At 46.5% G+C, this 57671-nt stretch carries 53 protein-coding genes, 8 tRNA genes and 1 rRNA gene (1 of these 62 running past the window's edge); 56 read left to right on the forward strand and 6 right to left on the reverse strand.

The features are described from left to right. Nucleotides 1–54: 54 nt before the first annotated feature. The 17 genes from rrf to yajC all read left to right on the forward strand — a co-directional run bounded on the left by rrf (nucleotide 55) and on the right by yajC (nucleotide 9254). Nucleotides 55–171, forward strand: a 5S ribosomal RNA gene (rrf, locus tag ACE3K2_RS15625). A gap of 84 nt (nucleotides 172–255) precedes the next feature. Beyond that, nucleotides 256–331: transfer RNA gene (locus tag ACE3K2_RS15630), tRNA-Asn, on the forward strand. 4 nt (nucleotides 332–335) lie between these two features. Further along, nucleotides 336–407, forward strand: a tRNA-Glu gene (locus ACE3K2_RS15635). 122 nt (nucleotides 408–529) lie between these two features. Further along, nucleotides 530–605, forward strand: a tRNA-Val gene (locus ACE3K2_RS15640). 16 nt (nucleotides 606–621) lie between these two features. Then, a tRNA-Met gene (locus tag ACE3K2_RS15645) sits at nucleotides 622–695 on the forward strand. A gap of 26 nt (nucleotides 696–721) precedes the next feature. After that, nucleotides 722–799 (forward strand) — tRNA-Asp (locus ACE3K2_RS15650). Between the two features lie 24 nt (nucleotides 800–823). Beyond that, nucleotides 824–898: transfer RNA gene (locus ACE3K2_RS15655), tRNA-Gly, on the forward strand. A 6-nt stretch (nucleotides 899–904) separates the two neighbouring features. Then, nucleotides 905–981 (forward strand) — tRNA-Arg (locus ACE3K2_RS15660). A 16-nt stretch (nucleotides 982–997) separates the two neighbouring features. Next, nucleotides 998–1071: transfer RNA gene (locus ACE3K2_RS15665), tRNA-Pro, on the forward strand. Nucleotides 1072–1274: 203 nt separating this feature from the next. Then, a complete protein-coding gene (locus ACE3K2_RS15670; RefSeq protein WP_421891913.1) occupies nucleotides 1275–1967 on the forward strand; it encodes a BofC C-terminal domain-containing protein in 693 nt (230 codons plus the stop codon). Between the two features lie 298 nt (nucleotides 1968–2265). After that, on the forward strand, nucleotides 2266–2769 hold the full coding sequence (gene ruvC / locus ACE3K2_RS15675) for a crossover junction endodeoxyribonuclease RuvC (protein ID WP_017686765.1): 504 nt from the start codon (nucleotides 2266–2268) through the stop codon (nucleotides 2767–2769). After that, on the forward strand, nucleotides 2766–3380 hold the full coding sequence (gene ruvA, locus ACE3K2_RS15680) for a Holliday junction branch migration protein RuvA (RefSeq protein ID WP_421891915.1): 615 nt from the start codon (nucleotides 2766–2768) through the stop codon (nucleotides 3378–3380). Before ruvC ends, ruvA begins: the two co-directional genes overlap by 4 nt. A 55-nt stretch (nucleotides 3381–3435) precedes the next feature. Further along, a complete protein-coding gene (gene ruvB, locus ACE3K2_RS15685; RefSeq protein WP_421891918.1) occupies nucleotides 3436–4446 on the forward strand; it encodes a Holliday junction branch migration DNA helicase RuvB in 1011 nt (336 codons plus the stop codon). Between the two features lie 104 nt (nucleotides 4447–4550). Next, nucleotides 4551–6656 carry a SpoIID/LytB domain-containing protein gene (locus ACE3K2_RS15690; protein WP_421891921.1) on the forward strand — a complete coding sequence of 702 codons (2106 nt, stop codon included), beginning with the start codon at nucleotides 4551–4553 and terminating at the stop codon, nucleotides 6654–6656. A gap of 7 nt (nucleotides 6657–6663) precedes the next feature. Further along, nucleotides 6664–7692, forward strand: coding sequence for a tRNA preQ1(34) S-adenosylmethionine ribosyltransferase-isomerase QueA (queA, locus tag ACE3K2_RS15695; RefSeq protein ID WP_421891924.1), 1029 nt, complete (start codon nucleotides 6664–6666; stop codon nucleotides 7690–7692). A 43-nt stretch (nucleotides 7693–7735) separates the two neighbouring features. Beyond that, nucleotides 7736–8872 carry a tRNA guanosine(34) transglycosylase Tgt gene (gene tgt, locus ACE3K2_RS15700; protein ID WP_017686770.1) on the forward strand — a complete coding sequence of 379 codons (1137 nt, stop codon included), beginning with the start codon at nucleotides 7736–7738 and terminating at the stop codon, nucleotides 8870–8872. Nucleotides 8873–8939: 67 nt separating this feature from the next. Continuing rightward, nucleotides 8940–9254, forward strand: coding sequence for a preprotein translocase subunit YajC (gene yajC / locus ACE3K2_RS15705; RefSeq protein WP_421891927.1), 315 nt, complete (start codon nucleotides 8940–8942; stop codon nucleotides 9252–9254). Nucleotides 9255–9380: 126 nt separating this feature from the next. Here yajC and ACE3K2_RS15710 read toward each other — a convergent pair whose 3' ends face one another. Further along, the gene (locus ACE3K2_RS15710; protein ID WP_421891930.1) at nucleotides 9381–9773 is read right to left on the reverse strand and encodes a TIGR04086 family membrane protein; all 393 of its coding nucleotides are present in this window, start codon (nucleotides 9771–9773) and stop codon (nucleotides 9381–9383) included. A gap of 228 nt (nucleotides 9774–10001) precedes the next feature. On the opposite strand from ACE3K2_RS15710, the gene ACE3K2_RS15715 reads away from it, so the two are divergent. After that, nucleotides 10002–10721 carry a YetF domain-containing protein gene (locus ACE3K2_RS15715; protein ID WP_421892943.1) on the forward strand — a complete coding sequence of 240 codons (720 nt, stop codon included), beginning with the start codon at nucleotides 10002–10004 and terminating at the stop codon, nucleotides 10719–10721. A 3-nt stretch (nucleotides 10722–10724) separates the two neighbouring features. On the opposite strand, the gene spoVB is transcribed toward ACE3K2_RS15715, so the two are convergent. Beyond that, nucleotides 10725–12359, reverse strand: a complete 1635-nt coding sequence (gene spoVB / locus ACE3K2_RS15720; RefSeq protein ID WP_421891934.1) for a stage V sporulation protein B — start codon at nucleotides 12357–12359, stop codon at nucleotides 10725–10727. 227 nt (nucleotides 12360–12586) lie between these two features. Between spoVB and ACE3K2_RS15725 the strand changes: the two genes are divergently transcribed. From ACE3K2_RS15725 to ACE3K2_RS15750, 6 genes are all read left to right on the forward strand, one after another. Further along, the gene (locus tag ACE3K2_RS15725; RefSeq protein ID WP_036617497.1) at nucleotides 12587–12826 is read left to right on the forward strand and encodes a post-transcriptional regulator; all 240 of its coding nucleotides are present in this window, start codon (nucleotides 12587–12589) and stop codon (nucleotides 12824–12826) included. A gap of 91 nt (nucleotides 12827–12917) precedes the next feature. Next, entirely contained in the window at nucleotides 12918–14168 is a 1251-nt protein-coding gene (gene secD / locus ACE3K2_RS15730; RefSeq protein ID WP_051447453.1) for a protein translocase subunit SecD, read from the forward strand. After that, nucleotides 14158–15066: a protein translocase subunit SecF gene (gene secF / locus ACE3K2_RS15735; RefSeq protein WP_421891937.1), complete on the forward strand. Its 909-nt coding sequence runs from the start codon at nucleotides 14158–14160 to the stop codon at nucleotides 15064–15066. The genes secD and secF overlap by 11 nt, the downstream gene beginning before the upstream one ends. 73 nt (nucleotides 15067–15139) lie before the next feature. After that, nucleotides 15140–16099, forward strand: a complete 960-nt coding sequence (locus tag ACE3K2_RS15740; protein ID WP_421891940.1) for a cation diffusion facilitator family transporter — start codon at nucleotides 15140–15142, stop codon at nucleotides 16097–16099. Nucleotides 16100–16139: 40 nt separating this feature from the next. Beyond that, a complete protein-coding gene (recJ, locus tag ACE3K2_RS15745; protein ID WP_421891943.1) occupies nucleotides 16140–18548 on the forward strand; it encodes a single-stranded-DNA-specific exonuclease RecJ in 2409 nt (802 codons plus the stop codon). Nucleotides 18549–18585: 37 nt separating this feature from the next. Beyond that, nucleotides 18586–19098, forward strand: a complete 513-nt coding sequence (locus tag ACE3K2_RS15750; protein WP_017686780.1) for an adenine phosphoribosyltransferase — start codon at nucleotides 18586–18588, stop codon at nucleotides 19096–19098. Nucleotides 19099–19254: 156 nt separating this feature from the next. Here the strand turns inward: ACE3K2_RS15750 and uraA are convergent, their stop codons facing one another. Continuing rightward, nucleotides 19255–20571, reverse strand: coding sequence for a uracil permease (gene uraA, locus ACE3K2_RS15755; protein ID WP_421891946.1), 1317 nt, complete (start codon nucleotides 20569–20571; stop codon nucleotides 19255–19257). Between the two features lie 373 nt (nucleotides 20572–20944). Between uraA and ACE3K2_RS15760 the strand changes: the two genes are divergently transcribed. The 15 genes from ACE3K2_RS15760 (at nucleotide 20945) to ACE3K2_RS15830 (ending at nucleotide 39728) form a co-directional block, all read left to right on the forward strand. Next, entirely contained in the window at nucleotides 20945–23122 is a 2178-nt protein-coding gene (locus ACE3K2_RS15760; protein WP_421891949.1) for a RelA/SpoT family protein, read from the forward strand. A 12-nt stretch (nucleotides 23123–23134) separates the two neighbouring features. Next, nucleotides 23135–23596: a D-aminoacyl-tRNA deacylase gene (dtd, locus tag ACE3K2_RS15765; protein ID WP_421891952.1), complete on the forward strand. Its 462-nt coding sequence runs from the start codon at nucleotides 23135–23137 to the stop codon at nucleotides 23594–23596. Nucleotides 23597–23672: 76 nt separating this feature from the next. After that, entirely contained in the window at nucleotides 23673–23840 is a 168-nt protein-coding gene (locus ACE3K2_RS15770; protein ID WP_421891955.1) for a hypothetical protein, read from the forward strand. Between the two features lie 265 nt (nucleotides 23841–24105). Next, entirely contained in the window at nucleotides 24106–24612 is a 507-nt protein-coding gene (locus ACE3K2_RS15775) for a type 1 glutamine amidotransferase domain-containing protein (RefSeq protein WP_421891958.1), read from the forward strand. 104 nt (nucleotides 24613–24716) lie between these two features. Beyond that, nucleotides 24717–25163, forward strand: a complete 447-nt coding sequence (locus ACE3K2_RS15780) for a hypothetical protein (RefSeq protein WP_421891961.1) — start codon at nucleotides 24717–24719, stop codon at nucleotides 25161–25163. A gap of 623 nt (nucleotides 25164–25786) precedes the next feature. Further along, nucleotides 25787–27055, forward strand: coding sequence for an SEC-C metal-binding domain-containing protein (locus ACE3K2_RS15785; RefSeq protein ID WP_421891964.1), 1269 nt, complete (start codon nucleotides 25787–25789; stop codon nucleotides 27053–27055). A gap of 820 nt (nucleotides 27056–27875) precedes the next feature. After that, nucleotides 27876–29126 (forward strand): histidine--tRNA ligase, encoded by a 1251-nt coding sequence (gene hisS / locus ACE3K2_RS15790; protein WP_421892946.1) that lies wholly within the window; start codon nucleotides 27876–27878, stop codon nucleotides 29124–29126. A 218-nt stretch (nucleotides 29127–29344) separates the two neighbouring features. Beyond that, nucleotides 29345–31123, forward strand: coding sequence for an aspartate--tRNA ligase (gene aspS, locus ACE3K2_RS15795; protein WP_421891967.1), 1779 nt, complete (start codon nucleotides 29345–29347; stop codon nucleotides 31121–31123). An 18-nt stretch (nucleotides 31124–31141) separates the two neighbouring features. Continuing rightward, nucleotides 31142–31900, forward strand: coding sequence for a tRNA threonylcarbamoyladenosine dehydratase (locus ACE3K2_RS15800; RefSeq protein WP_091020457.1), 759 nt, complete (start codon nucleotides 31142–31144; stop codon nucleotides 31898–31900). Nucleotides 31901–32372: 472 nt separating this feature from the next. Next, nucleotides 32373–33671 carry an NCS2 family permease gene (locus ACE3K2_RS15805; protein ID WP_421891971.1) on the forward strand — a complete coding sequence of 433 codons (1299 nt, stop codon included), beginning with the start codon at nucleotides 32373–32375 and terminating at the stop codon, nucleotides 33669–33671. Between the two features lie 84 nt (nucleotides 33672–33755). Next, nucleotides 33756–35555, forward strand: coding sequence for an ABC transporter ATP-binding protein (locus tag ACE3K2_RS15810; protein WP_421891973.1), 1800 nt, complete (start codon nucleotides 33756–33758; stop codon nucleotides 35553–35555). A gap of 147 nt (nucleotides 35556–35702) precedes the next feature. Beyond that, a complete protein-coding gene (locus ACE3K2_RS15815) occupies nucleotides 35703–36368 on the forward strand; it encodes a TetR/AcrR family transcriptional regulator (protein ID WP_421891976.1) in 666 nt (221 codons plus the stop codon). Nucleotides 36369–36433: 65 nt separating this feature from the next. Beyond that, entirely contained in the window at nucleotides 36434–37195 is a 762-nt protein-coding gene (locus tag ACE3K2_RS15820; protein WP_421892949.1) for a DUF4097 family beta strand repeat-containing protein, read from the forward strand. A gap of 39 nt (nucleotides 37196–37234) precedes the next feature. Then, nucleotides 37235–37405 carry a hypothetical protein gene (locus ACE3K2_RS15825; protein WP_165980256.1) on the forward strand — a complete coding sequence of 57 codons (171 nt, stop codon included), beginning with the start codon at nucleotides 37235–37237 and terminating at the stop codon, nucleotides 37403–37405. 136 nt (nucleotides 37406–37541) lie between these two features. Next, complete coding sequence (locus ACE3K2_RS15830) at nucleotides 37542–39728, forward strand: HelD family protein (protein ID WP_421891979.1); 2187 nt, start codon at nucleotides 37542–37544, stop codon at nucleotides 39726–39728. A gap of 180 nt (nucleotides 39729–39908) precedes the next feature. Here ACE3K2_RS15830 and ACE3K2_RS15835 read toward each other — a convergent pair whose 3' ends face one another. Together ACE3K2_RS15835 and ACE3K2_RS15840 are read right to left on the reverse strand one after the other, a co-directional pair. Continuing rightward, nucleotides 39909–40811: a DMT family transporter gene (locus ACE3K2_RS15835; RefSeq protein ID WP_421891981.1), complete on the reverse strand. Its 903-nt coding sequence runs from the start codon at nucleotides 40809–40811 to the stop codon at nucleotides 39909–39911. Continuing rightward, entirely contained in the window at nucleotides 40808–41551 is a 744-nt protein-coding gene (locus tag ACE3K2_RS15840) for an SDR family NAD(P)-dependent oxidoreductase (RefSeq protein ID WP_421891984.1), read from the reverse strand. Before ACE3K2_RS15840 ends, ACE3K2_RS15835 begins: the two co-directional genes overlap by 4 nt. A 142-nt stretch (nucleotides 41552–41693) precedes the next feature. Here ACE3K2_RS15840 and ACE3K2_RS15845 point away from each other — a divergent pair, with 142 nt between their 5' ends. The 4 genes from ACE3K2_RS15845 to crcB are packed head-to-tail and all read left to right on the forward strand — an operon-like array spanning nucleotide 41694 to nucleotide 44722. After that, entirely contained in the window at nucleotides 41694–42587 is an 894-nt protein-coding gene (locus tag ACE3K2_RS15845) for a LysR family transcriptional regulator (protein WP_421891987.1), read from the forward strand. A 36-nt stretch (nucleotides 42588–42623) separates the two neighbouring features. Further along, entirely contained in the window at nucleotides 42624–43931 is a 1308-nt protein-coding gene (locus tag ACE3K2_RS15850) for a replication-associated recombination protein A (protein ID WP_421891990.1), read from the forward strand. Between the two features lie 33 nt (nucleotides 43932–43964). Then, on the forward strand, nucleotides 43965–44366 hold the full coding sequence (locus ACE3K2_RS15855; RefSeq protein WP_421891993.1) for a fluoride efflux transporter FluC: 402 nt from the start codon (nucleotides 43965–43967) through the stop codon (nucleotides 44364–44366). Beyond that, a complete protein-coding gene (crcB, locus tag ACE3K2_RS15860; protein WP_421891996.1) occupies nucleotides 44363–44722 on the forward strand; it encodes a fluoride efflux transporter CrcB in 360 nt (119 codons plus the stop codon). The genes ACE3K2_RS15855 and crcB overlap by 4 nt, the downstream gene beginning before the upstream one ends. 131 nt (nucleotides 44723–44853) lie before the next feature. On the opposite strand, the gene mnmA is transcribed toward crcB, so the two are convergent. Continuing rightward, the gene (mnmA, locus tag ACE3K2_RS15865) at nucleotides 44854–45978 is read right to left on the reverse strand and encodes a tRNA 2-thiouridine(34) synthase MnmA (protein ID WP_421891999.1); all 1125 of its coding nucleotides are present in this window, start codon (nucleotides 45976–45978) and stop codon (nucleotides 44854–44856) included. 321 nt (nucleotides 45979–46299) lie between these two features. Here mnmA and cymR point away from each other — a divergent pair, with 321 nt between their 5' ends. The 13 genes from cymR to ACE3K2_RS15930 form a co-directional block, all read left to right on the forward strand. Next, entirely contained in the window at nucleotides 46300–46719 is a 420-nt protein-coding gene (gene cymR / locus ACE3K2_RS15870; RefSeq protein WP_062835876.1) for a cysteine metabolism transcriptional regulator CymR, read from the forward strand. 106 nt (nucleotides 46720–46825) lie between these two features. Then, nucleotides 46826–47977 (forward strand): cysteine desulfurase family protein, encoded by a 1152-nt coding sequence (locus tag ACE3K2_RS15875; RefSeq protein WP_421892002.1) that lies wholly within the window; start codon nucleotides 46826–46828, stop codon nucleotides 47975–47977. Between the two features lie 164 nt (nucleotides 47978–48141). Beyond that, on the forward strand, nucleotides 48142–48663 hold the full coding sequence (locus ACE3K2_RS15880; protein WP_017686814.1) for a PRC-barrel domain-containing protein: 522 nt from the start codon (nucleotides 48142–48144) through the stop codon (nucleotides 48661–48663). An 11-nt stretch (nucleotides 48664–48674) separates the two neighbouring features. Beyond that, nucleotides 48675–48884: a hypothetical protein gene (locus tag ACE3K2_RS15885; RefSeq protein WP_017686815.1), complete on the forward strand. Its 210-nt coding sequence runs from the start codon at nucleotides 48675–48677 to the stop codon at nucleotides 48882–48884. Between the two features lie 292 nt (nucleotides 48885–49176). Then, nucleotides 49177–50244 (forward strand): AI-2E family transporter, encoded by a 1068-nt coding sequence (locus ACE3K2_RS15890; protein ID WP_421892006.1) that lies wholly within the window; start codon nucleotides 49177–49179, stop codon nucleotides 50242–50244. A gap of 435 nt (nucleotides 50245–50679) precedes the next feature. Beyond that, a complete protein-coding gene (alaS, locus tag ACE3K2_RS15895) occupies nucleotides 50680–53310 on the forward strand; it encodes an alanine--tRNA ligase (protein ID WP_421892009.1) in 2631 nt (876 codons plus the stop codon). Between the two features lie 242 nt (nucleotides 53311–53552). Continuing rightward, nucleotides 53553–53813 (forward strand): IreB family regulatory phosphoprotein, encoded by a 261-nt coding sequence (locus tag ACE3K2_RS15900; protein ID WP_036616950.1) that lies wholly within the window; start codon nucleotides 53553–53555, stop codon nucleotides 53811–53813. A 125-nt stretch (nucleotides 53814–53938) separates the two neighbouring features. Next, a complete protein-coding gene (gene ruvX, locus ACE3K2_RS15905; RefSeq protein ID WP_421892013.1) occupies nucleotides 53939–54355 on the forward strand; it encodes a Holliday junction resolvase RuvX in 417 nt (138 codons plus the stop codon). 12 nt (nucleotides 54356–54367) lie between these two features. Then, the gene (locus tag ACE3K2_RS15910) at nucleotides 54368–54667 is read left to right on the forward strand and encodes a DUF1292 domain-containing protein (protein ID WP_017686820.1); all 300 of its coding nucleotides are present in this window, start codon (nucleotides 54368–54370) and stop codon (nucleotides 54665–54667) included. Then, nucleotides 54668–54982, forward strand: a complete 315-nt coding sequence (locus ACE3K2_RS15915; protein ID WP_047844066.1) for a DUF1292 domain-containing protein — start codon at nucleotides 54668–54670, stop codon at nucleotides 54980–54982. A 75-nt stretch (nucleotides 54983–55057) separates the two neighbouring features. Next, complete coding sequence (gene mltG, locus ACE3K2_RS15920) at nucleotides 55058–56098, forward strand: endolytic transglycosylase MltG (protein ID WP_421892016.1); 1041 nt, start codon at nucleotides 55058–55060, stop codon at nucleotides 56096–56098. 14 nt (nucleotides 56099–56112) lie between these two features. Further along, nucleotides 56113–57042, forward strand: a complete 930-nt coding sequence (locus ACE3K2_RS15925) for a peptidase U32 family protein (RefSeq protein ID WP_421892019.1) — start codon at nucleotides 56113–56115, stop codon at nucleotides 57040–57042. Between the two features lie 17 nt (nucleotides 57043–57059). After that, nucleotides 57060–57671 carry the 5' portion of a peptidase U32 family protein gene (locus ACE3K2_RS15930; RefSeq protein WP_421892022.1) on the forward strand. 717 nt of this gene lie beyond the right edge of the window, so 612 of the gene's 1329 nt are visible here — the first part of the coding sequence; it begins with the start codon at nucleotides 57060–57062; its stop codon lies beyond the right edge, outside the window.

The raw sequence follows: 57671 nt of genomic DNA on the forward strand, positions 1-57671 counted from the left end.
TTTCGTTTCGAATCTAGTTTTCAGAGAACAACACTCTGAAATGTAAGCTACGCGTTTGGTGGCGATGGCGGAGGGGTTCCACACGTACCCATCCCGAACACGACCGTTAAGCCCTCTAGCGCCGATGGTACTTGGACCGCAGGGTCCTGGGAGAGTAGGACGCCGCCAAACGAACTCTTTCATCATACATAGAAAACAGGCTCTGCATGTGGACGTTGTACGATGAATTGCATTTGCACTGCAAATGCATATTATTCCCTGATAGCTCAGTTGGTAGAGCACTCGACTGTTAATCGAGTTGTCACAGGTTCGAGCCCTGTTCGGGGAGCCATTAAGGCCCGTTGGTCAAGGGGTTAAGACACCTCCCTTTCACGGAGGTAACAGGGGTTCGAATCCCCTACGGGTCATAGCTATATTTATAGCTTCAAAAAGGGATTAGAATCCCAAAGGTTCGTCGGAGGATGTACTTCGTTAGCAACTGCTTCGCAGTCTCGAACGAAGTGAGAGTATCCCCTACGGGTCATATTATGGAGGCTTAGCTCAGCTGGGAGAGCATCTGCCTTACAAGCAGAGGGTCGGGGGTTCGATCCCCTCAGCCTCCACCATATAACTTTATAACGACGCGGGGTGGAGCAGCCCGGTAGCTCGTCGGGCTCATAACCCGAAGGCCGCAGGTTCAAATCCTGCCCCCGCAATTAAACTTTCCTTTGGAAAGAGATCTGGAACCGTGGTGTAGTTGGCCTAACATGCCTGCCTGTCACGCAGGAGATCGCGGGTTCGAATCCCGTCGGTTCCGCCATTTTTATACTTATGAATACCGTATGCGGAAGTGGCTCAGCGGTAGAGCATCGCCTTGCCAAGGCGAGGGTCGCGGGTTCGATTCCCGTCTTCCGCTCCATTATTTGCGCCCTTAGCTCAGCTGGATAGAGCGTTTGACTACGAATCAAAAGGCCGGGAGTTCGAATCTCTCAGGGCGCGCCATTATTTTCATAAGTATCGGGATGTAGCTCAGCTTGGTAGAGCACCTGGTTTGGGACCAGGGGGTCGCATGTTCAAATCGTGTCATCCCGATCTCTAAAAGCACTATCTATAATTAGATAGTGCTTTTTTTATATTTATCTATATATGATTCTATAAATGCAGGTTTATTATTAACTATGAAACATTCTCATACCTGACCCATGTGGGTTCCCTCTTCAGACGACAAGTAAGTTTTGCATAAAGCTTCGTCCTTTAGGTCACAATAGGTTTAAAAAGTGATAGAAGGGGTTCATGTGAACACGTTTAACTTCAGAAAACAATTCAAGAGACGCTGGCGACGGTGGAAACGAACAGTATGGATGACGGCGGCTCTGCTTGCAGTTACGATATTGGCTTACAGCGGGTTGTCTATCTCATCGGCGATTGAGCGTTTGCTGACAACTAATTTTAGTGAGGCAACCAGTGTGATGGGACCTGTTACGCAGGAAGCAAGATCTGAACAGGAGATTCAGGTGTTAGTAGAGCAACTTAATTCTGATCCGGATCATTTAACAAGTGTGGTTTTGGAAACACAGTACATCTGCGGAGTGGAGACAGAGCAGTTAGGCAAGATGGCTAGAGCACAGTTGAAGATGCTGCTGGCTCAACACCCGGAATGGGATGCTAGCGTTGGAACATCAGATGAGTTGCATTTGAAGCAACGTGTAGATGACCTTTCACCGCTATGTAAACAGCAGGCTTATATCAGCATAGATGCTGTAGGGAACCTTAATTTGTACGAGGGTAAGCCTGCAGAGGAGAAGGTTATTCGTACGTTTTTTCAGTTGGATGTTGGGACGTTGGAAAGTTCTTTGCCTGAAGGGGTACTGGAGCAATTGCAACAGGGTATTCGCATTCAGGACAAGGATGAATATGATAGCGTAATCTCTACGTTTAGTGACTATGCCGTGGATGAAGATCACCATTTAATCCGAAATGGCGGATAATCGAACCTTTCTCACATATAGGTATTAAAATGCTGAAGTACTGAAAAATGGTGGGGGTTAACATTCGCGGCTTACAATACTAAGCGATAGAATCCAAAGGAATATGATGAAGGACATCGAAGAGATGTCCTTTTTGTCGTTTGAACCGAAAATACAATTAAAATGCAAATATACCTGAAAAGAAGCACGAATAAAGACGAGTAATGGGTTAGACAAAGTTTTTCCTGCCGCAGGGTCTATCTTTTGTTATAATGAAATGAACGATACATATGTTCGCTTTTGTGAGGGAGAGATGGTTTTGCGTTTTTTGGGAATTGACCCGGGGATTGCGATTGTTGGTTTTGGTTTTGTGGATAAAATCGGCAGTAAGGTGGTACCCGTACAATATGGATGTATTCAGACGGAAGCCCATACACCTGAAGAGGAACGGTTGCTTCACGTATATGAAGGTATGGTGCAATTGATTGATAAATACAAACCGGACGCAGTAGCGCTCGAGAAACTTTTTTTCAATCGGAACGTTACAACAGCGATGTCTGTCAGTCAGGCTAGAGGAGTCATGGTACTCGCTGCCGCACAGAAGGGTTTGCCTATTGCAGAGTATACGCCAATGCAGATCAAGCAGGCCGTCGTGGGGTACGGTAAGGCGGAGAAGAAGCAAGTACAGGAGATGGTCAAAATGTTCTTGCGTCTTCAAGTCGTTCCTAAACCGGATGACGTAGCGGATGCATTGGCTGTAGCTGTGTGCCACGCACACTCTTATACATTAAATTCCAAGTTGAATGAGGTATTGCGAAAATGATTGATTTTCTAAGAGGACAGTTCATTCATGTAGAGAATGATTATATTGTGCTGGATGTACAGGGTGTTGGATATCGCGTATTCTGTCCGAATCCATTTGCGTTTGCCAAGCAAGAAGGCGAAATTATTGTGTACACTCACCATCATGTGCGTGAGGATGCAATGTTGCTGTTTGGATTTGTGACACGGGATGAGCAGCGTTTGTTCCGTAAACTGATTGAAGTATCTGGTATCGGTCCAAAAGTGGCACTGGGTATACTGGCTGGAGGTACACCAGAACATGTGGTTACGGCGATTTACCAGGAGAATCTTACGTTCTTGACCAAATTGCCAGGCATCGGCAAGAAGACTGCACAACGCATGATTCTGGATCTCAAGGATAAGCTGGATAGTTTTGGCGCGGCAGCGTATGCAACAGGTTTGTTCGCTCCTCCATCGGAAGAGTCGGGAAGTGGTTCAGCCTGGGATGAGGCACGTGAAGGTCTCAAGGCACTTGGGTATACTGACAGTGAGCTTGATAAAGTATGGCTCAAATTGAAAAAGGATGTTACTACAGCGGATTCTGTTGATGTGTTGATGAAAAAGGCGCTGCAAATGCTGTTTACGGGATAATACAATTTGCATATTATAATATAGCTGTAGCCTGCAAAAAAAGGTAGGGATGAACATGGATGATCGGATTATTTCCGCGAACCTGATGATGGAGGACCAGAATGTTGAGCTGAGTCTTCGTCCCCGGTATTTGAATGAATATATCGGGCAGAATCAGGTGAAGGAAAATTTAAAGATATATATTGAAGCTGCCAAATTTCGTAATGAGGCATTGGATCACGTTTTGTTATATGGACCACCTGGACTTGGTAAAACAACACTTGCCAACATTATTGCCAACGAATTGGGCGTTAATTTACGAACTACGTCAGGCCCGGCCATTGAACGCCCGGGTGATCTTGCAGCATTGTTAACCAATCTGCAGGAAGGCGATGTCCTGTTTATTGACGAGATTCATCGTTTGCATCGTACGGTCGAAGAAGTTATGTACCCCGCTATGGAAGATTCCGCATTGGATATTATGATTGGTAAAGGTCCAAGTGCTCGTTCCGTTCGGCTGGATCTGCCGCCATTCACTCTGATTGGGGCTACAACGCGCGCTGGCTTGTTGTCTGCGCCACTTCGAGACCGATTTGGTGTTATCAGTCGCTTGGAATTCTATACGGTTGATGAGCTTGCTTACATCGTCTCACGCTCTACCGAAATTTTGGGTGTGGAGATTGTGGGAGATGCTGCGGAAGAGATTGCATTGCGCTCACGTGGGACACCGAGAATCGCGAACCGTTTGCTAAAACGAGTACGCGACTTTGCACAGGTACGTGGTGATGGGATTATCACACAGACACTGGCGGAAGAAGCGCTGCAACGTCTCCAGATTGATCCGCGTGGCCTGGATGAGATTGATCATAAGATGCTCAAATCGATGATCAACAGTTTCCGGGGAGGCCCGGTAGGGTTGGATACCATTGCTGCTACAATCGGTGAAGAAAGTCAGACGATTGAGGATGTATATGAACCGTATCTACTGCAAATTGGGATGATTCAGCGTACCCCAAGGGGAAGGATTGTAACAGATCTTGCCTATCATCATTTGGGTCTGCCTATTCCACCAAGGGACGGGAAATAATCGAGCCTGGTGAAAGTCCACGATTTGAACGTTTACCAATTAAAGGTTCACCATAAACATTGAAATATTACGTGTGTTAATCCGATATAAAGTGAAGGCAATGCATGGAGAGGAGTCTGAATGTGGGAAAAGCAATACGAACGAAGAAGTGGAGTCGTCGATTGAAGGTACTGGCGGCAGCTCTTTTGACAGTGGGTTGTCTTCAAGTGCCTGCGTATGCAGCAGGTAATGATGGACAGACAATCCGTGTAGCCATGTTTGCGAATCTGGGCAGTACGTATAAATCAACTACACCACTTATTACGCTTGAATCGACGGGACAATGGAGCATCCAATCGGAGAGTGGTGCTAATGTAAGTCTTCCGGCAGGACAGGTCCGTTTCAGTGCAGATGGATTCAGAGTGAAAGTGTTGGAAACAGCGGATTTCAAGGTAGCATCTGCAGCAGCAAAATTGTTGCAGGCAACCGCGGACAAACCGTTACTGTTTACAACGTCTGTGAATGGAAATGCGATCTACCAGCTCTACACAGGCAACTATGCAACGGAGGCACTGGCTGGACAAGCTGTTACACGAGTACAAAAGGTAGCAGCAGCTCAACTGGCTGGTCAAAAGCCAACAGTCACGGGAAGTAAACGCCTGTCTGCTGGAACCTATGGTTCGATTCAGGAAGCAGAGGCAGCACAAGCCACCCTTTTATCAACAGGAGTCAGCAGTGCTTATCCAGTCCTTCAACTAAATGGAGGAAGCCAAGCATATGCGGTATGGGTAGGTGAAGCTGCAACAGATGCGGAATTATCCACATTGAAGAAAAGTGTGGAAGCCAAAGCGCCAGGGGTAAGCCTTACGCCTGTCAACAATAGTGCAGGGCTCATCATCCGCCAGGATGCAGGATTAAGTACGGATGCAATCAAAACAGCTCCGCATTACACCATTGCAGGTACTGATTCCAAAGCATTGGTGCAAGGGAATGACAATGGTATCAAAGTAGTGGAACGTTCCCAGCGAACGTATCGTGGAGATATGGAAATCAGCATCGTGAGCGGTGATCTGGCGTTGGTCAATGTCGTCCCGCTGGAGCAATATCTGTACTCTGTCGTAGGGGCAGAGGTGTATTCCTCCTGGCCTGCTGAGGCTTTGAAAGTTCAAGCTGTAGCTGCTCGATCCTATGCGCTTCAACAAGGGGATCGTTTCAAAATTGCCAACGTCGTGGACACAACTCTCAGCCAAGCCTATAACGGGATTGGTTCGGAGAACGATAAAGTAACCAGCGCAGTGGATGCAACGGCTGGAGAAGTGGTCAAAAGCGGTGGCAAAATCATCGAAGCTGTGTTCTCCTCCAATGCGGGCGGCCAGACGGCCCATCCTTCTGAGGTATGGAATGGGGGAGCAGGTGTGTTCACGAATGTAGTTAGCTCGGGGGATACATCAGCCCAGGCGGGATTACATACGTGGTACCATGTGCTGCTCAGTTCAGGCGTTAGCGGGTACATTCGTGAGGATAACATCAAAGAATTAACGACCAAGACCAATGCGGGACTGGCAAAAGTGACGGTAACGGCTCAGAATACCAATGTGCGCGCCATTCCGTTAATTCAATCCACCGTTGAACCTGTAGCCAAAATGAATCCAGGCACCGAAGCTGTTGTACTGGCAAAAGTGGCTCAATCCAACGACTATGCTTGGGTGAGAGGACCTTTCACTTCTGCCCAGTTGGTTAAATCCCTTCAGGGTAAAACGACAGCGTCTGTTCCTGCTTCAATCTCTACCTTGGAAGTAACCAAGCGTGGACCTTCTGGAAGAGCACTTGAAGTCACTGCCAACGGACAGGCCATGACGGTGAAATATGCCGATACATACCGCTCCGCGCTCGGTGGATTACCGAGCACTCTATTTGATATTGCAGGGACCGGAAGTTATACTGTATTAGGCGCTGACGGCAAAACAGCCAGTAAAACCGGCTCAAATGGTGCCTCTGTATTGTCTTCTTCCGGCACAGGAACGTCATCCGGTAATGCACTTGTAGTTATGAGTGGTGATGGTCAAGCGAGAGCGGTAACGCAGGGTCAGACTTACATGTTCATCGGTCAGGGCAATGGTCACGGATTGGGCTTGTCCCAATGGGGAGCCAAAGGCATGGCAGATGAAGGGTATGATTACCAGACAATATTGAAACACTATTATCAAAATGCGACTATTGTTAAGGAATGAAACTAAAATGAATGTGAACTTATATGATTTTGAATTACCAGAGCAATTGATAGCACAGACGCCGTTGCTTGATCGCACGGCATCCCGGTTGCTTACCTTGAACAAAGATAGTGGTGAGATTAATCATCAAACGTTTCCTGATATTATCGATTTTCTGGAGTCTGGCGATACGTTGATTCTGAATGATACACGTGTTCTTCCAGCTCGTCTGTTCGGTACAAAAGAAGATACCGGAGCAAAAGCAGAAGTGTTATTGCTTAAAAATGTGGAAGGCGACAAGTGGGAAGCACTGGTTAAGCCGGGTAAAAAGCTGAAAGCCGGTTCGGTGATCATATTTGGCGATGAACTGAAGGCAATCATTGAAGAGGAAGGCGAGATGGGGGCACGTACACTTACATTTACGTATGATGGAATCTTCCAGGAGATTCTGGACCGCCTGGGTGAGATGCCGTTGCCACCGTATATCAAAGAGACGTTGGATGACCGAGAACGGTATCAGACCGTGTATGCCAAGCATGAAGGATCGGCGGCTGCACCCACAGCGGGATTACATTTTACAGATGAATTGTTGGATCAGATTCGTGCCAAAGGCGTTAATGTCGCTTTCATCACACTTCACGTAGGACTGGGAACGTTCAGACCGATGTCGGTAGACGTGGTAGAAGATCATGTCATGCATGAGGAGTATTACTCCTTGTCACAAGAAACAGCAGACCTGATTAACCAGACCAAAGAGAATGGGCGTCGCGTTTTTGCGGTTGGGACAACGAGCTGCCGGACGTTGGAAACGGTAGGCAGCAAATTCGAGAATGGATTACTGCAGGCGAGCAGCGGATGGACCAGCATTTTCATCTATCCGGGTTATTCCTTCAGAGTGATCGATGGAATGCTTACGAATTTTCATCTCCCGAAATCGACGTTGGTTATGTTGGTTAGTGCACTTGCAGGCAGGGAACATATTATGCAGGCATATGAGGAAGCCATCCAAGAGAAATACCGGTTCTTCAGCTTCGGCGATGCCATGTTGATATATTAATATAACGGAATAACGATTAACTTTTAGAGGATGATTAAAACCAATGGCAGCAATTACGTATGAACATATCAAAACTTGCAAACAATCCGGTGCACGTCTGGGACGTGTACATACACCTCACGGTATTATTGAGACACCAACCTTTATGCCTGTAGGTACACAGGCGACTGTAAAAACAATGAGCCCTGAAGAGTTGAAAGAAATGGATGCTCAAATTATTTTGAGTAATACGTATCACCTGTTTCTGAGACCAGGACATGAAATCATTCGTGAAGCTGGCGGATTGCACAAGTTCATGAACTGGGATCGTCCAATTCTGACGGACAGCGGCGGATTCCAAGTCTTTTCTCTCAGTGAGATGCGCAAGATTACGGAAGAGGGCGTTAACTTCCGCTCCCACTTGAACGGAGATAAGAAGTTCCTTTCTCCTGAAGTCGCGATGGAAATCCAGAATGCACTTGGCTCCGATATTATGATGGCGTTTGACGAGTGCCCACCATATCCGGCTGAATATGAATATGTCAAAAAATCACTCGAAAGAACAAGCCGCTGGGCAGAACGTTGTCTCGAAAGTCATGCTCGTCCGCATGACCAAGGTCTGTTTGCCATCGTACAGGGAGGCATGCATGAAGATCTTCGCCGTCAGAGCGCCGCAGATTTGACTTCCATGGATTTCCCGGGGTATGCTATTGGTGGACTGAGTGTTGGAGAGCCGAAACATTTGATGTATGGTGTATTGGATTACACGTTACCTTTGTTGCCGTCCAATAAACCACGTTATTTGATGGGGGTAGGTTCGCCCGATGCGTTGATTGAGGGGTCTATTCGTGGAGTGGACATGTTCGATTGTGTTCTGCCTACCCGGATTGCCCGTAACGGAACAACAATGACCAGTCAAGGACGTCTGGTAATTCGTAATGCCAAGTTTGCAACTGATTTTGGGCCATTAGATCCTGAATGTGATTGCTACACTTGCCGCAACTATTCCAGAGCTTACCTGCGTCATTTGATCAAAGCAGATGAAACATTTGGCCTGCGTTTGACAACGATCCATAATCTTCATTTCTTGCAGAATTTGATGCGTAATGTACGTAAAGCCATTATGGAAGATCGTTTGCTTGATTTCCGGGATGAATTTTTCGATCAATATGGTCTTCATGACAATGACAAAGGTTTCTGATTGAGGTTCTGAGGAAACCGGCGTAACAAGTAATATCTGTATGTATAGTTGATAAGGGGGAGTTTGAATGTTTCAGGGAATGACTCTAACAGGAACACAAGCGGGCGGCGGAATTGTATCTTTGATTGTACCTTTGGTACTCATGGTTGCGATCTTCTACTTCTTGATGATTCGTCCACAGAACAAAAAGCAAAAGCAACGGAATTCCATGCTGAGCCAATTGAAAAAGGGCGATAAAATTGTAACGATTGGTGGCCTTCACGGTACGATCGCTGAGATTACGGATGATGTGGTTGTATTGCGCGTAAACGATGTAACTAAATTGACTTTTGATCGTAATGCAATCAGCACGGCTGTAGCTCGTGACACGGCTGCTGAATAGTTACTGTAACATAGAATAACAGGGGTGCGTTTGTGGCGTATTCCCTAGCAGAGAACCGGATCTCCCTGGAGACCCGGTTCTCTTTTTTTGTTTTATGAGGGAAGGTCGTTGTTCTTCATCAGTTAGTTAGGAACGATGGGTATTCACGCCGAACATGCCACCGAGAGCTGAAATGAAGAAAGCGCTAAGCAGTTGTAAACCATCTTTCCAATTAAACGAAGCATCCAGCGCAAGAAATCCGATCAAAAGTACGAGGAGTCCATATACAATTCCGGTAATTCCTCCATAGTACCATCCTTTTTCACCAGAGCGTTTGCCTGCCACAAAACCACCGACCAATAAGGATAAGCCATGAACAACATAGGTATACATCGAGAGGTCCTGTTCCCGCATTCCGCTCATCCAGAGAAAAAAGGAGAGAATCAATGCCCCGATGAACATCCATACAAAAGCCTGACAGAGGCCTGACAGAATCGGATTGGACACTCGAAACGAAACCAAGCGGCGGATCAATTGCATGAAGCAACCCCCTTGTACAAGTTTGAAGTTAATACAGTGTATGGTCAAGCCTTCGGACTTATGAACTGTTTTCCATTAAATGAACGGATTATTTCTGCATGAGCCTGTATGGTTCAGGTCAAAATAGGGATTGCACTACCTGGCTAACTGTTAAAAACTCAGTTTCGAAGGAGGACCCCTGTTGTGAACTTCCCAGATGTCGGATCACATATCTTTCGAACCATTCTCATGTACTTTCTGGTGTACTGTGCAATGAGGGTTATGGGTAAACGTGAGATTGGTAAGCTATCCATGTTTGATCTTGTCGTGTCCATTATGCTTGCTGAAATGGCTGCTTTTGTCATTGAAGATATTGATAAACCACTCTCTCATGGGATTGCCCCCATGCTTACTTTGATCATCGTACAGATCGGAATGGCCTTTATTGGTCTTAAAAGTCGGCGTCTTCGTCTGATGATTGATGGCAAACCTACTGTTTTGATCTCCAAAGGTATTCTTCTCCGAGATGAGATGCGGAAGCAACGATATAACCTGGATGATCTATTACAACAACTTCGTGAACAGAATGTAGACAGTATCGGTGATGTTGATTTCGCCATTTTGGAGACCACAGGTAAGCTGACCGTTTTTCCCAAGGATGAGAATGCTTCTAACGACAGCAACTCTTCCGGCTCTAATTCTGATTCAGAAGGGGCTTCGTCCAGTAAATCCAAAGCAGGGAAAAATGAGTTTAACGGATTTTCAAATATCAAATACGAAGGTCTGCCACTGCCCCTGATTATGGATGGTAAAGTTCAGGATCAGAATCTGGAGATCATCCAGAAAACAAGATTTTGGCTGAAAAATCAAATTCAACAAAACGGAATTATGGATTTTAAAGATGTATTTATATGCTCCATCGACCACAATGGTAAGATATATGTAAGTCCAAAAGATGATAAAAAGTAAAATTCATTTGCCTGACCGACGTTTGAACCATGAACCGATCAAAGGAGCACGGGACAGATCATGAAAGTCAATCATTTTGGTCCAGCCCATGACGATGAAATACACAATAAGCCCGACAAGAGGAGCGAGAAGCATCCGAAGCCAGAAAGGCAATAACATCGCAGTTTCTTCGTACACGAGTAGGGTTGCTGCTCCCATAATAAACATTCCAGCCCCCGTTTTGACCCAATCCATAATTTTAAAGCGGAACTGTAGCAAACTACGTACACTTTGAGCATGTAACAACGTAACGACAGTAGAATTCACACAGATAGCGATGACTGCACCAAAGATCCCATATTCAGGCCGGGAAGCGAGCGTTAAAATTAGCGTAATTTTGATAACAGCACCGATAAATGTATTCAGCAGTGCTTTACCTGGACGGTCTAGAGCTTGTAATGCAGCTTGAAGAGGGGCTTGAATATAAATGAACAAAGCAAAAGGAGCCATTAGCTTCAGCATGCTTCCAATCGATGCATCATTATACAGGACAAGACACATCGGTTCGGCAAGCACATACATAAACACAGAAAACGGAGCGCCTGTCACGAGTGCCAAACGTAAGGCTTGATGCATTCTTTTGTGAATCAATGCGCGATCTCCCTGCGCAGAAGCTTCAGACAGTGAGGGCACAAGTGATGTCGCAAGTGATGAAGTCAGTGCCCCCGGCAGCAGCAGCAAAGGAATAATCATACCTTGCAATGCGCCATATTGTGCTGTAGCGAGTCCTTTGGATATGCCTGCCATAGCCAGACTCTGGGCAGTTACGATGGTTTCGGCCAGATAGGATAGGGAACCAACCAACCGGCCTGCTGTAACTGGAACCGAGATTGCAAGCAAACGCCGGATTAATCCGGGCTGTGGAGCACCATTGTCTTTTAGAACTGAAGGAATTGGGTTTAAAGGTTTGGCTACCGGTATGGTTGTGAGATTGGATATGTTTTGTTGCATAACAAGTGGTAACTCTTTCTTCTGCCTGTGATACTTCCACAAGAGTACAAGCATACCGCCAAATTCCCCAACGAGCGCTCCCAGCATGGCACCGGCAGCAGCTTGGGCAATACCGTGGGGGAGGAGAAGCCAGGCAAACCAGATGACACAAATGATGCGAATGATCGTTTCAACAATGGATGAAATGGCAGTAGGCATCATGTTTTGCTTGCCTTGGAAGTATCCTCTGTAGACGGATGATACGGCGATAATGGCAATCATGGGGCTCATACTAACAAACGTATGGTACACCCGCTCATCCGTGAGCACATACTTGGTAACCCAGGGTGCAAAAAGGATGCACAAAAACATGAATACTACACCCAGCGTCAACGTAAAGCTTAAGCTGACTTGCAGGATTCGCTGGGGGGAATATCGATTGGCACCAGTGTCAGCTTCGGCTACAAGCTTGGCTACGGCCAGCGGAATCCCCCCCGTAATTAGTGTCACCAGTACGATAAAAAAGGGATAGCTCAATTGGTAGATGCCAACACCTTCTGCACCGATGACTCGTGGCAGCGCAATCCGCGGAATGAAACCAAGTATTCGATTAATTATGCCTGCCGCGAGCAGGATCATGGCTCCCTGAATAAATGTCTGTTTCTTCAAGACTACCCCTCTTTCCCGGTTGAAAGTACAGGTTATCATCATAAACGGGACAAAGCCGTTGTTCTTCATCCTATGCCAGTCCTTCATCTTCTCATGACAACTTGGACACGATTAACAAAAAGAACCATAATCAGCAAGAAGGAATATGATCGGGCGAAGTCGAATGATGTAATATTGATGCCGCATAAAGGCTTGGATGTACGAAGGGAGGCTCCCCGTTGGAAGAAATGAATGATGTGGAGTTGGAACAGTCAATAGAGATGCTCTGCCGTAGCAAGGCGGAGGAATTAAGGCTTGTCGGTTACGAATATGTCACCAGCAAAGATGTCTGGAATTGCGTCAGTCATAAATATGAAAAACAGGGCATTCCACCGCTTCACCAGCTGGTGAACGACATTTTGTCACTGAAAGCAACAAGCTTTATGAACTTTATGACCGTGTCTGCATACCGGGGGTCCTCTTTCTAGACGAAAGGGATCTTTTTTGTTGAAAATTGACTGCTTTTTACGGCATCGCTATAATAGGAATATTGAGAACGAAAGGGGATCTAGGAACGGCATGAAAAGAATTATCAGTTTCATTCTGGTCGTGCTTGTCACCACAGGGGTAATGGTGGGAACAAGCCCGGAGCTGCTCAAAAATATACGCTTGGGCCTTGATTTAAAGGGAGGCTACGAGATCTTATATGAAGCAGAGCCGCTCGAAGCAGGTCAACAAGTCACCAAAGCATCTTTGGTGCAAACGGCCAAAAGTCTTGAAAGCCGCGCCAATGCGCTCGGAACAAGCGAACCGGAGGTAACCACTGAAGGAAGCAATCGGATTCGTTTGAAGTTGGCAGGGGTTACAGACGAGGCTGAAGTTAGAGCCAAAATGAAAGAACCGGCTGTGTTGACCTTCCGTAGTAAAGCTGAGAATGACAAGGAAGGCGAATACACCAAAATCGAACTTCGCGGAAATGAATTTGTTGAGAATGCAGCCAAAGTTGTATTCACTCAATTGAATGAGCCGATGATTGACATTCAAGTGAAAGACAAAGCCAAATTCTCCGAGATTACCAAACGTTTGATCGGACAACCGCTCGCTATTTATTTGGACGATGAGTTGCTCTCTGCTCCAACTGTTAGACAACAGTTGACAGATGGTTCCGCTCAGATTTCGGGTGCCTACACACGTGATGAAGCAAACCAGCTTCGTGACACCATTAATCTGGGTGCATTGCCACTGAAACTTACAGAGAAGTATTCACAAAGTGTTGGTGCAACACTCGGTAAGCTTTCTCTGGATCAGACCATTAAAGCGGGATTGATTGGTTCCGTTATTATTTTAGTGTTCATGATTGGGCTTTATCGCATTCCTGGTATTATCGCTAGTTTTGCCTTGATCACACATACGTGGCTGGTACTTGCAATCTTCTATTTAGGAGAATTCGTGCTTACTCTTCCAGGTATTGCGGCATTTATCCTGGGTATAGGGATGGCGGTGGATGCCAATATCATCACGTATGAACGGATTAAAGAAGAGATGCGGAGTGGCAAGTCGATCTTGTCTTCGGTTAAAGCGGGTGGTAAACATTCCTTCCGTACGATTATTGACTCCAACATCACAACCATTATTGCCGCGGCTGTTATGTTCTTCTTGGGAACAGGTGCGGTTAAAGGGTTTGCACTCGTGCTGATTTTTGACATTGTCACCAGTATTATCACGAATATTTTCTTCTCCCGCTTCCTGTTGACCCTGCTTGTACGGGGTAACGTGTTGAAGAAGCCTAAGTACTTCGGAGTGAAGGAGAGTGAAATTCGTGCGCTTTAATTGGAATTTTGATTATATTAAAGGCAGTAAGATTGCCTATATCTTCTCGATTATTCTCACGGTTACGGGGATTGTCAGCATTCTGGCTTTGGGTTTGAATTACGCGGTTGATTTCCGTGCTGGATCAAATGTGGATATCACGGTATCCAAAGCAATCACAGCGGAGCAGATTAAACCTATTGTTAAGGACATCGGTGTTGATGAGGGTGATGTTACCATCACACCGGGGGCTGACCGTGTAAATGTTCGTTTCTCCAATGAATTGGATGAGACACAAGAGAGTAAATTTAAACAAGAATTTACCAAACTGGATGCTTCAGCTTCTTATGAAGTAAATACTGTTGATCCGGAGATGGCCAAAGAATTGGAACGCAATGCCATCTATGCGGTACTCATTGCAAGTATCGGGATCATGATCTATGTTGCGATCCGGTTTGAGTGGCGTTTTGCTTTGGCAGCAGTGGTTTCACTGTTCCATGATGCATTTGTCGTCATAAGCGTATTCTCGATCTTCCGATTGGAAGTGGATCTGACCTTTATTACTGCCGTTCTTACTATTGTTGGTTTCTCGATTAACGATACTATCGTTATCTTTGACCGAATTCGTGAGAATTTGCGATTTGCCAAAAAGACATCCAAAGCCGATTTGCGTGAGGTAGTCAATCGCAGTTTGTCACAAACAATGACTCGTTCACTAAATACAACATTTACAGTTTTTGTTGCTTCACTTTGTTTGTTCATATTTGGTGGAGAATCCATTCGTATGTTCTCACTTGCGATGGTGATCGGAACACTGTTCGGCGCCTACTCTTCAATCTTTATTGCGGCACCACTATGGTTCACGCTCAAAGGTAAACAAGTCAACAAGCCCAAAGCTGTGGCTAAAGAATCTAACTAAACATTTTATTGTGAAGCCGCGTCTGCCAGGCGCGGTTTTGCAACTTTATGTACAGAATTAAGGGGGAATATTCATGACCAGAGAACATATCCCATCTGCTCAGGCTGCCACATGGAGTGGTATTGCTGGTAATATGGGACTTGCGGTGATCAAAGCGGGAGTCGGTTATATGGCAAACAGCAAATCATTGCTAGCTGACGGCTTGTATTCTGCTTCTGAAGCTGGTTCTGCCCTGGCTGGTCTCTTTCCCTCCAAGTCTGTACGCGATAAGGGCAAGGCTCGCAGGGAACGGTTTAAAGAACATTCACGTGTTGCTAGACCTGGAATCTCAGTATTGTTATCTGTGCTGATCCTCATGGGGGGATTACAGCTTGCCATCTCCGCGTTGGGTAGCCTCTCGGGAAGTGAACCGGAAGCACCTGGCAAGTCGGTACTTTTGGTGGCTGTTGCAGCGCTGGCTGTAAAAGAAGCGATTTTTCAATTTCAGTACAGATATTTCCGTAAACGAAACCAGTCTCAGGCGCTGGCCTATGCACAGCAACATCGTCGTGCGCTCTATTGCTCTCTCACCGTGTTAATCGGCATTATAGGATCGATGGCTGGTGAAGAGACGGGTCTGAGCATGCTGCTCTACCTGGACCCCACGGCTGCGTTAATTGCTTCCTGTTTTGTGCTTCACAAGGGTTACCGAATGATTGTGGACACCGTGTATGGTTCACTTGTTCAGGAACTGGAGCAGGAAGAAGCGTCCGATTTCAAAGAGACTGTACAGCGGGTATATGGCATCATTACCATTGAGCATTTGGTTGCACGTGAACAGGAACATGACGTTACGATTGAGCTGGTCATTAGTGTGAATCCGAGGATCTCGATACTGGAGGCACAGGAGATTGCAAATCGGGCCAAGACACTGCTGCTAACCCGTTTCAGTCATGTGAAAGAAGTACAGATTCAAGCGATACCTTATGATCCTGGCTATCCTTATAAATCCAATCATGAACTGCCCGATCACGAAGCGACATTAATTCAATAGTGAAGCGCGGGTCCAGTAGATCAGGAAAGGAGCGTTATCATTGCTTTATTCGCAATACCGGTGGAATACACCTAATATCGATTTGGAGGCGGCTGCGGGACTCTCGCAGGCGCTTTCCGTTTCCCCCCTTGTTGGACGTTTGCTTGTGAGTCGAGGAGTGCACAATGAGAAGGAGGCCGAACGTTTTTTGCATCCTGATCTGAATCAGATGCATGATCCTTATCTGTTACTTGGCATGAATGAAGCTGTGCCTCGAATCAAGCTGGCTTTGGAGCGGGAAGAACATATTTTGATTTACGGGGATTATGACGCCGATGGCGTATCCAGCACATCGCTCATGATCCATTTGATGCGTCATCTCGGAGCCTCGTACGATATATATATCCCTCATCGATCGAATGAAGGGTATGGGTTGCACAATCATGCGTTGGATTGGGCCCATCAACAAGGCGTCTCATTGATTATTACCGTAGATACCGGAATCAGTGCTGTTGAACAGATTGCCTATGCGGCAACACTGGGCATCGAAGTCATTGTGACCGACCACCACGAGCCGCCTGAAATTTTGCCAGAAGCCTTTACGCTGATTAACCCTAAACTTCCGGGATGTCCATATCCTTTTAAAGGTTTGGCCGGAGCGGGAGTAGCCCTAAAGCTCGCTCAGGCATTAATCGGGGAAGTGCCCGGTGAATGGATGGAGATTGCAGCCATCGGCACCGTGGCCGATCTGATGCCTTTGGAAGGGGAGAACCGGGTTATCGTCAGTTATGGAATAGAATCGATGCGTGGTTCACGTCTTCCCGGTGTAAGTGCATTGCTGGAGATCAGTGGTGTGGATCAGAGTCAGGTGACTTCAATTAATATTGCCTTTGCCATGGCGCCTCGTATTAATGCCAGTGGACGTTTGGATCATGCCGGGAGAGCGGTATCTCTTCTCACCACCGAGAATCTGGATGAAGCTCATATGCTTGCGGGCCAGCTTGATCTATTGAATCGGGAGCGGCAGCAAGTCGTAGAGGGCATATTACAAGAAGCAACTGCACAGCTGGAACAAAAGATACAGCTTCGTTCAGGATCCGTTCCGGATGTAATCGTACTGGCTGGTGAGGGCTGGAATGTTGGCGTGGTTGGTATTGTGGCTTCCAAATTGCTGGAGCGTTATTACCGACCTACACTTATTCTTGGGATCGATCCAGAGAGCGGTGTCTGCAAGGGCTCTGCGCGCTCCATTGAGGGCTTGGATATCTATGAGGCGCTCACAGTCAATAAACACACCATGGACCATTACGGGGGACATCCTGCTGCAGCAGGTATGACGCTGCATCGGGATCAGCTGGAAGAACTTGAGGCTGGTTTGAATGAGTTTGCTGCATCGGTGTTGACTGAAGAGGACTTTGTACCTCAGCGTCTTGCGGATGATGAATGCAGAATCAGCGATGTTCCGCTGAAAGTGATTCAGGAGATCGACAGATTGCAGCCTTTTGGGATGAGCAATCCCTCGCCGCGGTTTGTATTGAGAAGTGTGACTGTGAAGGAAACCAGAACGATGGGACGAGAGAAACGCCATCTGAAATTGGTTCTGGAACAGGATGGTCAGCAACTGGAAACCGTCGCTTTTGGCAAGGGAGCGTTAGCAGAGTTTCTTCTGCCAGGTTCCATTATTGATGTGATGGGAGAACTGTCCATTAATGAATGGAATGGGATGAGAAAACCTCAACTGATGCTTCAGGACATTCATGTTCCTCAGGTTCAAGTGTTTGATTTGCGCGGTAATGCCGAGCCATTGAACGCGATGAAGCATTTCTTGAGTTCACTTGAGGTGCATCTGCGATACAAATCAGGTTCTGTTGGTGCTATTGTTCGGAAAGAAACCGACGTTTCCGAGGGAAATTCATTGTATGAACCTTGCCTTTGGGTATATGATAGAAAGGTCGGGTTATTTCCGTGTAATGCTGCTGCAAAGCATTATGGACAGGAACAAGTCCGGACGTTATTTGTGTTTGATACGCCGGAAACCCCTGAACAACTTGATGCCATGCTGGCTTTGTTCAGTGGAGCTGAGAATATCATCCTTCTGCACGGATCAGGCAACCGCCGAGATCGCCTTCAGATGCCTTCCAGAGAACTCTTTAAGCGTATTTATATGCAGGTGTTGAAATGGAAAGCTGAACCCGTGGAGGAACAAGAGATTACTCCTGTGCTTAGTCGTCAGTGTGGTTGTTCGCCGCGCATGATTACGATGATGTTGGATGTATTCGAGGAGTTATCCTTCATTACCCGTGATAACGGAAAAATTGCGTTTGTGGATAACCCGCCTAAGCGTGAACTAACCGCTTCACGTCATTATCAGGCGCTCGAAAACATGGCTGAGATCGAACAGGTGATGCTGGATGCAGCCACACCGCAACTGACACAATGGATGATATCCCGGATGAAGGGCGTATCTTAGATGGAAGTTTGTGTATTTATTTTAGGAGGAGATTATTTTGGATTTTAAAGATTATATTCGTGTCATTCCTGACTTTCCACAACCGGGAATCAGCTTTAAGGACATTACGACATTGTTGAAGGATGGAGAAATGTACCGCAATGCGATCAATGAACTGAAAGTGATGGTTTCTGATCTCAAAATTGATGTCATTGCTGGACCTGAAGCACGTGGTTTCGTTGTGGGCGCCCCTCTGGCGTACGCTCTTGGTGTCGGTTTTGCTCCGATCCGCAAAAGTGGAAAACTGCCTGGAGAGACGATTGAAGTCGGTTATGATCTCGAGTATGGCAAGGATACACTCGCTATGCACACGGATGCGATTGAGAAAGGTCAAAATGTCCTGATCGCAGATGATCTGCTCGCAACGGGTGGAACGATTGCAACTTCCATCAACTTGATTGAACAATTGGGTGGGAAAGTTGTAGGTGCTGCCTTCCTGATCGAGCTGTCTGATCTGAATGGTCGTGCTAAATTGCCTGAAATCGATGTATTCACATTGATGAATTATTAAGCTGAAAAATCTCCACATGTATCGCTGTGATGAAACATGAATTGCTTTTTCCGTTTCCCGGGAAATAATATACAGCATTAATGATTATGAAAAAGCCTGTTCTATCCATCCGTTAAGGTTGGAGAGAACAGGCTTTTTGATATTTATACGGTGAAATTAATCGGGCGTTTTTTCAGTGACAGGCTGTTTTTGCGAATCTTCATTCAACCAACCCAGTACTTCAAACAGTTTGAACAACAAGCTCATGAGAATTCCGACGATGGTTGCCAGAGCCATCCCTTTCAGATGAACCCCGTAGAAGGTAACTTCTGTACCACTTAGTCCAATGACCAGTACAAGTGTAGTAAGCAGTAGATTGGTCGGTTTGGCAAAATCGACTTTCTGTTCTACAAGAATACGCAGACCGGATGCTGCAATAACCCCGAAGAGAAGTAGTGATACCCCACCCATAACAGGCACAGGAATGTTGGCTACAAGCGCCGAGAATGTTCCTGAGAAGGAGAGCACGATTGCAATAACCGCTGCCCCGCCAATGACATATGTGGAGTATACGCGAGTCAGTGCCATTACACCGATGTTCTCACCGTAGGTTGTATTGGGAGTAGATCCTACAAATCCCGAAAGAATGGTGGAGACCCCGTTACCAAGCAGGGAACGATGAAGGCCCGGGTCTTTTGAAAGATCTTTGCCCACGATGCTGCTCGTTACAAGCAAATGTCCAATATGTTCTACGATAACGACAAGTGCTACAGGTAAAATGGTGAAAATAACGGACCAGTCAAATGTAGGCGTTGTTACGGTTGGCAGTGAGATGAAATCTGCGTTTCCAATCGCTTGTTTATCAACCAGGCCCATAGAATAGCCAAGGACATATCCAACTACAATTCCGATTAGAATATGAATGATTTTGGGAAATCCACGGAACGTTACGGCACCAATAACAGTGATACCAAGCGTGGCCATGGATAAAATAATGGGTTTGGCCTGAGGAACCCAGTTGGGATTAGCTACAGGATCAGAATTAATCAATCCGGCCATTTGCGCTGCAACAGGTACTAGCTCAAGACCGATCAGGGCCACAATGGCACCCATAACCGCTGGTGGGAAGACTACGTTGATCCATCCTGTCCCGGCATATTTAATAATAAGAGCCACCAGGCAGAAAACGAGTCCAGTTATAATAAACGCTCCAAGTGCCATGGAATAACCGTTCTCTGGATGTGTTTTCAATACTGAAGTGACAGGAGCAATAAAGGCAAAGCTTGACCCAAGGTATGCTGGAATCTTACCTTTACACATCAGTATGTACAACAATGTTCCAATTCCGTTCATCAGCAGGATCATACTTGGATCGACACCAAACAGGTTAGGTACAAGCACCGTACTGCCAAACATGGCAAATAAATGCTGAAGGCTAAGCAGTGAACCTGAGCCAAGTGGCATCTTTTGATTAACCTGAATTTCGCGTTGCAATGAATTTCATCTCCTTTTCCGAAACACAAACTTTCAATAGATTACAGAGTTTCTCTTAATTAAGCAATAACATTTTTGACGCAGCAGAGTGATGGAATTTATATTTTCATGAATTTTCCTTCTATTTCAGCAGATAACGGCAATAATATATAAGAAATAAGAAATACATTCAATCCCCTGTGAGTCATAGGGAAACGGGTTGGAAGTAATACAGATCACCAATATAAAAATTGGATAAGCGCTCTTATTCGTCAGCAGTTGACGGGAAACGGGCGAAGCGTCATAATTATAGGAAATTACTTTTACGGGGAACCTGTGTTGCAGCAATGTCACGGGTTCCATTTGGTATAGAAAGGACACGGAACAGATCAGAATGGGCATAGAGCAATTACTCGAGAAGGCCGGGGCATATATCAAAGAACCCGATCTGGTGCGCATACGAGAAGCTTACGAATTTGCTGATCAGGCCCACCATGGACAGACGCGAAAATCGGGAGAACCGTATATTCTGCATCCGCTTGCGGTTGCCGACATTGTTGTGAACATGCAGATGGACACCATCTCCATAATAGCAGCGCTTCTTCATGATGTAGTAGAGGATACTACGGTCTCACTTGAAGAGATCCGCAATCATTTCGGCAATACGTGTGCCATGCTTGTTGACGGCTTGACGAAGCTGGAACGTATTCAGTTTCGCTCCAAGGAAGAACAGCAGAACGAGAACTACCGCAAAATGTTCATCGCCATGGCGCAGGACATCCGTGTCATCGTGATCAAATTGGCTGACCGTCTGCATAATATGCGGACACTCAAGTTTCAGTCGGAAGAAAGCCAGCGCCGGATTTCATATGAGACGCTGGAAATTTTCTGTCCGATTGCGAACCGTTTGGGTATCTCTGCGATCAAATGGGAAATGGAGGACATCGCCCTCCGTTATTTGAATCCGCAGCAATATTACCGAATTGCGAACCTGATGCACAAAAAGCGTGCGGAACGTGAGCAATATATTGATACGGTGATGGATGGAATTACGAACAAGCTCGATGAGATGGGGATTCAGGCAGACCTTTCGGGCCGCCCGAAACATATCTACAGCGTGTTCAAGAAAATGACCACCAAAAACAAGCAGTTTAACGAAATTTACGATCTGCTTGCCATTCGTATTATTGTGGATAACATCAAGGATTGTTATGCTACCCTAGGAATTATACACACGTTATGGAAACCGATGCCTGGACGCTTTAAAGACTACATTGCGATGCCTAAGGCAAATATGTATCAATCGCTCCATACAACGGTAGTTGGTCCCAATGGCGAACCAACGGAAGTACAGATCCGGACATGGGATATGCACCGGACTGCTGAATTTGGTATTGCTGCCCACTGGGCCTACAAAGAAGGCGCCGCAAACGGAAATCATTTTGAAGATAAGATTACGTTCTTCCGTGAAATTCTTGAACTTCAAAACGAAGCACAGGATGCTTCGGAATTCGTAGAGTCACTCAAAATGGATTTCTTCTCGGATCTTGTATTTGTATTTACGCCAAAAGGAGAAGTCATCGAATTGCCAATTGGCTCTGTTCCTTTGGATTTTGCTTATCGTATCCATACGGAGGTTGGTAATCGCACCATCGGTGCCAAAGTGAACGGCCGAATTGTTCCGCTTGATTACCATCTAAAGACAGGCGATATCATTGAAATTTTGACATCCAAACATTCTTACGGACCTAGCCAGGACTGGCTGAAAATTGCGAAATCTTCTCATGCACGAGCAAAGATTAAACAATGGTTCAAGAAGGAACGCCGTGAAGAAAACGTTGAAAAAGGTCGGGAGAGCTGTGAGCGTGAATTGAAACGCATGGGGCTTGATCCTTCTGCGTGGATGACGGATGACAAGTTGATGGAAGCTGCCAAAAAATATGCTTTTAACGATATTGAGGACATGCTTGCGGCTGTTGGCTTCGGTGGGATTACTGCTGCACAGATCGTAACCAAAGCAACCGAAAAACTGCGTAAAGAGCAGGAAGAGTCCAGTTTGCTGGAATTAAATTCCGAGATGCGCGAACTGAAACCTGCACCTGAACGGAGAAATCGACCAACCAACGGCATTCGTGTCAAGGGCATCGATAATCTGCTGGTTCGATTCGCACGATGCTGTAATCCTGTGCCTGGGGATGACATTATCGGATACGTTACACGCGGACGCGGCGTTTCCGTGCACCGTAGTGACTGTCCAAATATTCCGACAAGTGCAGACGGAGAAGAAGCAGCACGTGTTATTGAGGTCGAGTGGGAAGAAAATATCGAAGCGAGTTACAGTGTGGATATTGAGATTACAGGTCATGATCGGAATGGCTTGCTCAACGAGGTACTTCAGGCTGTATCCGAAAGTAAAACCAATATCTCTGCCGTTACCGGACGGACAGATAAAAATAAATTAGCATTGGTGCACGTCACCATTCTGATTCGTAATACGGATCATCTGCAATCCGTTGTAGATCGGATCAAACGGGTGAAAGATGTCTATTCGGTGCATCGGATTATGCAGTAAGGAGCCTGTAAAATGAGGGTGCTTGTACAACGCTGTAAAGAGGCTCAGGTGACTGTGGGAGACGAACTGACGGGTAAGATCGAATCCGGATTAATGTTGCTGGTAGGTATTACCCATGAGGACACGGAGAAGGATGCCCAGTATCTGGCTGACAAAATTAGCGGGTTACGGATATTTGAGGACGATCAGGAGAAAATGAACCTCAGCCTGCTTGATGTAGGCGGTGCTGTATTGTCCGTTTCCCAGTTCACTCTGTACGGAGATTGTCGCAAAGGAAAGCGCCCTAGCTTTGCAGCTGCGGCCCGACCTGAAGCGGCAGAACGGTTATATGAAACGTTTAATCAACTTTTACGGGATAAAGGGATTCAGGTTGAAACCGGCCGTTTCGGAGCGATGATGGATGTAACATTTACCAACTGGGGACCCGTGACTTTGATGCTTGAAAGTCCGGTTCGTCAGGAACCAGGTGCATAATTTCTTGGGGTTCAGGCCATAATGAAGGATAATTCGTTGATGACTATTTCATGATCAAAGGAGTATCCAACCAATTATGCGCCAATCTGCGAAAGAAACACGTGCACGTACAGAACCTTTGTTACTCCCTGGCAACCTGTATGAATCATTGCATCTTGCCCGTGCGGCTACGGAGTGTGTTGCAACGATTTGGGCACTTCAGGATTCGGACAAAGGGAAACAGAGTCATCTTCCGCGATCTTGAATGTGTACACATGTGTATATAAACATCTGAAATTTGGATTATACAGATTCTGAAAGTCCTGATTCCTTACCGAATCAGGACTTTTTGTCATGAGTTGTTCTTTATAAGTATTCGTTTGACGACTTCGTCACAAAATGAAATTACATGGAATTGTTATAAATTGCTCTGGTGAGGGTAATAACAAAACGAGGCACAACGAAGTGCCAATGTACTGCAAGACCCGATTCATAAAGAAAGTTCGAACACGGAAAGGAGAACATACATTATGAGTAAAGTTGCTTTTTTATTGGCGAATGATTTTGAAGATTCGGAGATGCAGGTTCCGTATGACGAAGTGAAAAAAGCTGGACATGAAGTGGAGATAATCGGATTAAAAGCCGGTGAGACGCTTAAAGGAAAGGGAGGAAAGGCCTCCTATACTACAGATAAGGCGATCGCTGACGTATCCGCTTCAGATTATGATGCAGTCGTGATTCCTGGTGGATCATCCCCTGAGAATTTGCGAAGTGATGCGCATATCTTGAAGTTTGTCACCGAGATTAACAGTGCGAAGAAACCCATCGCAGCGATCTGCCATGGTCCGCAGATTTTGGCTAGTGCCGGTCTGTTGAAAGGCCGTACGATTACATCCTATCCACCACTTAAGGATGACATGGTAAATGCAGGAGCTGAGTTCAAGGATCATGAGGCTGTTGTGGATGGAAACTATATTACATCCCGAACACCTGAAGATGAGCCAGCATTTGTACGTGAACTGCTAAAAGTTATATAACTTCAGCCAGTACAACTGACATACATTGATGTATCTAAACTACGTTACATCGTGGGGTTAAGAAACTTCACGTTGCATTTCATTCCGAAAAAGGAGGGTTTGACATGACAAAACATATTCAGGCGTATTTTCGAACCGAAGACGAGGCGGAGGGAGCAAGAACTTCACTTCAGACGTTCCGTACAGAGCATTTGGAAGTAGGTCAACTCGATAGTGCAATAGGTAGAGACACGCGTGTAATGGTACCACTGGTGCCATATAATACTGCAGGTGGCGTAGGCACTAACGGGGCAATGGGTGTAGGTGCAGCCCCAGGTGTTCCAGCCAGTGAAAATGTGATTCCTGTGGTAGCTAATGTGGATCGTGACGCAGAACGGGATTCTCGTGACAGAGTGAATGAGGATGGAGATCTGCTGAATGCAGCTGACGTAACTTCGGCCGATTATGATGATCTGCATTATGTTCTGTCTGCCAAAGTAAGGGATGAGGATTATGACGAAATTGTTCATAAGCTTCGTTCCAACCATGCCTATGTGGAAGACTTGAATTAACGTGTAGATACCTCTTGGCCCTTGCACTGCTTGACTATTAGTCGAGTAATGTGCAAGGGTTTTTAATTATAAATATATTAGAAAATTAAAATATAAAGCGCTATCATTTTTGTAATATTACTGTAATATTAGTTACATAAGCCTTTAACATTGTGGGCTTATAATAACAGACATGACCCCCTTTTTTTATATATCCTTTGAGCCTGCACACCGTGTGCAGGCTATTTTTTTTGTGCTGAAAATATATATGTTTTGGGAGAAGCTTACCCCTTATTTAAATTTTTGCTAGAATAGAGGAATGGGTTTAAATTTTCTAAAGCGAATTGTTCTCATTATTGGGTTACATTGGACGGTAAATCAAGCTTCCTGCGATTGGGCTCAGGGCAAACCAATTTTAAGACAGAGAATATGAGGAATTCATTGCCAGAGTGATCGGTCATATTCCAGATGAACATATACTCGCTGAAATTACCCCGTCCTTCTATAAGGGCGGGGTAGCGGTTCTGCTTGATCGCTGGAAATTGAAAGTTATATAGAATGCCTCGTTTGAGATGACACCTATGATGTTAAAGCTACGTGTTCTCAGGTGAATGGCTAGAGACAGATTTAAGGGGGAATAAGTTTTGAGTAAGATTGGAAGAAATGAGCTATGCCCATGCGGAAGTGGGAAAAAATATAAGAAGTGTTGTCTGAATAAGGAGTCTTCTGCGGCAGAATCCATACTGGGGCTGATATCAACGGAGCAACCAGTTCGAGAAGCTTCAATTGAGACTGAGAGCAAGATGACCTTGACCAAGCTGAAAAAGATGGTGGAGAAGGAACTGAAATGGGAGCATTCGGCTCACGAACAGTTGGCCCTGCAGCTTATTGAGGACATGAGGAAGCAATACGAGCCAGAGCTAATTTTGGAAGCTCTGATGTTATGGAACGGATTTTCCCGACAGACCCGCCCTACTGTGAAGAAGACAGGCTCTTTCTGTGCTGCCATTGAGTATGTGCTTTCCGAGGAATACGGTTTGAATGCCTCAAAGGCTGAGCTGGCTGATAAATATGAGGTAACGACAGGCACGATCTCCCGGAAGGTTAAGGAGATGTTCAATTACATCGAAGAATACGGTATGGGCGGTGAAACGGACGAGTTATTGATATTGAACAGTCCAGGCACATCAAAGGACAAAGCACAGGCTCTGCTGGGTAAGGCGAGAGAAGCCAGTTCTTCCAAACGCAGAATACAGCTGGCGGAAACGGCGCTGGAGATATATCCTGACAGTTCTGATGCGTATCTCATTCTGGCTGAGGAATCGGACAGTGAGCATGATGCACGAGCTTACCTTGAGGCCGGAATAACTGCTGGCAAACGCGAACTGGGTGAACTGTTTTTTGAAAAGAACAAAGGGGACTTCTGGGGGCTTCATGAGACTCGTCCCTATATCCGGATATGCAAAAGCTACGCCGAATCCTGCTGGTTTGCCGGAGATGCAAAAGAAGCAGCACATATTCTGGAGCATATTCTAGAGCTTAATACGGAAGATAATACCGGTGCACGATACCTGCTTGCTGCTGTCTATTTGTACAGCAACCAATTGGATCAGGCAGAGCAATTGCTGGAGAAGTATGGAAAAGGTGATGCCGCAACTGCCTTTGCCTATGACAAGATCATTCTGGAGTATAAGAAAAACGGAATCACCTCCCAGCTCAAAATGCTGTACCGTGTGGCCCGGGGTGTGAACAAACATGTGCCTGATTACCTGTTGGGTTTGAAACGGCTGCCGCATAACCTCCCTGACTTTGTTGGAATGGGCGATTCGAACGAAGCGATTGCATATGTCATTATGCATTCCCGTCTATGGGCAAGCGTGCCGGAGTTGTTGAAGTGGATGCTAAAACAATAGGTTATGTAGCGATAGAAGTTGGAATTCATTGGACGAATCCAGCTTCTATTAGCCATAATTTGAGTGAACTCCTCATCCCGTACGGCGTGTGAGTAATTTTTTTACTGCTATCTTTTCGTGTTAACCCTTGACTTTAGCACTGCGGTTCATTACAATCAGAAAATAATACGTTGACTATAGTCAATACAAGTCGATTTTTGAACTATATTACTGATTTGATGACGGGACCAAGTACTCCGTGCCCACATGACCAGAGAGGAATCCCCAGGCTGTAAGGATTCTCTTGATGAGCGGACGAATGACTTCCCCGAGAACAGACCGCGAACATAACAGACATGATCTGTTGACCAGTAGCCGGCCTGCGCAGGACGTGCGTTACACGTAGAGCGGAATATCTGCTTGATCAGGGTGCCCTAGGCAATCCTGAATCACCAGAGACCACCTGAACGGCTAAAGTGTCAGGTTTCCGGAATGTGGGTGGTACCACGGGTGAATGTATATTACACAATCTCTCGTCCCTTTGTTTGCTGTATACACAGCGACAGGGCGAGGGATTTTTTTGTTATATAAGTTGATTTTAACATTTATACCATAACGGAGATTGTAGAACCAATCTGTAGAAGCGAGGCGTTCGCCTGAAAGCTTTCTGAAAGAAAGCTGCATCGGAAGCATATGCTATCCCCGGATTTTCACAATGGAAAATTAATTCAAAAAATCTGGGGATAACAGCGATCGAAAGATGGTACTGCAGTCGGAGAGACCAGGTGTAACATTTCTGGATTAACTTTTAGAGAAAAAAATCAATGCTGGAGGGATCATGATGGCTTTTCAAAAACCGACTGGAACGCAGGACTTACTGCCTGGAGTTGTCGAGAAATGGCAGTACGTAGAAGAAAAAGCACGAGATCTGTGTCGACGGTTCAATTACCGTGAGATTCGTACACCGATCTTCGAACAGACTTCTTTATTTGTACGCGGTGTAGGAGAGACTACCGATATCGTTGAGAAAGAAATGTATACCTTTGATGACAAAGGCAATCGCAGCATGACTCTTCGCCCAGAGGGAACAGCGGGGGTTGTCCGTGCGTATGTTGAGAATAAAATTTACGGCGAACCGGATGTGAGCAAGCTTTATTACATCGGTCCGATGTTCCGGTATGAGCGTCCCCAGGCAGGGCGTCAGCGTCAGTTCCACCAGTTTGGTGTAGAAGCCATCGGTGCGCTGGATCCGGCCATTGATGCCGAAGTAATCGCACTGGGCTACCAGTTGTGTGTCGAGCTCGGCTTGAAGGATGTTAAAGTGGAGATCAACTCCGTGGGTAACTCGAACAGTCGTGCAGAATACCGCGAGACGTTACTTGGGTTCCTCAGACCGATGAAAGACAGCTTGTGCAAGGATTGTCAGTCCCGGATGGAGCGTAATCCGCTGCGTGTACTCGACTGCAAAGTCGATCAGGACAAATTCGTAGGGGCACCGTCCATACTGGATAGCCTGGATGAAGAGTCTTTGAATCACTTTGCCAAGCTGCAGGCCTACCTGGATGATTTCGGAGTAGATTATGCGGTGAACAATCGTCTGGTACGCGGCTTGGATTATTACACGCTGACTGCGTTTGAATTAAAAGCCCAAGGAATTGGAGCAATTGATACGGTTGGCGGCGGTGGTCGATACAATGGTCTCGTTGGAGATATCGGCGGACCTGATCAACCGGGTATTGGCTTTGGTATTGGTCTGGAGCGTATTCAACTGATTCTGGAGCACCAAAAGATTGAGGTAACTACGCTGGCTCCACTGGATGTGTACTTTGTTGCTTTGGGAGAGGCAGCTGACCGTGAAGTGAACCGTCTGTTGTTCAAACTTCGTCAGTCTGGACTGTCTGGAGAACGTGATTATCTGGGCCGCAAGATGAAAGCACAGATGAAATCAGCTGACCGCTTCAAATCCCGCTATACCGCTATCCTTGGGGATGATGAGCTGGAGCGTGGCGAGATCGCCCTCAAGTCGATGGATACAGGGGAGCAACAAACCGTGAAACTTGATGATCTGGTAGCGGCCGTTCGCGAAGGTTAATAAGACGAATTGTAAATTAAGATTAAAACTTTCGAGTAACACAATAGATCCGGTAAAGTTACTGAGGTTCACCAACGATTCCGACTAATCGGAAGTTGGCGATCCAGTGGTAACAAGCCTTTTCGAATACATGGTCTACACGCAACCGGGCTGTTGAAGAGCAGGCACTAACTAACTGCCCATACAGAACGGAAATTCACATAATGAGGAGTTTGGTTATGAAAAGAAGTCATCATTGCGGCGCATTAACACCCGCACACATCGGTGAAACAGTAACATTGAACGGTTGGGTTCAAACCCGCCGTGACCTGGGGGGCGTACTTTTCATCGATCTGCGTGACCGCAGCGGGATTGTACAAGTTGTCTTTAACCCGGCCTATTCCGGTGAAGCTCTGCAAATCGCAGATCGCGTACGTAGCGAGTATGTTATCGCTGTAACGGGTAAAGTCGTTAAACGTGATGCAGAAACAGTGAACAAAAACTTGCCTACCGGCGAAATTGAAGTTCAAATTACAGAAATCGAAGTGATGAACGCAGCCAAAACACCTCCATTCTTCATTGAAGATGGTGTCGAAGTGGATGAATCCCTTCGTTTGAAATATCGTTACCTGGACCTGCGTCGTCCGGAAATGTTCGAAACACTGAAACTGCGTTCCAAAGCATCCAAAGTGTTCCGTGACTACCTGGATGGAGAAGAGTTCGTTGAGGTGGAAACACCGATCCTGACTAAGAGCTCCCCCGAAGGCGCGCGTGATTATCTCGTACCGAGCCGTGTGCATGAAGGTGAATTCTTCGCCCTGCCGCAATCCCCACAAATCTACAAACAATTGCTGATGGTCGGCGGACTTGAGCGTTATTATCAGATCGCTCGTTGTTTCCGGGATGAGGATCTGCGTGCAGACCGTCAACCCGAATTCACGCAAGTCGACATCGAGACTTCTTTCCTGCAACAGGATGATCTGCTGCCAATGATGGAAGAACTGATGGCCAAATTGCTGCGTGAAACCAAAGGCATTGAGCTGGAACTGCCTTTCCAACGGATTACGTATGCAGATGCAATGGGTAAATACGGTTCAGACAAACCAGATCTGCGCTTTGGTATGGAACTGGTTGAAATGAACGATATTGTAGCGAACAGTGGTGTGAAAGTATTTGCTTCCGTCATCGAAAAAGGTGGAGAAGTGAAAGTGCTGAACGCTAAAGGCTGTGGCACATGGAGCCGTAAAGAGATCGATGATCTCGGACCATTTGCTGCACGTTACGGTGCAAAAGGTCTGGCCTGGATTCAAGTAAAAGACGGCGAGTTCAAAGGGCCAATCGTGAAGTTCTTCACGCCTGAAGAAATCGAAGCGGTCAAAGAACGTACAGGTGCTGAGGAAGGCGACTTGTTGCTCTTCTCTGCAGACACGAAAAAAGTGGTTGCTGACGTTCTGGGCGCATTGCGTCTGAAAATCGGCCGTCAACTTGGTCTGATCGATGACAGCAAATTCAAATTTGCCTGGGTTGTGGACTTCCCACTCCTCGGATATGATGAAGATGCGAAACGTTATGTGGCAGAACACCATCCGTTCACTCGTCCAAAAGACGAAGATGTACATCTATTTGACACAGATCCAGGTGCAATCCGTGCTCAAGCCTATGACCTTGTTCTCAATGGTTATGAAGTAGGTGGCGGTTCGATGCGTATCTACAAACGTGATGTTCAGGAGAAAATGTTTGCTGCCCTTGGACTCTCACCAGAAGTAGCGAATGAGAAATTCGGCTATCTGTTGGAAGCATTCGAATATGGAACTCCACCGCATGGTGGTATTGCCTTTGGTCTGGACCGCCTCGTGATGTTGCTGGCGGGCCGCACGAATCTGCGTGAAACAATTGCCTTCCCGAAAACGGCAAGTGCAACGGATCTGCTGATGAATGCACCTTCTGAAGTGGATGACTCGCAATTGGAACAACTTCATATCCGCGTAGCCCGTAAACCGGTAGCGGAAAAGAAATAAAGGAGGCATCGATTCTCAATGCTCCATCAATTTTCAAGAACAGAACTTGCGATCGGACCTGAAGGTCTGGATGCATTAAAGAATAGTACAGTCGCTGTGCTCGGTATTGGCGGCGTAGGTGGAATTGCTGTAGAAGCTCTTGCCCGTAGCGGCGTTGGACGCATCATCCTGATTGATAAAGACGTCGTGGACATCACCAACATTAACCGCCAGATTCATGCGCTGACCACGACAGTAGGGCAGAAAAAAGCGGACCTGATGGTGGAACGTGTGAAACTGATCAATCCGGAATGTGATGCAATTGCATTAAATATGTTTTACACGGAAGAGACGTATGAGGAATTGTTCAAATATGAACTGGATTATGTGCTGGATGCATCCGACACGATTATCTATAAAATCCATCTCATTAAAGAGTGCCTGAAACGTAAAATTCCGATGATTTCCAGCATGGGTGCGGCGAATAAAATGGATCCAACGAAATTCCAGGTTGCGGATATTTCGAAAACGACCATGGACCCGATTGCCCGTGTTGTGCGTACCACACTTCGTAAAGACGGTATCAAAAAAGGTGTGAAAGTGGTTTTCTCGACTGAAAAGCCGATGAAACCGCGTGAGGACGTCACACAAAAAATCGTTCCCGAGAATGCTCCGGAAATTCGCAAAGCCAAACAGCCACCTGCGAGTAACTCATTTGTACCTCCGGTAGCCGGACTGATTATGGTCAGTGTTGCGATTAAGGATTTGTTGGAAATTGCAGAGAACAAGCAGCAGTAACTTGCTGCCAATTGAAGAAGCGTGGATGCCCATAAGGCATCTGCGCTTTTTGGTGTGATCATATTTCGCAAGACGGAGCGGATGGGATGTCAATCGTCTATGATGGACGAACTGTATCTCTAGACAAATGTCAGAGTTACGTCATGTACTTCAAAGTCAAAACCGTGTATGATATTCACTGCTGCGCGAAATGATGATACATACATAAAGATTTTGCGGCCATATAAGCTGAATAAGATTTACACAAGAACGAAGAGGACAGAAGAAACCTGAAGAAGCAGAGCGTTCGCCTAAAAGCTTTCTGAAAGAAAGCTACATCGGAAGCATACGCTATCACCGGATTCGTACATTTAAAAAATTTAAACAAAAAATCTGGGGATAACAGCGATCGGAAGGTTGTTCTGTCCACGTAGTGGTGGAGTGTAAATACTCAGTTATTCAGCTTATATAGAGAGAGGGGATTAGAACGAAAATGAAACACGGATGGATGAGCAGACGTCTTGGCATGGAGCCAGGAGACCAGTGGAAGAAGGAAGTTGTGGCGGGAGCCATTTCCTATTTTGCCGTGGTCTATATCGTTATGGTCAATGCTACAATTCTTTCCGATGCCGGAATGCCCTTGCAGGCAGCTATGGTTGGAACCCTGCTGACCTCCATTGCAGGCTGTTTGCTCATGGCATTTGGCGGGAAATCACCAATTATCGTTGTACCCGGAATGGGGATTAATGCATTTTTCACGTATACACTTGTACATTCCATGAAATTAAGCTGGCAAGAAGCGCTGGCGGTTGTAACCGTTACAGGTATACTGTTTGCCATTGTTGCGTTTACGTCTCTATACAAAATGATCAGCGAAGCAATCCCTAAAAATCTGCAGCACGGCATTACAGTAGGAATTGGTTTGTTTTTGACATTTATCGGTTTGCAAAAAAGTGGAATCGTTATCGCGCATCAGACCACATTTGTCGCGATTGGGCACTTTAATGATCCAAATGTCATTACGGCCTGCGTTACGCTAGTGCTGGCCTTGATTTTATTTATCCGTAATGTACAGGGTGGACTTCTCATTAGTATTCTGGTCGGGACAGGTCTTGCCTATGTACTTGGAGCAGTGAACCCGGGTGAGTCCGTATCAGCGATGGATGCGCTGCGTCAATACGGTGGCTTGTTTGGCGAATTGTCTCTAATGAAGCTGGCTGATGTCGCGTTTTGGATTGCGGTATTTTTGTTACTGCTAATTGTGGTGTTCGAAAATATCGGATTAATTACCGCTCAGACACAGATGATTGGTCGTCCTGAGCGCTTCAAAGGCAGTCTGCGTGCTCTGTCCATTAGTACTGTGTTGGCAGGCGTATTCGGAAGTAGTCCTCCAGTCGCCGCAGCAGAGACTACAGCCGGGATCGCCGCAGGTGGACGCACGGGGTTAACCCCGCTCGTTACAGCCGTGTTATTCGGGGCTACTTTTTTCTTCATCCCACTACTCGGTTACATTCCAGACAGTGCGATTGCACCCATTTTGATCATTATTGGTGGCCTGATGGTGCAAGGTGTAAAAGATATGGATTTTGGTGACTTTACAGAGGCGTTTCCGGCATTTCTGATCATGGTCATGATTCCATTTACATATAGCATTGTGGATGGTATGGCGTTTGGATTCATTGCCTATCCACTGGCGAAGCTGGCAGCAGGTCAAGGTAAACAGGTACCTGTGGTTATGTATGGCATTTCCATCCTCTTTTTGGCCAATTTTGTGTTACATGGGATATTGTAAAGCTTTGTTATACAACAAAAGGCAACGTCATGTAAGTTCATACGTATGATTTCTGGTGAGCAGATGGGAACGGGAGGAACGGGAATGGAAGAACAGCAGCAAGCAGAGCAGAAGGAACCGAAGGTAGGAAAAAAAGGATTCAAGGATTTCGTCAAGCTTATCGCTTCCACAAATCCGCCAAAACTGATCCTGATTCTGGCCCTCATCTTGACCTTGATTCAGACGACGGCCGGACTGATTGTGCCACTGATGACCAAAGGTCTGATTGATGGACTTACCACTTCGGCACTGAACAAATCTGTTATTTTGTTATTGCTCGGTGCATTTGTGATTCAGGCGATTGCCTCAGGCATCAGCATTTATATGTTAAATTACGCAGGACAACGCGTGGTCGCAACACTTCGCACCAAGCTGTGGAACAAGGTATTGTCGTTGCGAATGCCATATTTCGATCGCAATCGTACAGGCGATACGATGAGTAGAATTACGAATGATACAAGCCAGATCATGACATTGATCGCAGATTATCTGGTTTCCTTTGTATCCAATATCGTGGCAGTCGTAGGTGGCGTAGCATTACTGTTCTATTTGGATTGGGTGATGTCGCTCATTATCCTTAGTCTGGTGCCACTTACGCTGTTGATCCTGTTGCCGGTGGGTAGGAAGATGTATAAAATATCGAAAAAACAACAGGATGAGATGGCAGGTCTTACGTCCGTACTTAGTCAGGTTATTGGCGAGATCCGATTGGTGAAAGCCTATGGAACGGAGAAACAGGAATCAGAGGCAGGGGATTCCCGGATTCGTAAAATGTTTGCTTTTGGCTTACAGGAAGCACGTATTCTTGCTCTGATTGGTCCCTTGTTTACATTTGTCATGACGGCCGTGTTGGTCGTTATTCTGGGTGTGGGAGGGATGCGTGTAGCATCTGGCATGTTGTCACCGGGTGAACTGGTTGCTTTCATATTGCTGTTGTTCCAGGTCATTATGCCAATGGGGCAATTCACAACGCTATACTCCCGTTTGCAAAAAGTCGTAGGTGCCACAGAGCGCATACAAGCTATTCTTGCTGATGAGGAAGAGCCACATGACAGCACCAAGGTAGCTCCAAAAGGAAATGAGACGATTGCATTCCACGATGTACACTTTTCCTATGTCACAGGGGAAGAAGTGCTGCACGGGATCAATCTGACGGTTCCTACACGTAAAGTGACTGCGATTGTTGGCCCGAGCGGTAGCGGAAAATCAACGCTGTTCTCTTTGATGGAGCAGTTCTATATGCCCGATTCAGGCCATATTTCGTATGGGGGACAAGCGATAACGGAATATTCCTTGTCCTCCTGGCGCAGCAAGATCGGGTATGTATCTCAGGAAAGTCCACTTATGGCGGGTACCATTAAAGACAACATCACGTACGGATTGAACCGTGAGGTCACGATGGATGAGATTCGGCAAGCTGCTGAGATGGCCTACTCTGCCGACTTTATCGACAAGTTGCCACAGGGATATGACACGGAAGTGGGCGAGAGAGGAATTAAGTTGTCCGGGGGACAACGTCAGCGGATTGCCATTGCACGAGCGCTTCTACGAAGTCCTGACATTCTAATGCTGGATGAAGCAACATCCAGTCTGGATAGTACATCAGAATACGAAGTACAGCAGGCTTTGTCCAATCTGATGGAAGGCAGAACCACGATTGTGATCGCGCACCGGTTGTCTACTGTGGTGGACTCCGATCAAATTGTCGTTTTGGAGCATGGACATGTGACCGGAACCGGAACTCATGCTGAATTGATCAGCAATCATCCGGTATATCGTGAGTTGGCACAGAAGCAGTTTGTGGCACAGGAAGGCAACGCAGCAATAGTACAAAAAGAAGAGTAATCTCCATATTGGAGGGTTTCCGTTATACCCATGAGGTATTTCAACGGAGATCCTTTTTTCTTTTTCTTTAAATCCCTCATATTGACAGTGAGACCAACATAATCTATATTTTGGATACCGACCGTTGGTATGAATAAGGAGGAACTTATGGCCAGAAATAAATACCCTGAGCAGACACTGGACCTGATTCTGGCAGTCTCAACTCAAATGTTTACCGAAAAGGGATATGAAAAGACCAGTATTCAAGACATTATAGAACAATTAGGTATGTCCAAAGGTGCAATATATCATCATTTCAAGTCCAAGGAGGATATCCTTAGTGCAGTGATGGAGAAGGAGCTTGGGCGGGCAGAAGACATGTTTATGGAACTCATCCAGAACACGCATGCACCGAATGCCAGACAGAAGCTCATCAGTATTTTGGAAAATGTTATCGTTGATCCTGGCATTCAGTCTAACTCAATTGATCAGGTTCTTAGCACTCAGATCAAGAATCCGCAGTTTGTTCTTGGCGGGATAAGAAAAGGTATTCTGAAGGATGCTCGGATTATTGCCGACATTATGGAGGATGGCAAGGAGGATGGGTCCATTTCAGTCGAATTTCCTTTGGAGTGTGCCGAAATATTCATGTTACTCGTTAACATTTGGATTAATCCCTTTCTTTTTAGCCGAAATCAGGAACAGACATTGGAGAGGCTTAATTTTCTACAGCACATGATGAAGCTCTTGGGAGCAGATATCGTAAGTGAACAGCTTATTCAACGTATTACCAATCGGCATGCCAGCACGGGAGGGTATACCAAGGCGGAATAACATACACCTGATTGTTTGAAATGGAGAGGGAAAAGATGTTGAAAAGTAGTGAGCTTGCCATATGCATGAGCATAGACATTGAACAATCCATTCATGATATACAGCTAAATTGGTTGTCAGGAGATATCAGAGTTCTTACAAGTGTGGATGAACAGATTCACGTCATGCAATATGCGGATGTGTACTTTTCCAAGCGAAGACTGATGCAAGTTAACATACGAGGGGATACCTTAAGCATTGTGGACGGGAGAAAAAGGAGAGGACTCATCGGATTAAATATAGGTCGAACAGCATTGGAAATTCATCTACCAACTCGGGTTTTTAATCATATTTTGCTAAATTCCACAGGAGGACAACTCCGGTTGAATCGGCTTCTGGCCACTCGCTGTCAATGCAAAATCACCTCAGGTCGTGTAGATCTATCAGGGAGGATGGAGGAGCTTGAACTGAGTGCAGTGGCATCCGTAGTGAAAGTACAACACATTAGTGCAGATAAGCTCAATCTTCAATCCAGTTCAACCAAGATCGACATTTCGGGGGAGTTTCGTCACTTGCAAATGATCACAACAGGCAGAGGAATAAATATGGACTGTCTCAAGATGCCAGAGAGATTGCACTTCGTATCAACAGGGGCAAGGGCAGTGGTTTCCATTCCAGATAACGAAGGTTTTCAAATTATACTTAAAGAAAGATCAGGAGCGTTTAAAAGTGAATTTGATTTGACTCCCCTTCATGGGGACAGGAACTATCTAATACACAAAAGTGGAAAAAGTGAATTCCATGTGGATATTCGAGGAGGAGCTTTTCATCTAAAATCCAGGAAATGAGACACCGATCGTGTACTGAAAACAAAGGGGGCAGATATAATGGCTGGTTGGATCGTCGGAATTAGCTTTTCCTCCATCGTACTGCTAATTGGGATTTACGGCGCATTGAACAGTAGGCGCAGGCTGGCCAGAAACAAGTGGGCCTGGTGGTTTATTTTGTTCGGTTGTTGTGCGCTCGTCAGTGCCATCATTAATTATCAATTCAGATGATCTTCATGTCTTCCAAAAGTAAGCATACAAAACGGATGTGGCTTTCACTTGCCCTATGTGATATAGTAAGTATCCTTTTGTATTGCCAGATCTAGGTGATGCAGAGCAAAACATATTCTTAGGAGGTAACTGAAACATGTCAGACAGCTTTCAAAGTGCCTATCAAGAAGAAGAGTACAGGTTAGAGCGAACGATGGAGGAAGTGGACAGTCAGTTGGAACGACTGCAAAATATTCCGGTGTATACCGGCCACGACTTCACAGAACAAGTGCTGGAAGCTGGACGCGAAGAGCGCCGCACCGCCTTGTCCAAGAGCGCGCAGCAACCCTATTTCGGACGCTTGGATTTCGAAGAACAGGGCAGTGGTGCACGGAAACCGCTGTATATTGGCAAAATCGGCGTAGACCGCGAAGAGGTGGGAGAGCATCCGCTCGTCATCGATTGGCGTGCTCCTGTCGCCAGCCTGTTTTACTCATTTACTGGAGGCGAAGCCTCCGCTACGTATGAAGCCCCGGAAGGGCTTATTGAAGGTCTGGTGTACCTGAAACGAAACGTTGTCATTCGGCAGCGGATATTGGAACGTGTGGCGGATACATATAACCGTGACAGCGACCAGCCAGCGGTATCAGATGAATTTCTCGTTTACCGTCTGGGAGAGAACAAGGACAACAAACTCCGTGACATCGTATCTACGATTCAGGCGGAGCAGGATCTGATCATTCGTGCGGCGAGAAACACCGCCTTGATCATTCAGGGTGTAGCCGGATCCGGGAAAACAACGGTTGCCCTGCATCGGCTTGCCTTCTTGCTGTATCAGTACAAGGAGCAGGTATCTGCGGAGAAAATGGTTATTTTTGCACCCAACCACATGTTCCTGGATTACATCTCGGATGTGCTCCCGGAACTCGGAGTAGGGGATATCCAGCAGCGGACATTCCCGGACTGGGCGATGAACCTGCTGGGGCTGGAGATGCCTTTGGCAAATACGTCGGATACGCTTAACACCTGGTTCGAAGCACCAGATGCGCGGCCTGAGTTGAATGATGATGTCCCTGGACGTTACAAAGGATCGATTCGTTTCATGGAGCTTATTCGAGAATGGTTGTCGGGGATGGAAGCGGATTCCGTACCGGATATGGACTTCAGTCCATGGGATGGCAAGGTGCTCGGCAAGACGGAGATCGAGAACTGGTTCGGTGAGGAATATAAACATTATCCGCTGGCCAAACGCAAAGAACGGGTCATGGCGCGGGTTCACCGCTGGATTGAGATGGAACTTAAGAAACCGATGCCAGAAGCTGTGCGCAAAGAACGCAAGAAAAAAGCGTCTACTCGTGAGAAAGCCTATGCCAAAAAATGGCCTCAATACGAGCCGCTTACGTTATACAAACAGTTGTTCAAAGCCACAAAGGGCGGCTCTGTGCCAGCCTCGCTCAGCGAGCTTATTCCAAAACTGGTCATGAAACAAACGGCAGCAGATCTGAAGCAGGATATCGTCCGTGAGGAAGATCTGCCTGCATTGGTATACATTCATACATTGGTCCATGATATTGAGGGTTCGGAGCGGTTCGATCATGTCGTGATTGATGAAGCGCAGGACTTTTCCCCTTTTCATGTGGCGTTATTGGATCAGTTCGTCAAAGGGCATTCCTTCACCATACTGGGTGACTTGTCTCAAGGCATTCATGAGTACCGTGGTGTTCATGCGTGGGAAGAGATGAGTTCTTTGTTTCCCGAGGAACAGAATGCATACTTTGCATTGACCCGAAGTTATCGTTCAACGATGGAAATTATCGACTATGCCAATACGATTCTGGAACGTGGCGTCAAGAGCGGAATTACGGCGATTCCGGTTTTCCGTAGTGGTGATCCGGTGCGGACATTAGCTTATGGAGGCGAAGGGCGGACGGCGAGTCTTGAAGAAGCATTGAAGATATTAACCGTTAAAGATTACCGAACGGTCTCCATCCTGACTCGTACACTGCATGAAGCAGAGGAACTTCATCGTGATCTACAGGCCAGAGGCTGGGATCTGAACCTGATCGATGGTGGCAAAAAGCAGTACACGGGTGGACACTCCGTTTTACCGGTTTATCTGTCCAAAGGGTTGGAGTTTGATGCCGTTATTGTGGCAGATGTAGATCAGAAGCATTATCTTCCGAATGCGGGTGATGCAAAACTGTTGTATGTTGGTTGTACACGGGCTTTGCACGAATTGTGGTTGTTCCATGACGGTGAACTGCCGATCTATGCGGCTGCAACACATAATCCCGATGGCGAGCCGGTAACCGTTCAAGGTTGGCCAGAGAGCGACACCAAATAACCTGAGTGCAGGATAATTAGTTTGCAAACGTAGATCAGGCTAACAGAGCTTGGGTGGATAAAGTTTGCTTAACCAATAAAAGGCATGACGTTTATGGAAAGTCCCATAAGCGCATGCCTTTTTTGCTTTTGTACGCGAAATGATTCATCTCCCAAGGAAAAACGATGAAGAAGTCCAGGGTTAGGTTACTCTATTTCCCATTCTGGATGAGCGACGGTTCACCAGGAATATACCGACACCAATGAATAAACCGCCTGCCAATGCAAACCATTGAACGTGCTCTCCCAGCAAAAACCAACTCGACATTACACCAAAGAACGGTGCCAGGAACAGATAGGAACTGGTTTGGGCTGGGTCACTATTCTGAAGCAGATAAAACCAGAGTGAGAACTGGATGATGGAGCAAACAAGCGTTAACCAGAGGAGCACCATAACCGAGGTGGTATCCACTATAAAGTGAGGCTGTTCAGTCCATACGCTCAGTAGAAGAAGCGCAGCACCTCCCGCGAGCATCTGATAGGCTGTTAAGACAAACGTATCGTAGCCATCGCCCCAGCGTTTGATGAGCAATGTGGACACGGCAAAGGAGACCGCACCACCAAATCCAATCCAGGTTCCAGGGCTAAAACTCATCTGCCATCCAAAGGTTAACATAATCCCCATGAAACCGAGCATCACACCGATCCACTGACTGAAGCGGTAGGTCACTCTATATAAGAGAGCACTGAGGATAATGACCAATAGCGGATTAGTAAATGTAATAATGGCGGATTCGCCAGATGTAATCCAGTTCATGCTGTAGTAGGCGCAGCCCATCACTCCTGCGGATTGGAACAGGCCGATGAGGATTATTTTCAACCAAGACTGCCACTCGGTAGGCAAAGGACGTTTACGTAGGAACCAGGCCATCAAGCCACCTGCCAGTACATAACGTAGACCCATGAGCAGGAAAGGTGGAGCATATAACATACCGATTTTGCCGACTGGAAACGAAGTACCCATAATTAGCGTTGTTAAAATGATCAATAGTGTATATTTCAATGGTTTGATGATCCGGGTATCTTTATCATGACTGGAGCTCATAACGTCTGTCCGCTATCTACAGTAATTAGCTGCCCGGTCATGGATTGCTGTTCAAGCGCAGCACAGATCATGTGTGCGATATCTTCAGGTGAGGCAATATGCTGCAATAACACTTCTCCACCAAGACGATGCATGCGCTCCTCGTTTCCAGCCCACCACCTTGTCGCAACTGCGCCAGGGACGATAGCATTCACCCGAATGTGTGGTGAGAGTGCGTGCGCAAGTGATAAGGTCAGACCATGAACTGCCGCTTTGGAGACGGCGTAAGGGAGGGAGGAGCCCGAACCCGTACTGCCTGCAATGCTGCCCAAATTCACGATGGAACCACCACCAGCCTGTCTCATGCCTTCCGTGACTGCACGAGCGCAATGAAACATGCCTTTCACATTCACATCAACCAGCTCATTCCAGATGTCATCTGTAACAGACTCCAGATCGTGCATGGGAATATGATGTGTGATTCCGGCGTTATTTACAAGTGCAGTGACCGGGCCATAAGTTTCAGTTACTGTAGCGACCATCCGCCGGACATCAAGATCACTGGCAACATTCGCTTGAACGGAGAATGCAAGGCCTCCCGTATCCAAAATGTGTTGAACAGTCTCGTCTGCTGCATCTTTCGAACGGGAATAGTTGACGGCGACCAAGGCTCCACGTTCAGCGAGTATCTGACTTACAGCACGGCCTATACCTGTTCCACCACCCGTGATCAAAGCAACTCTATTTTTCCAGTATGTCATGCTGAACACTCCTTATCATCATCCAGTCAGAGGGCTGGTTTGGGTTTGGGATCTATATGAATTGTAGTCCGGTTTGCACATGAAGTATAATGATTGGTAATGAAGTGGATATCATTTAGAATGATGTCAGAGTGGAGGGACCATGGAGAGCGGTGATCTTAGAATATTTCAGTGTGTTGCACAGGAAGGGAATCTGACCAAAGCTGCTGCTAAACTGGGGTATGTTCAATCCAACGTAACGGCACGCATCAGGCTTCTGGAAGCAGAAGTAGGTACAACGTTGTTCATTCGTCATAACCGAGGCATGACGTTATCTCCAGCGGGAGAGATGCTGCTGACCTATGCGGATAAAATTATTGGTTTGCTGAATGAGGCTTCCAAGGCGCTTGGGGCGACGAGTACACCATCAGGGCCGTTGCGAATAGGGTCTACACAGACTGCCGCAGCGGTTCGTTTACCTGAGCTTTTTGCAAAATATTATAAACAGTATCCTGATGTTTCCTTATCACTAGCTACGGGCAATTCGCAGATGCTTATTGATCAAGTGATTGGGTATGAATTGGAAGGGGCTTTTATTGGTTGTTCCTGTGATCATCCCGATATCGAGTCCGTGGATGTGTTTGATGAAGAATTATTTGTGGTCTCGTCGGGTGTGGGGCCAGAAGAGGAACTTACGCGTAAACCGATTCTTGTTTACAGCATGGGATGCTCCTACCGACAGACTTTAGAGGAGTGGTTGCTCTCAAGTGGGGTAAATCGTCCGGTCATTATGGAGTTTGGAACGCTGGAAGCAATTATTAGTGGAGTAACGTCCGGAATGGGGATTTCTCTGTTACCCGAGATTGTGATTCGGCAGCAAATCGAAACTGGAAATCTTCGCAAACATTCGCTCCCTTCTGGCATAAGCCGAATGATGACTCGTTTTATTACACGCAAGGATGCGTTTGTCAGCAGTGCGCTTGGCGCATTTATGGCTATGTTACCGCGGGAGTATGATATGATAGAGAGTGGTAGTACATCAGAAGTAGAATTGTAAACAAGTTAAGGCAATCCGTTAAGGAAGTGATGAGCAATGGATTTATTTTCGTTTCAACAGGACTCCAAACCACAAGCCAGATTGCTTGCGGACCGCATGCGGCCGGAGCATCTGGATGAATATATTGGACAGGAACATATTATTGGACCCGGGAAATTGCTCCGGCGTGCCATTGAGGCTGATCAGATTTCGTCCATCTTGTTATACGGCCCTCCCGGATGCGGTAAGACAACCCTGGCACATATTATTTCTCAGCAAACGCAAGGACAGTTTGTTCGCCTGAATGCAGTGGAAGCTTCCGTTAAGGATGTGCGTGAAGTCATCGAACAGGCGCAAACGAACAAACAGCTGTATGGAACAAAAACCATTTTATTTCTGGATGAGGTACACCGGTTTAACAGTTCACGTCAGGATGCGCTATTGCCTGCGGTAGAGAAGGGCACGATTATTTTTATCGGCGCGACAACAGAGAATCCCTTTCATTATGTCAATGGGGCCTTGATGAGCCGTTCCACCCTGTTCCAGCTGGAATCGCTGAACAAGGATCATTCCCTTGTTGCAATGCGCAGAGCATTGAGCGATGCAGACAAAGGTCTGGGGTTCATGGAACTGCAGGCGGACGATGAGGCGCTTGAACATATTGCTACGATGGCCAACGGGGATATTCGGCGTGCGCTTAACGCGCTTGAACTGGCTGCCTTGACAACGCCACCGGAGAAGGATGGATCCATTCATATTACACTTGGCGTTGCAGAAGAATCTATTCGGCGTCCCATTGTGAAGGCGGATGAATCGACCCAGTATGATGTACTGTCTGCATTTCACAAGAGTATCCGGGGTTCCAGTGACGCGGCGCTGTTCTGGTTTCTATACGCGGTGGAGAAGCTCGGTATGGACCCAATGACCTTCATTCGGCGCCTGATCGCAGCGAGTAGTGAAGATATTGGACTTGCAAACCCGCAAGCCATGACACAGGCCATCGGAGCACTTGATGCGTATCGGAATAACGGCTGGCCCGAAGCCAAGCTGAACATTGCACAAGCGATTTTGTTTGCGGTCGAAAGTCCAAAATCCAATGCGGTGTACACCGCCATTTCCAAAGCCATGAACGCGATTGATGAGGTGAAGTCGGCAGAAGTTCCGCTTCATTTGCGAGATACGCATTACTCGGGTGCCGTGAAGCTTGGACATGAGGGCTACCAATATCCGCACAATTATCCGGGACATTATGTGAAGCAGGAATATTTGCCTAAGCAGCTATCGCGTAGAGTATTCTATGAGGCAACGGAGCAAGGCAACGAATCAAAGATCAGGCTGAACCAACAGCGGCGTAGGGAATTGTAAGAACAGACAGATCAATCGGGAGATGCACACAACATGAAAGAGCTTTTGTATATAGGGGCGGGTGGATTTCTCGGTACATTAACCCGGTATGCCATACAGTTAGCGATACCAACTGTCCATGGGGGATTCCCTTGGGCAGTGCTGATTATCAATGCGATGGGCAGTCTTTTTTTAGGGTGGTTCTTCACCATAGCTGTGCCAGGCAAAATAACACCACAACTTCGCCTTGCAATTGGCACAGGTTTTACTGGCGCATTTACAACATTCTCCACGTTTACACTGGATATGGTTCGTTTATCCGAAGGGGGCGAATGGATTAATGCCGCTATTTATATGATCGTAAGTCTGTTGGCAGGATTAATGTTTTGTGCGCTGGGAATGAACCTTGGACAGCGTATGTTGGGAGCACCAAGACAAGAGGGTGATGCCTCATGATCCTATGGATTGGTTTAGCAGGTGTGCTGGGTGCGGTACTGCGTTACAGTCTGGGAAAATGGGTCTCTGGCTTGCTGGGAACGGCTTTTCCATGGGGGACATGGACCATTAACACCACTGGTTCACTGTTGCTTGGGCTGTTATACGGGTGGCATCAATCTGCAATGATCTCAGATGGGATCTGGGTGATTTGGGGAACCGGATTCTGTGGTGCGTACACCACGTTCTCCACCTTTGGTTATGAAACGTTAGGACTTATCGGTCGACAACGATATGCAAGCGCAGCGCTTTACGTCGTCAGTTCGGTTGTCATTGGCGTGTTGGCCTCCTTGGCAGGAGTCTGGTTGACTGCATAACGAACTATTTTTAATTTTTTTGCAAAGAAAAGCAGGAAAAAAGCCATCCTTCATGGTATACATGAAAGACGGCTTTTTTAATAGGGATACACGGTATTGTGTATAATCCGCATTGTAATGGACAAGCTCTATTATTGCATGGCGGGTACAGGTACCTTTTGCACCTGATCGATCGTACCCCCACCCAGGCAGACTTCTCCGTCGTAAAAAACAACGGCTTGTCCTGGCGTAATGGCTTTTTGCTGCTGATCAAATTGTACATCCACACTTCCATCTTCCTGCCAGGTTAATGTAACACCTTGATCCGGCTGACGATAGCGGAATTTGGCCGTACAACGGAATGGCACATTAGGCATGTGCTCTGCACCAGCAATCCAGTTCACACCCGTTGCGGTTAGACCCGTGGAGTACAGGCTTGCATGGGCATCACCCTGAACAACAAGCAGTTGATTTTTCTCCAGATTCTTGTCTGCAACGAACCAGGGTTCACCATTGCCTGAACCACCAATGCCAAGACCTTGGCGCTGTCCAAGTGTGTAGTACATCAGACCGTCATGGCGGCCTTTGACTTCACCGGTCGCGATATCGACCATGTCTCCACCTTTGGCAGGCAGATAGTTACTCAGGAACTCTTTGAAGTTACGCTCACCGATGAAGCAGACACCTGTGCTGTCTTTTTTCTTGGCCGTATACAAACCAGCCGCTTCTGCGATTTTGCGTACTTCCGGTTTAGGCAGATGACCAATCGGGAACATCGCTTTGGACAACTGGTTCTGATTGAGTGCGTTAAGGAAATACGTCTGGTCCTTGTTGTTGTCCACACCACGCAACAGCTTGAAGGTGCCATCTTCTTCAATCAGACGAGCATAGTGTCCTGTAGCTACATAATCTGCGCCAAGATCCAGAGCTTTGTTCAGGAATTCACCAAATTTGATCTCACGATTACACATGACATCCGGATTTGGCGTGCGACCCGACTTATATTCATCAAGAAAATAGGTAAATACTTTATCAAAATATTCTTTCTCGAAGTTGACAGTGTAGTAAGGAATGCCGATCTGTTCACATACGCGGCGTACATCCTCTGAATCTTCTTCAGCGGTACAGTGGCCGAACTCGTCGGTGTCATCCCAGTTTTTCATGAAAATGCCGATGACATCGTAACCTTGCTCTTTCAGCAGCAACGCGGTAACGGAAGAATCGACACCTCCGGACATGCCAACGACGACCCGTGTATTTTCAATTGTTTTGGACATCGTTATCACCATTTCTATATATAAATGTGTTTCGTTTCTTATTCTAGCATAACCGGACTCAAGATACGATACACCCGGCCAATTTTGGATAGTGTCCACCACAGACGCACATTTTGGAATATCGTCAATCTTTCTTTTCCATAACGCATGCAGATATGTTAACATTAGCTGAGGGTTATGATCGGAATACGGAGAATTAGAAGATTATACATTAGTTCTATGAATCTTTGCTGTGGACAGATCGTGAAACAGGCGGTCATGGACTACAGGATAAAATATAAAGTTTCCAATCGTTACTGAAAATTGAAAGAGGTGACTCCTTTGAAAATATCGACAAAAGGCCGTTACGGCCTCACAATCATGATGGAGCTTGCTGCCAGAACAGGCGAAGGCCCTACATCACTTAAAAGCATTGCCGAGCGTAACCAGCTCTCCGAGCATTACCTGGAGCAACTGATTGCTCCACTGCGTAATGCAGGACTGGTGAAGAGCATTAGAGGTGCTTACGGCGGTTATATCCTTGCGGGTGATCCTGCAACCGTAACTGCAGGCGATGTCATCCGTGTACTGGAAGGGCCAATCTCTCCAGTAGACTTCACAGAGGAAGATGATCCGGCGAAGCGTGATCTATGGTTGCGTATCCGTGACGGCATTGCGGAAGTGTTGGATTCCACAACACTGAAAGACCTGATTACATTTCAGGATCAAGAGAAAAAAGACAGCTACATGTTCTATATATAACAATGACTGCGATGAGCATGACATGGTAACATACTTGAGCCCCCATTTGGGGGCTTTATCCGTGCTTAACTATAAGATAACCTAACATATAACGGGGTGAAGATAAATGAAACGAATTTATTTGGATCACGCCGCATCGACACCTATGCATCCACAAGTCGCAGAAGCGATGATGAACGTCATGACAGGACAATTTGGCAATGCATCAAGTATCCATGCCTTTGGGCGTGAAGCCAAACGGACTGTCAGCGGAGCAAGGGATGTCATTGCGGCGTCTTTGGGCTGTTTCCCGGACGAATTGGTATTTACCGGAGGTGGGACGGAGAGCGACAATCTGGCCATTTTCGGAGCAGTCTCAGCAAGGCAAGATAAAGGGAAACACGTCATTACGACGGCAATTGAGCACCATGCTGTTTTGCATACGTGTCAGGAGTTGGAGCGTCAAGGTTATGAAGTAACCTATCTATCTGTTGATCGTCATGGACGAATAAATCTGGATGAGTTGCAAGAGGCCATTCGGCCGGATACGGTGTTGATTACCATAATGTATGCCAACAATGAAGTGGGTACCATTCAGCCGATACGCGAGGTTGGTGAGATTGCACGTCAGCATAATATTCTGTTCCATACCGATGCGGTTCAGGCTCTGGGCAGCCAGAATATTTCCTGTAAGGAACTGCCAGTGGACCTGATCAGCTTCTCTGCGCATAAAATCAACGGACCCCAGGGCGTGGGTGCACTCTATGTACGGCGGGGAATTGTGCTGGAAGCAAGAGCTCACGGTGGATTGCAAGAGCGTCAGCGGCGCGCTGGTACGGAAAATATCGCAGGTATTACCGGATTTGCAGAGGCTCTCAAGATTGCATCAGCACAAACGGATGCGCATCGTCAGCATGATTTGGAATTGCGCAAAATTTTGTTAGAACAGCTTGAAATTCATGTGGGGACGGAGCACTTTCATGTGAATGGACACCCGGAGCATACGCTTCCAAATATCCTGAATATCAGCTTTCCGGAAGTGTCCACAGAGACGATGTTAATGAATCTGGATATGGAAGGGATTGCTGTTGCAAGCGGTTCGGCCTGCACTTCAGGTTCACTTGAAGTCTCTCATGTGCTGAAAGCGATGAAACTGCCTGAAACATTTTTACACTCTGCGATTCGATTTAGCTGGGGATTGGGTAATACTACGGAAGAAATCATGATAACCGCCGAAAAAATTGGAACCATTCTTGGACGACTGCGTAATAGACCCTAAGGGGAACTTTACACATGGAACAGAAGGAGGGAAGAAGTTCCATTTCATCGGTTGGATAGAAGCGGTTTTGATGATCGGCGTCTGATTGCCACTCATCAACTTTGGGCATACCTAGCAATAGCGCCGCGGCTATTTAATGATAAGAAGATGAGGGGGACCCAGCGATGAAGCTTCAGGAAATGATCGGACTTGCCGTTTTTGATGTTGAGGACGGGAAGCAGGTCGGTAAAATCCAGGATTTCATTGTGAATGATGATTGGGAGATCGAAGGCATTGAGCTTGAGAACAAAGGTCTGTTTACCAATCATGTCAAAATCGTGCAGTGGCAAGATATTGTTGCCTACGGCGAAGATGCCGTCATGATCCGTAATCAACAGGCTGTCCGCAAGACGGGAGCCGACGACATAAAATACACGTACCTCCTCGGTCGTTCTAAATTGAAGGAGATGTCCGTGCTCACCGAAGAAGGTTTGCTGCTTGGGCGTGTCTCCGATGTTTATTTTGACCAAGAGTTGGGAAATACAATAATAGGGATTGAAATTACGGACGGTTTTGTGTCCGATCTGATCGAGGGCCGCAAATGGCTGCCATGTACAAGCGATATGTCTATCGGGGAAAGTGCCATTATGGTGCCGTCGCTGAGTGAACAGCGCTTGGAAAATGCCATTCATTCTGTTAATGGATAGGTGAATGAATTATGAAATGTCCAAACTGTAGTTCCAAAGATATTGGGAAAATTGGTTCCCACCAGTTTTATTGTTGGGGATGCTTTATCGAATTAACGGTGAACGGTGAGAAAATGTCTGTATATCAGGTGGAAGAAGATGGTACGCTGAGTTCCCTGGATGATCTGTTTTTCGGGGACGAGCTGCCACAAGACTTCCCTCATCTTCACGCTTCTTCTTAATAAGCAGGATAACTTCCTCTATATGCGGTTTCATGACAGTGCATGTCATAGAATGCTGTCGTTATATGTTGGCAGATGTATATAGATGCGGTTACATAATGGTTCGGGTAGGACATGGTTGATTATATGCTACCCTGTACTGCAAAATTCGCTTCCTTCTCTGATGAAGGAGGCGTTTTTTGGTTTAAGAAAAAATGTTATGATTGCTCCTTCCACTTCTGCGCTGTGTTAATAAATATTACCTTTCCTACATATACTGACTCTCAGAGCCAGTCCAAAAGGAGAGATGCAAGTGGAGCAATTAACCAAAAACAAGCTGTTCCGTTACGCAATCTGGCTGCTGCTCGGATTGATTATTCTATATTTTATCTGGCTGCTACGGCCTTTACTGCTTCTTATATATGCTTTCCTGAAAACAGTGCTGGCACCCTTTATCGTAGCCCTTATCATATCCTATGTACTTAATCCGATTGTCAGCATGCTGGGAGGACGCAAGGTGCCGCGCACGATTGCGGTACTACTCATATATGCCTTTTTCCTGACCTGTATAGGTGTCATTCTGATGAATGTGATTCCGGTATTGATTGAACAGCTGGAGGAACTCAACGAACATATGCCGGAGCTATCCATGCGTGCCCAGAGCCTGATGAACAATATGGATCACAAATTAATGCCGCCAAGTGTGCGAACAGGCATGAACAGTTGGTTCTTTCAGATGGAGGATCGACTAACCCAGGGAATTACCGTGCTAATGGACAATATCGGGGCGACCATTAATGTGTTATTTAATGTGTTTATCGTGCCATTTTTGATCTTTTACATGTTAAAAGACTTTGAGGTATTTGAGCGCACCATTGTGGCGTATCTTCCGCGTTCACGTCGTAAAGCGATTGTCTCGGTGATGAAAGAGATTGATACCGCGCTGGGGAACTACATTCGTGGCCAGTTTATTGTCTGTGTCATTGTAGGCATCTTTGCCTATATTGGTTATATCGTCATTGATATGCCGTATGCACTGCTGCTTGCAAGCATTGTAGCTGTGTTTAACATTGTGCCCTACTTGGGGCCGTTCCTTGGGGCTGCTCCTGCTGTGGTCATGGCATCAACTGTATCGTTTAAAATGGTGCTGCTGGTTGTTATTGTGAACACACTGTGCCAGGTGCTGGAGAGCAACGTTATTTCTCCTCAGGTGGTGGGACGTACGTTGCATCTGCACCCACTTTCAATTATATTTGCATTGCTCGTCGGAGGCGAACTGGCAGGCATTGTAGGTTTAATTCTGGCAGTACCCGTTTTTGCCGTACTGAAGGTGATTGTGCAACACTTTTTCGCCTATTACATTAAACGAAGGACCGACTAAATAGCAGGGTTAAAACATCAACTGTCCCGCGTTGACACCCGCTTGTGCTACCGATATAATGAGTGTGTATGTTTAGAACATGAAATCGATGATGAAATAAAGTACGCCGAGGGTTCCTTTCCTCAGAGAATAGACTTCTTCGGATCAGGGTGAGCCTGAACTGATGGCTGGAATAGTCTTGAAAGTGAAGCGGCGGAAAGCTAATTTCGGAGTGCAGGACAACCCTGCCGGGAGCGACCGTTATTTCGCATGAACGAGGAGATTGTTTGTTTGTCCGGGCAGCAAGGGATGAACAGCAATAACCAGGGTGGTACCGCGATAACATCGTCCCTGATTATTCAGGGGCGTTTTTTGTGTTTCTTTTTACAAAAAACAATGTTGACCAACCGGAGCGAATACGCAACGGACTATTATAATTTAATGGGGGCATCCAGTATGAAAGCCAGTGAAATCCGGTCCAAATGGATAGAATTTTTTGCAAGTAAAGGTCACAAAATCGAGCCGAGCGCATCGCTTGTGCCTCACAACGATCCTTCCCTTCTGTGGATCAATGCGGGTATGGCACCACTCAAACCTTATTTTGACGGACGTGAGAAGCCGGAGAACCCGCGTCTTGCGAACTCCCAAAAGTGTATCCGTACCAATGATATCGAGAATGTTGGCAAAACACGTCGTCACCATACGTTCTTCGAAATGCTCGGCAACTTCTCTATTGGAGATTATTTCAAGGAAGAGACTGTAACATGGGCATGGGAGTTCCTGACCAGCAAAGAGTGGATCGGTTTTGATCCGGAGCGCCTGTCCGTAACGGTATATCCGGAAGATGAGGAAGCATTCAAACTGTGGAACGAAAAAGTGGGACTGCCTGCTGAGCGTATCATTAAATTGGATGAAAACTTCTGGGATATCGGCGAAGGCCCGTGTGGACCTTGTACCGAGATCTTCTATGACCGCGGCGAATCTTACGGAAACGACATGAGTGATCCTGAAATGTATCCAGGTGGGGAAAACGAACGTTATCTGGAAGTATGGAACCTGGTATTCTCCCAGTTCAACCATAACAAGGACGGCAGCTATACACCGCTTCCTAACAAAAACATTGATACAGGTGCAGGTTTGGAGCGTTTTGCTTCGATTCTTCAAAATGTGGATTCCAACTTCGACACAGACTTGTTCCAACCGATGATTCAAAGAACAGCCGCTCTTGCGGGTGTGAAATATAACGACAGCGTAGAGATCGATGTTGCACTGAAAGTTATTGCCGATCATATTCGTACGGTTGCCTTTGCAGTAGGTGATGGCGTTCTGCCAAGTAATGAAGGACGTGGATATGTTATCCGTCGCTTGCTTCGTCGTGCAGTTCGTTATGGAAAAGTGCTTGGACTTGACCGTCCATTCCTGTATGAACTAACGACAACCGTTGGTGAAGTGATGGGTATGTACTACCCTGAGGTGGTAGACAAACAGGAGTTCATCGCTAAAGTAATCAAAACCGAGGAAGAGCGTTTCCACGAAACACTCACAGATGGTCTGGCTATTCTGGCTGATATCAGCGGCAATGCCAAATCCGAAGGACGCACGGTTATTAGCGGACCTGAAGCTTTCAAGCTGTATGATACGTATGGTTTCCCGTTTGACCTGACAGAAGATTATGCCGCAGAGCATGGTCTGACTGTGGACCGTGAAGGTTTTGATGCTTCCATGCAGAAACAACGTGAACTTGGACGTGCTGGGCGTCAAGAGAATGAAAGCATGAAAGTCCAAGGTGGACCACTTGCTGACCTTGAGGTTAAAAGCGAGTTTGTTGGTTATACTGACCTGTTGACGGAAGCAAAAGTGGTAGCCATCGTAGCTGGTGACGCCCTTGTTGAATCTGTAGGCGAAGGACAGACGTGTCAGGTTGTTCTGGACAAGACCCCGTTCTACGCGGAAAGTGGCGGTCAAGTGAGTGATCAGGGCTTGCTGCGAGGTGCTGGTGTAACAGCGAAAGTACAAGGTTTGTTCAAAGCTCCACTTGGACAACATGTACATCTGGTGACTGTGGAGTCTGGTGAACTGCGTGTAGGTGATGTGATTAACGCCGAAGTGGATTCAGCGAAACGTGGCGACATTATCAAAAACCATACAGCAACTCACTTGCTGCACAAGGCACTCAAAGATGTGCTCGGCACACACGTAAACCAGGCAGGATCGCTCGTAGATCCACAGCGTCTGCGGTTTGACTTCTCTCACTTCGGTAGTATCACACCGGAAGAGTTGACAGAGATTGAACGTCAGGTGAATGAGCAGATCTGGAATCGTCTGAACGTAAACATCGAGCTGAAAGCTATTGATGAAGCCAAAGAAATGGGTGCAATGGCCCTGTTTGGCGAAAAATACGGAGATATTGTACGTGTTGTTCAAATCGGAGACTACAGTTTGGAACTTTGTGGCGGCTGTCACGTAAATAATACTTCAGAGATTGGAATCTTCAAACTGGTGAGCGAGAGCGGAATCGGCTCCGGCGTTCGTCGGATCGAAGCTGTAACTGGCCGCGGCGCATATCTGTATGTGGAAAGCCAGTTGGAACTGCTCAAGCAATCAGCAGCGCTGCTCAAAGCAAATGTGGCTGATGTACCTAAACGGATTGAAGGTCTGAACCTGCAACTGAAAGAAGCAGCCAGAGAGACTGAATCCCTGCAAAGCAAGCTGAGTGCCATGGAAGCTGGTCAATTGACCGATCAAGTGGTACAAGCAGGAAATACACAATTGCTGGCAGCACGCGTAGATGCTCCGAACATGGATGCGTTGCGTACAGTGGCAGATGAGTTGAAAGTAAAATTGCCTAACGCGGTACTCGTATTGGGTGCTCCAGCGGACGGCAAAGTGAATTTTGTTGTAGCTGTGCCTGCTGAACAAGTAAAACAAGGACTGCACGCTGGTAAAATCGTCAAAGAAGTCGCAGCAGTATGTGGCGGCGGTGGCGGTGGACGCCCAGATATGGCGCAAGCCGGAGGCAAGGATGCTACCAAGCTGGATGAAGCGCTGAAACTGGCGGTTTCACTGGTTAGCGGGCATACTGCATAAATCTATTGAGCAGTTTTTAATCGTCAAAATATAAACGGAAATGGTTCTGTTCGTTTGTATTTTGTACCCGAGAGCGACTGGAATCCAATGATGCAGTATGCTGAAGCCAGTAAAGGACAAGCAAAAAACACAATTGCCTTATCCTTTGTTTACTTGTGGCAGTCAGAATATGTTATTATATAAACAGAAATCAATTCGGCAGGACATGGTCCCCATGTTCATGCAGGAGCGAGGTGTCATCAATGGACTCCATGGATAAGACGGTTAAATTTAATGTGAAAGGTGACGAACAGGAAGCATCATCCAAAGAGATTCTTCTCACGGTATATGATGCATTGGTCGATAAGGAGTATAATCCAATCAACCAGATTGTTGGGTATCTGATTTCCGGAGACCCGGCATACATTCCTCGTCACAACAACGCACGTAGTCTGGTCCGTAAAAAGGAGCGCGATGAGCTGATTGAAGAGCTTGTACGTTCCTATCTGGCCAATCACCGGTAATGAACGCCGCTTCCGCTGTGTTGCAGCCATGCAGGCAGCGGGAAATGAACCGACAGAAGACAGCCTGAAGCTTGAGAAGGCGATATTGAATCGACCTGAGCAGGCCCCAGGATGGGAGAGCATGGATGAAAATATTAGGTTTGGACTATGGGGACCGAAGAATCGGAGTTGCCGCGAGTGACGCCTTCGGTTGGACTGCCCAGGGATTGGAAGTACTTGAACGCCGCCGTGATGAAGGCGAGTTCGCTCGGATTGCCGAACTTGTGCGTGAGCATGAGATTAGTGAGATCGTAGTCGGACTTCCCAAAAACATGAACGGCACCGTAGGACCGCGCGGTGAGATATGCATTGCTTTTGCCGAACGTCTGCGGGATGAACTGAATTTACCTGTTCACCTTTGGGATGAACGGCTGACAACCATGGCAGCAGAACGTACGCTGATCGAAGCGGATGTCAGTCGGAAAAAACGCAAGCAGGTTGTGGACAAAATGGCCGCAAGCTTGATTTTGCAAAATTATTTGGATGCCAATAGTAAAAGGTGAGGGGGATCAACAATGGCTGAAGATCAACTGGGTATGGAAGAAGAAGCGGAAATTATTTACATTGCGGATGACGAGGGTAATGAAGAGGAATTCGAAGTCATCATGAAGTTTGAAGTAGATGGTTCGGAGGCCAAGTACATGATGGTTGCTCCGGTTGAACCTGAAGATGGCGAAACGGATGTATATGCATTCCGTTATGAAGAAGAGGGCGACGATATCAAACTTTTCGTTATCCAAGATGATGCTGAGTGGGATATCGTCGAGGAGACGTTTAATACATTTCTTGCTGAAGATGAAGAGGAAGCGAACTAAATGACGGAATATAGCCGCAAAGACCTGAAATGGACAGATTCACTGCGTCTGGCATTCGGTGCTCATGTTGAGCTCGAGGAAGAGAACGGTAAATCACAACCGTATGACTTGTTGGCTGAGTTCGAAGTGAACGGTCAGCAGTACGCGGTGCTCCGCAGTTCGTTGCGACCTTATGACGAGGTTGAACTTCTGCGGGTATCACCTGGAAGTGAAGACCAGATCATGCCAGAGTTAGTTACGATCGACGATGATGATGAGTGGGAGAACATCTCGGAATTGTATGATGAATGTACACTCCCCATTGATGAAGATTAAATCAGCTTCAAATTGAAGAAACCGGGAGGGCGGAGAAGTCCGCTCTTTTTGGTTGTGAAAAGGAGTTGTTTCTTTTTGAAAGGGAAAGCAATCGTAGTCATACTGCTTATCATTGTAGTTCTTGCCGGAGGCGCAGGCACTTACATATGGAGTATGATGCGTCCCATGGAAGCTTCTGCAGAACCGGTCGTATTTGAGATTAAGAGTGGATCGGGAACATCAAAAATCGCGGATCAGCTTCAGGAAGAAGGCCTTATTCGAAGCGGGTTAACTTTTAAAGGGTATTTAAAGTGGAAGAAATTAGGTTCCAATTTCATGGCGGGTACATATTCTATGAATCCTGGCGTGACGTATGATGAGATTGTAAGCAAGCTGAGTAGTGGTGAAGTTGTACCGGAGGAAATGGTGAAATTTACGATTCCGGAGGGTTATACTGTTCTGCAAATGGCGGGTAAGCTTTCTTATGAGCATGTTTTAGATCGGGATGAATTCATCAAGCTGGCCAATGATCCTTCGGCCTTCGATGTAGATATCATCAAAGATATTCCAGTGGATGAAGAACTTCGCTACGTATTGGAAGGGTATCTGTTCCCGGAGACGTACGAACTTAAAAAGGGAAGTTCCACGCATGATGTGATGCAGCGGATGCTGGAAGAATTCCAGACCAAGATCAATTCCATTCCTGATTTGGAAGCCAAATTGAAGGAAAAGAACCTTTCCCTGCATGAACTGCTGACGATTGCGTCACTCGTGGAGAAAGAAGTTGTGGTAGATGAGGAACGTGCTCTGGTTGCAGGTGTAATCTATAATCGGATCAATCAGGATATGAAGCTGGAGATTGATGCTACGGTGCAATATCTGCTCGATAGGCCAAAGGAAAGATTGTTTTACAAAGATCTAAAGGTGAAAAGTCCGTATAATACGTATCTGAATAAAGGTTTGCCACCAGGTCCAATTGCCAGTCCAAGTCTTCCGTCCATTGAAGCAGCGCTAAATCCGGAAGCTTCGGAGTATCTGTTCTATGTGACAAAAAAGGATGGTTCGTCCGGACATTTGTTTGCCAAAACGTATAAGGAACACCAGCAAAATATAGCCAAAAGTAAGGCTGCGCAATAAGCGGAGGGGATTATATGAGTAAGAAACATGAACTGCTCGTTACAGCAGCGAATGTGAAAGAGGCAGAAGTGTTGCTTCAGGCTGGAGCAGATGCTCTGGTCATTGGAGATGATCGATTCGGCATGCGTCTTCCAGGCAGCTTTAGCGTGGAAGAGACAGCAGAGGTAGTTGCCATTGCAGCCGAACATCAGGCGCGTGTGTATGTGTCCATGACTAATCTGATGTCCAACGAGCTGTTGAAAGAATTGCCTGAATATGTTCAAGCACTTGGCAGAATGGGTATTGATGGTGTGGAATTTAATGATCCATCCGTACTGGCTGCGATTAGGGCGTACGCTCCACATGTGAAGCTGCACTGGAATGCGGAGATGACTTCAACGAATTATGCGACGGCCAACTATTGGGGAACCAAGGGAGCAAGTCGCGTTGTGCTTGCCCGTGAATTAAATATGGACGAGTTGACGGAAATGGTTCCTTTTCTGAAGGTGGAGGCTCAGGTTCAGGTTCATGGCATGACCAATATTTATCATTCCAAGCGCAGCCTGGTGCAAAGTTATATGGCTCATCAAGGACGACCGGTTGAGGGACACCTGGGTAAAGAACGTGGATTGTTTCTGATCGAGGCTGAACGCCGGGATGAGAAGTTCCCGATCTATGAGGACATGAATGGCACGCACATTATGAGTTCTGAGGATATATGTATCCTCGAAGATCTTCATCTGTTGATGGAGGCGGGTGTGCACAGTTTCAAAATTGAAGGTATCTTAAAATCACTTACCTACAATGAAGCGGTTGTACGTGCATATCGGACAGCGATTGACAGTTATGTTGCCGATGCGGATGCATATGCGTTCTCTGAAGAGTGGCTCACTGAGGTGCGTGAGTTACAGGACCCTGAACGTGAGTTGTCGTTTGGATTTTTCTATAAAGAACAAGTGTATTAATAGACGAGGTGAACAGAATGGAAACAGTGGCGGTACAGCGGAAGTTCTCGGGGAAACGTAACCGTCTGGACAAACCGGAGCTGCTAGCACCGGCGGGAAATCTGGAAAAACTGAAATTTGCGATCCATTACGGTGCAGATGCCGTATATATCGGCGGACAGGCCTATGGACTTCGCTCCAATGCGGATAACTTCAGCTTTGAAGAGATGCGTGAAGGTGTGGAGTTTGCCAAAAAGTATGGAGCCAAAGTGTTCGTAGCGACGAACATCTATGCACATAATGAGGATGTTGAGGGTATCGAGACATACCTGCAAAACCTCTATAATGCGGGAATCTCTGCAATTATCGTAGCTGATCCGGCTATTATTGAAGTTGCCCTTCGTGCTGTGCCAGGTCTAGAGGTACATCTGAGTACCCAACAATCCACACTCAACTGGCAAGCCGTGAAGTTCTGGAAAGATGAAGGACTTCCACGCGTTGTTCTCGGACGTGAGACCAGCTTTGAAGAGATTGAAGAGATCAAGGCAAATGTGGATATTGAAATTGAAGCCTTTATTCACGGAGCGATGTGTTCTTCGTATTCTGGACGTTGTGTGCTCTCCAACCATTTTACGGATCGGGACTCCAAC

It is taken from the genome of Paenibacillus sp. (genome assembly GCF_048976745.1).
Lineage (GTDB): Bacteria > Bacillota > Bacilli > Paenibacillales > Paenibacillaceae > Paenibacillus.

Excerpts from the sequence above, each read along its gene's own strand:
- ruvA (WP_421891915.1), top strand. The coding sequence starts at position 2,766 with ATGATTGATTTTCTAAGAGGACAGTTCATTCATGTAGAGAATGATTAT.
- ruvB (WP_421891918.1), top strand. The coding sequence starts at position 3,436 with ATGGATGATCGGATTATTTCCGCGAACCTGATGATGGAGGACCAGAAT.
- ACE3K2_RS15690 (WP_421891921.1), top strand. The coding sequence starts at position 4,551 with ATGGAGAGGAGTCTGAATGTGGGAAAAGCAATACGAACGAAGAAGTGG.
- queA (WP_421891924.1), top strand. The coding sequence starts at position 6,664 with ATGAATGTGAACTTATATGATTTTGAATTACCAGAGCAATTGATAGCA.
- tgt (WP_017686770.1), top strand. The coding sequence starts at position 7,736 with ATGGCAGCAATTACGTATGAACATATCAAAACTTGCAAACAATCCGGT.
- yajC (WP_421891927.1), top strand. The coding sequence starts at position 8,940 with ATGTTTCAGGGAATGACTCTAACAGGAACACAAGCGGGCGGCGGAATT.
- ACE3K2_RS15710 (WP_421891930.1), bottom strand. The coding sequence starts at position 9,773 with ATGCAATTGATCCGCCGCTTGGTTTCGTTTCGAGTGTCCAATCCGATT.
- ACE3K2_RS15715 (WP_421892943.1), top strand. The coding sequence starts at position 10,002 with ATGTACTTTCTGGTGTACTGTGCAATGAGGGTTATGGGTAAACGTGAG.
- ACE3K2_RS15725 (WP_036617497.1), top strand. The coding sequence starts at position 12,587 with ATGAATGATGTGGAGTTGGAACAGTCAATAGAGATGCTCTGCCGTAGC.
- secD (WP_051447453.1), top strand. The coding sequence starts at position 12,918 with ATGAAAAGAATTATCAGTTTCATTCTGGTCGTGCTTGTCACCACAGGG.
- ACE3K2_RS15740 (WP_421891940.1), top strand. The coding sequence starts at position 15,140 with ATGACCAGAGAACATATCCCATCTGCTCAGGCTGCCACATGGAGTGGT.
- ACE3K2_RS15760 (WP_421891949.1), top strand. The coding sequence starts at position 20,945 with ATGGGCATAGAGCAATTACTCGAGAAGGCCGGGGCATATATCAAAGAA.
- dtd (WP_421891952.1), top strand. The coding sequence starts at position 23,135 with ATGAGGGTGCTTGTACAACGCTGTAAAGAGGCTCAGGTGACTGTGGGA.
- ACE3K2_RS15770 (WP_421891955.1), top strand. The coding sequence starts at position 23,673 with ATGCGCCAATCTGCGAAAGAAACACGTGCACGTACAGAACCTTTGTTA.
- ACE3K2_RS15775 (WP_421891958.1), top strand. The coding sequence starts at position 24,106 with ATGAGTAAAGTTGCTTTTTTATTGGCGAATGATTTTGAAGATTCGGAG.
- ACE3K2_RS15780 (WP_421891961.1), top strand. The coding sequence starts at position 24,717 with ATGACAAAACATATTCAGGCGTATTTTCGAACCGAAGACGAGGCGGAG.
- hisS (WP_421892946.1), top strand. The coding sequence starts at position 27,876 with ATGGCTTTTCAAAAACCGACTGGAACGCAGGACTTACTGCCTGGAGTT.
- aspS (WP_421891967.1), top strand. The coding sequence starts at position 29,345 with ATGAAAAGAAGTCATCATTGCGGCGCATTAACACCCGCACACATCGGT.
- ACE3K2_RS15800 (WP_091020457.1), top strand. The coding sequence starts at position 31,142 with ATGCTCCATCAATTTTCAAGAACAGAACTTGCGATCGGACCTGAAGGT.
- ACE3K2_RS15805 (WP_421891971.1), top strand. The coding sequence starts at position 32,373 with ATGAAACACGGATGGATGAGCAGACGTCTTGGCATGGAGCCAGGAGAC.
- ACE3K2_RS15810 (WP_421891973.1), top strand. The coding sequence starts at position 33,756 with ATGGAAGAACAGCAGCAAGCAGAGCAGAAGGAACCGAAGGTAGGAAAA.
- ACE3K2_RS15815 (WP_421891976.1), top strand. The coding sequence starts at position 35,703 with ATGGCCAGAAATAAATACCCTGAGCAGACACTGGACCTGATTCTGGCA.
- ACE3K2_RS15820 (WP_421892949.1), top strand. The coding sequence starts at position 36,434 with ATGAGCATAGACATTGAACAATCCATTCATGATATACAGCTAAATTGG.
- ACE3K2_RS15825 (WP_165980256.1), top strand. The coding sequence starts at position 37,235 with ATGGCTGGTTGGATCGTCGGAATTAGCTTTTCCTCCATCGTACTGCTA.
- ACE3K2_RS15830 (WP_421891979.1), top strand. The coding sequence starts at position 37,542 with ATGTCAGACAGCTTTCAAAGTGCCTATCAAGAAGAAGAGTACAGGTTA.
- ACE3K2_RS15835 (WP_421891981.1), bottom strand. The coding sequence starts at position 40,811 with ATGAGCTCCAGTCATGATAAAGATACCCGGATCATCAAACCATTGAAA.
- ACE3K2_RS15840 (WP_421891984.1), bottom strand. The coding sequence starts at position 41,551 with ATGACATACTGGAAAAATAGAGTTGCTTTGATCACGGGTGGTGGAACA.
- ACE3K2_RS15845 (WP_421891987.1), top strand. The coding sequence starts at position 41,694 with ATGGAGAGCGGTGATCTTAGAATATTTCAGTGTGTTGCACAGGAAGGG.
- ACE3K2_RS15850 (WP_421891990.1), top strand. The coding sequence starts at position 42,624 with ATGGATTTATTTTCGTTTCAACAGGACTCCAAACCACAAGCCAGATTG.
- ACE3K2_RS15855 (WP_421891993.1), top strand. The coding sequence starts at position 43,965 with ATGAAAGAGCTTTTGTATATAGGGGCGGGTGGATTTCTCGGTACATTA.
- crcB (WP_421891996.1), top strand. The coding sequence starts at position 44,363 with ATGATCCTATGGATTGGTTTAGCAGGTGTGCTGGGTGCGGTACTGCGT.
- mnmA (WP_421891999.1), bottom strand. The coding sequence starts at position 45,978 with ATGTCCAAAACAATTGAAAATACACGGGTCGTCGTTGGCATGTCCGGA.
- ACE3K2_RS15875 (WP_421892002.1), top strand. The coding sequence starts at position 46,826 with ATGAAACGAATTTATTTGGATCACGCCGCATCGACACCTATGCATCCA.
- ACE3K2_RS15880 (WP_017686814.1), top strand. The coding sequence starts at position 48,142 with ATGAAGCTTCAGGAAATGATCGGACTTGCCGTTTTTGATGTTGAGGAC.
- ACE3K2_RS15885 (WP_017686815.1), top strand. The coding sequence starts at position 48,675 with ATGAAATGTCCAAACTGTAGTTCCAAAGATATTGGGAAAATTGGTTCC.
- alaS (WP_421892009.1), top strand. The coding sequence starts at position 50,680 with ATGAAAGCCAGTGAAATCCGGTCCAAATGGATAGAATTTTTTGCAAGT.
- ACE3K2_RS15900 (WP_036616950.1), top strand. The coding sequence starts at position 53,553 with ATGGACTCCATGGATAAGACGGTTAAATTTAATGTGAAAGGTGACGAA.
- ruvX (WP_421892013.1), top strand. The coding sequence starts at position 53,939 with ATGAAAATATTAGGTTTGGACTATGGGGACCGAAGAATCGGAGTTGCC.
- ACE3K2_RS15910 (WP_017686820.1), top strand. The coding sequence starts at position 54,368 with ATGGCTGAAGATCAACTGGGTATGGAAGAAGAAGCGGAAATTATTTAC.
- ACE3K2_RS15915 (WP_047844066.1), top strand. The coding sequence starts at position 54,668 with ATGACGGAATATAGCCGCAAAGACCTGAAATGGACAGATTCACTGCGT.
- ACE3K2_RS15925 (WP_421892019.1), top strand. The coding sequence starts at position 56,113 with ATGAGTAAGAAACATGAACTGCTCGTTACAGCAGCGAATGTGAAAGAG.